The organism is Prosthecobacter sp. (genome assembly GCF_020439865.1).
GTDB lineage: Bacteria > Verrucomicrobiota > Verrucomicrobiia > Verrucomicrobiales > Verrucomicrobiaceae > Prosthecobacter.
In genome coordinates this window covers 1-57,671 of sequence record NZ_JAGRPF010000052.1, presented here as the reverse complement: position 1 = coordinate 57,671, position 57,671 = coordinate 1, and the positions used below count along the sequence as shown (strand labels likewise).

At 59.4% G+C, this 57,671-nt stretch carries 50 protein-coding genes (1 of these 50 running past the window's edge); 27 read left to right on the top strand and 23 right to left on the bottom strand.

Translation table 11 applies throughout. The features are described from left to right. Nucleotides 1-681 carry the 3' portion of a hypothetical protein gene (locus KDL09_RS05345; RefSeq protein ID WP_294382354.1) on the top strand. Its footprint begins 261 nt before the window's first position, so the window shows 681 of its 942 coding nt (coding positions 262-942); its start codon lies off the left edge, out of view; it ends in the stop codon at nt 679-681. 30 nt (nt 682-711) lie between these two features. On the opposite strand, the gene KDL09_RS05340 is transcribed toward KDL09_RS05345, so the two are convergent. After that, the gene (locus KDL09_RS05340) at nt 712-1,812 is read right to left on the bottom strand and encodes a hypothetical protein (RefSeq protein ID WP_294382351.1); all 1,101 of its coding nucleotides are present in this window, start codon (nt 1,810-1,812) and stop codon (nt 712-714) included. Between the two features lie 119 nt (nt 1,813-1,931). On the opposite strand from KDL09_RS05340, the gene KDL09_RS05335 reads away from it, so the two are divergent. Further along, nucleotides 1,932-2,648 carry a YebC/PmpR family DNA-binding transcriptional regulator gene (locus KDL09_RS05335; protein WP_294382348.1) on the top strand — a complete coding sequence of 239 codons (717 nt, stop codon included), beginning with the start codon at nt 1,932-1,934 and terminating at the stop codon, nt 2,646-2,648. 12 nt (nt 2,649-2,660) lie between these two features. Continuing rightward, complete coding sequence (locus KDL09_RS05330; protein WP_294382345.1) at nt 2,661-4,757, top strand: hypothetical protein; 2,097 nt, start codon at nt 2,661-2,663, stop codon at nt 4,755-4,757. A gap of 16 nt (nt 4,758-4,773) precedes the next feature. Here the strand turns inward: KDL09_RS05330 and KDL09_RS05325 are convergent, their stop codons facing one another. The 3 genes from KDL09_RS05325 to KDL09_RS05315 form a co-directional block, all read right to left on the bottom strand. Continuing rightward, a complete protein-coding gene (locus KDL09_RS05325) occupies nt 4,774-6,837 on the bottom strand; it encodes a hypothetical protein (protein ID WP_294382343.1) in 2,064 nt (687 codons plus the stop codon). A gap of 80 nt (nt 6,838-6,917) precedes the next feature. Next, entirely contained in the window at nt 6,918-9,875 is a 2,958-nt protein-coding gene (locus KDL09_RS05320; RefSeq protein WP_294382340.1) for a PAS domain-containing protein, read from the bottom strand. A gap of 136 nt (nt 9,876-10,011) precedes the next feature. Beyond that, nucleotides 10,012-10,452 carry a 23S rRNA (pseudouridine(1915)-N(3))-methyltransferase RlmH gene (locus KDL09_RS05315; protein WP_294382337.1) on the bottom strand — a complete coding sequence of 147 codons (441 nt, stop codon included), beginning with the start codon at nt 10,450-10,452 and terminating at the stop codon, nt 10,012-10,014. Nucleotides 10,453-10,904: 452 nt separating this feature from the next. Here KDL09_RS05315 and KDL09_RS05310 point away from each other — a divergent pair, with 452 nt between their 5' ends. The 4 genes from KDL09_RS05310 (at nt 10,905) to KDL09_RS05295 (ending at nt 14,199) form a co-directional block, all read left to right on the top strand. Beyond that, on the top strand, nt 10,905-11,384 hold the full coding sequence (locus tag KDL09_RS05310; protein ID WP_294382335.1) for a hypothetical protein: 480 nt from the start codon (nt 10,905-10,907) through the stop codon (nt 11,382-11,384). Between the two features lie 127 nt (nt 11,385-11,511). Next, the gene (locus KDL09_RS05305) at nt 11,512-12,315 is read left to right on the top strand and encodes an ABC transporter permease (RefSeq protein WP_294382334.1); all 804 of its coding nucleotides are present in this window, start codon (nt 11,512-11,514) and stop codon (nt 12,313-12,315) included. Nucleotides 12,316-12,317: 2 nt separating this feature from the next. Continuing rightward, nucleotides 12,318-13,118: an ABC transporter ATP-binding protein gene (locus KDL09_RS05300; protein ID WP_294382331.1), complete on the top strand. Its 801-nt coding sequence runs from the start codon at nt 12,318-12,320 to the stop codon at nt 13,116-13,118. A gap of 34 nt (nt 13,119-13,152) precedes the next feature. Further along, entirely contained in the window at nt 13,153-14,199 is a 1,047-nt protein-coding gene (locus KDL09_RS05295) for an MlaD family protein (RefSeq protein ID WP_294382330.1), read from the top strand. Between the two features lie 33 nt (nt 14,200-14,232). Here KDL09_RS05295 and KDL09_RS05290 read toward each other — a convergent pair whose 3' ends face one another. Then, nucleotides 14,233-17,376: an MBG domain-containing protein gene (locus KDL09_RS05290; RefSeq protein ID WP_294382327.1), complete on the bottom strand. Its 3,144-nt coding sequence runs from the start codon at nt 17,374-17,376 to the stop codon at nt 14,233-14,235. A 147-nt stretch (nt 17,377-17,523) separates the two neighbouring features. After that, nucleotides 17,524-18,171: a hypothetical protein gene (locus tag KDL09_RS05285; protein WP_294382324.1), complete on the bottom strand. Its 648-nt coding sequence runs from the start codon at nt 18,169-18,171 to the stop codon at nt 17,524-17,526. A gap of 135 nt (nt 18,172-18,306) precedes the next feature. Here KDL09_RS05285 and KDL09_RS05280 point away from each other — a divergent pair, with 135 nt between their 5' ends. From KDL09_RS05280 to KDL09_RS05260, 5 genes are all read left to right on the top strand, one after another. Next, a complete protein-coding gene (locus tag KDL09_RS05280; protein ID WP_294382321.1) occupies nt 18,307-19,893 on the top strand; it encodes an ATP-binding protein in 1,587 nt (528 codons plus the stop codon). 178 nt (nt 19,894-20,071) lie between these two features. Continuing rightward, nucleotides 20,072-21,061, top strand: coding sequence for a hypothetical protein (locus KDL09_RS05275; RefSeq protein ID WP_294382319.1), 990 nt, complete (start codon nt 20,072-20,074; stop codon nt 21,059-21,061). 140 nt (nt 21,062-21,201) lie between these two features. Next, entirely contained in the window at nt 21,202-21,507 is a 306-nt protein-coding gene (locus KDL09_RS05270) for a hypothetical protein (RefSeq protein WP_294382317.1), read from the top strand. Nucleotides 21,508-21,710: 203 nt separating this feature from the next. Beyond that, on the top strand, nt 21,711-23,390 hold the full coding sequence (rpsA, locus tag KDL09_RS05265) for a 30S ribosomal protein S1 (RefSeq protein ID WP_294382315.1): 1,680 nt from the start codon (nt 21,711-21,713) through the stop codon (nt 23,388-23,390). Nucleotides 23,391-23,586: 196 nt separating this feature from the next. Further along, nucleotides 23,587-24,393: a hypothetical protein gene (locus tag KDL09_RS05260; RefSeq protein ID WP_294382313.1), complete on the top strand. Its 807-nt coding sequence runs from the start codon at nt 23,587-23,589 to the stop codon at nt 24,391-24,393. Nucleotides 24,394-24,403: 10 nt separating this feature from the next. Here the strand turns inward: KDL09_RS05260 and KDL09_RS05255 are convergent, their stop codons facing one another. Both KDL09_RS05255 and KDL09_RS05250 read right to left on the bottom strand, forming a co-directional pair. After that, nucleotides 24,404-24,691: a hypothetical protein gene (locus KDL09_RS05255; RefSeq protein ID WP_294382309.1), complete on the bottom strand. Its 288-nt coding sequence runs from the start codon at nt 24,689-24,691 to the stop codon at nt 24,404-24,406. 69 nt (nt 24,692-24,760) lie between these two features. Beyond that, nucleotides 24,761-26,239: a family 10 glycosylhydrolase gene (locus KDL09_RS05250; protein WP_294382307.1), complete on the bottom strand. Its 1,479-nt coding sequence runs from the start codon at nt 26,237-26,239 to the stop codon at nt 24,761-24,763. Between the two features lie 72 nt (nt 26,240-26,311). Between KDL09_RS05250 and KDL09_RS05245 the strand changes: the two genes are divergently transcribed. From KDL09_RS05245 to KDL09_RS05225, 5 genes are all read left to right on the top strand, one after another. Further along, nucleotides 26,312-27,322: an SMP-30/gluconolactonase/LRE family protein gene (locus KDL09_RS05245; RefSeq protein WP_294382305.1), complete on the top strand. Its 1,011-nt coding sequence runs from the start codon at nt 26,312-26,314 to the stop codon at nt 27,320-27,322. A gap of 73 nt (nt 27,323-27,395) precedes the next feature. Beyond that, on the top strand, nt 27,396-28,640 hold the full coding sequence (locus KDL09_RS05240) for a DUF1552 domain-containing protein (RefSeq protein WP_294382303.1): 1,245 nt from the start codon (nt 27,396-27,398) through the stop codon (nt 28,638-28,640). A 47-nt stretch (nt 28,641-28,687) separates the two neighbouring features. After that, nucleotides 28,688-31,216 (top strand): DUF1592 domain-containing protein, encoded by a 2,529-nt coding sequence (locus tag KDL09_RS05235; RefSeq protein ID WP_294382300.1) that lies wholly within the window; start codon nt 28,688-28,690, stop codon nt 31,214-31,216. Then, a complete protein-coding gene (locus tag KDL09_RS05230) occupies nt 31,216-31,755 on the top strand; it encodes a hypothetical protein (RefSeq protein ID WP_294382295.1) in 540 nt (179 codons plus the stop codon). Before KDL09_RS05235 ends, KDL09_RS05230 begins: the two co-directional genes overlap by 1 nt. Continuing rightward, nucleotides 31,752-32,594 carry a hypothetical protein gene (locus KDL09_RS05225; protein ID WP_294382292.1) on the top strand — a complete coding sequence of 281 codons (843 nt, stop codon included), beginning with the start codon at nt 31,752-31,754 and terminating at the stop codon, nt 32,592-32,594. The genes KDL09_RS05230 and KDL09_RS05225 overlap by 4 nt, the downstream gene beginning before the upstream one ends. Here KDL09_RS05225 and KDL09_RS05220 read toward each other — a convergent pair. Beyond that, nucleotides 32,578-33,120, bottom strand: coding sequence for a flavoprotein (locus KDL09_RS05220; RefSeq protein ID WP_294382289.1), 543 nt, complete (start codon nt 33,118-33,120; stop codon nt 32,578-32,580). The genes KDL09_RS05225 and KDL09_RS05220 overlap by 17 nt on opposite strands. Nucleotides 33,121-33,228: 108 nt before the next feature. Between KDL09_RS05220 and nrdR the strand changes: the two genes are divergently transcribed. The 5 genes from nrdR (at nt 33,229) to KDL09_RS05195 (ending at nt 36,469) form a co-directional block, all read left to right on the top strand. After that, on the top strand, nt 33,229-33,717 hold the full coding sequence (nrdR, locus tag KDL09_RS05215; protein ID WP_294382286.1) for a transcriptional regulator NrdR: 489 nt from the start codon (nt 33,229-33,231) through the stop codon (nt 33,715-33,717). Between the two features lie 6 nt (nt 33,718-33,723). After that, complete coding sequence (locus KDL09_RS05210) at nt 33,724-34,077, top strand: HIT domain-containing protein (protein WP_294382284.1); 354 nt, start codon at nt 33,724-33,726, stop codon at nt 34,075-34,077. A 45-nt stretch (nt 34,078-34,122) separates the two neighbouring features. After that, nucleotides 34,123-34,548 carry a hypothetical protein gene (locus KDL09_RS05205; RefSeq protein ID WP_294382282.1) on the top strand — a complete coding sequence of 142 codons (426 nt, stop codon included), beginning with the start codon at nt 34,123-34,125 and terminating at the stop codon, nt 34,546-34,548. A 104-nt stretch (nt 34,549-34,652) separates the two neighbouring features. Next, on the top strand, nt 34,653-35,843 hold the full coding sequence (locus tag KDL09_RS05200; RefSeq protein WP_294382279.1) for a BtaA family protein: 1,191 nt from the start codon (nt 34,653-34,655) through the stop codon (nt 35,841-35,843). Beyond that, on the top strand, nt 35,840-36,469 hold the full coding sequence (locus KDL09_RS05195) for a class I SAM-dependent methyltransferase (protein ID WP_294382276.1): 630 nt from the start codon (nt 35,840-35,842) through the stop codon (nt 36,467-36,469). The genes KDL09_RS05200 and KDL09_RS05195 overlap by 4 nt, the downstream gene beginning before the upstream one ends. Here the strand turns inward: KDL09_RS05195 and KDL09_RS05190 are convergent. After that, nucleotides 36,462-38,543 carry an arylsulfatase gene (locus KDL09_RS05190; RefSeq protein WP_294382273.1) on the bottom strand — a complete coding sequence of 694 codons (2,082 nt, stop codon included), beginning with the start codon at nt 38,541-38,543 and terminating at the stop codon, nt 36,462-36,464. The genes KDL09_RS05195 and KDL09_RS05190 overlap by 8 nt on opposite strands. A gap of 92 nt (nt 38,544-38,635) precedes the next feature. On the opposite strand from KDL09_RS05190, the gene KDL09_RS05185 reads away from it, so the two are divergent. Both KDL09_RS05185 and tyrS read left to right on the top strand, forming a co-directional pair. After that, entirely contained in the window at nt 38,636-39,148 is a 513-nt protein-coding gene (locus KDL09_RS05185) for a hypothetical protein (RefSeq protein WP_294382270.1), read from the top strand. A gap of 11 nt (nt 39,149-39,159) precedes the next feature. Then, the gene (tyrS, locus tag KDL09_RS05180) at nt 39,160-40,425 is read left to right on the top strand and encodes a tyrosine--tRNA ligase (protein WP_294382268.1); all 1,266 of its coding nucleotides are present in this window, start codon (nt 39,160-39,162) and stop codon (nt 40,423-40,425) included. A 2-nt stretch (nt 40,426-40,427) separates the two neighbouring features. Here the strand turns inward: tyrS and KDL09_RS05175 are convergent, their stop codons facing one another. Beyond that, the gene (locus KDL09_RS05175; RefSeq protein WP_294382265.1) at nt 40,428-41,384 is read right to left on the bottom strand and encodes a polysaccharide biosynthesis/export family protein; all 957 of its coding nucleotides are present in this window, start codon (nt 41,382-41,384) and stop codon (nt 40,428-40,430) included. A gap of 64 nt (nt 41,385-41,448) precedes the next feature. Between KDL09_RS05175 and KDL09_RS05170 the strand changes: the two genes are divergently transcribed. Beyond that, nucleotides 41,449-41,889, top strand: coding sequence for a hypothetical protein (locus tag KDL09_RS05170; RefSeq protein WP_294382262.1), 441 nt, complete (start codon nt 41,449-41,451; stop codon nt 41,887-41,889). A gap of 74 nt (nt 41,890-41,963) precedes the next feature. On the opposite strand, the gene KDL09_RS05165 is transcribed toward KDL09_RS05170, so the two are convergent. From KDL09_RS05165 to KDL09_RS05150, 4 genes are all read right to left on the bottom strand, one after another. Beyond that, a complete protein-coding gene (locus tag KDL09_RS05165) occupies nt 41,964-42,569 on the bottom strand; it encodes a YdeI/OmpD-associated family protein (protein ID WP_294382259.1) in 606 nt (201 codons plus the stop codon). Between the two features lie 6 nt (nt 42,570-42,575). Next, nucleotides 42,576-43,592, bottom strand: a complete 1,017-nt coding sequence (locus KDL09_RS05160) for a hypothetical protein (protein ID WP_294382257.1) — start codon at nt 43,590-43,592, stop codon at nt 42,576-42,578. A gap of 118 nt (nt 43,593-43,710) precedes the next feature. Further along, the gene (locus tag KDL09_RS05155; RefSeq protein ID WP_294382252.1) at nt 43,711-44,547 is read right to left on the bottom strand and encodes a hypothetical protein; all 837 of its coding nucleotides are present in this window, start codon (nt 44,545-44,547) and stop codon (nt 43,711-43,713) included. Nucleotides 44,548-44,703: 156 nt separating this feature from the next. Then, a complete protein-coding gene (locus tag KDL09_RS05150) occupies nt 44,704-45,339 on the bottom strand; it encodes a class I SAM-dependent methyltransferase (protein ID WP_294382250.1) in 636 nt (211 codons plus the stop codon). A 114-nt stretch (nt 45,340-45,453) separates the two neighbouring features. Here KDL09_RS05150 and KDL09_RS05145 point away from each other — a divergent pair, with 114 nt between their 5' ends. After that, nucleotides 45,454-46,209 (top strand): exodeoxyribonuclease III, encoded by a 756-nt coding sequence (locus KDL09_RS05145; RefSeq protein ID WP_294382248.1) that lies wholly within the window; start codon nt 45,454-45,456, stop codon nt 46,207-46,209. Here the strand turns inward: KDL09_RS05145 and KDL09_RS05140 are convergent. The 3 genes from KDL09_RS05140 to KDL09_RS05130 are packed head-to-tail and all read right to left on the bottom strand — an operon-like array spanning nt 46,206 to nt 48,947. Then, on the bottom strand, nt 46,206-46,574 hold the full coding sequence (locus KDL09_RS05140) for an MmcQ/YjbR family DNA-binding protein (RefSeq protein WP_294382246.1): 369 nt from the start codon (nt 46,572-46,574) through the stop codon (nt 46,206-46,208). The genes KDL09_RS05145 and KDL09_RS05140 overlap by 4 nt on opposite strands. Before the next feature lie 37 nt (nt 46,575-46,611). Then, complete coding sequence (locus KDL09_RS05135) at nt 46,612-47,901, bottom strand: dihydrolipoamide acetyltransferase family protein (RefSeq protein WP_294382243.1); 1,290 nt, start codon at nt 47,899-47,901, stop codon at nt 46,612-46,614. Nucleotides 47,902-47,951: 50 nt separating this feature from the next. Next, the gene (locus KDL09_RS05130; RefSeq protein ID WP_294382240.1) at nt 47,952-48,947 is read right to left on the bottom strand and encodes an alpha-ketoacid dehydrogenase subunit beta; all 996 of its coding nucleotides are present in this window, start codon (nt 48,945-48,947) and stop codon (nt 47,952-47,954) included. A 359-nt stretch (nt 48,948-49,306) separates the two neighbouring features. Between KDL09_RS05130 and KDL09_RS05125 the strand changes: the two genes are divergently transcribed. Continuing rightward, nucleotides 49,307-50,200 (top strand): RNA polymerase sigma factor RpoD/SigA, encoded by an 894-nt coding sequence (locus KDL09_RS05125; RefSeq protein ID WP_294382237.1) that lies wholly within the window; start codon nt 49,307-49,309, stop codon nt 50,198-50,200. A 662-nt stretch (nt 50,201-50,862) separates the two neighbouring features. Here KDL09_RS05125 and KDL09_RS05120 read toward each other — a convergent pair. The 5 genes from KDL09_RS05120 to KDL09_RS05100 all read right to left on the bottom strand — a co-directional run. Then, nucleotides 50,863-51,459 (bottom strand): xanthan lyase, encoded by a 597-nt coding sequence (locus tag KDL09_RS05120; protein ID WP_294382233.1) that lies wholly within the window; start codon nt 51,457-51,459, stop codon nt 50,863-50,865. Nucleotides 51,460-51,518: 59 nt separating this feature from the next. After that, entirely contained in the window at nt 51,519-51,911 is a 393-nt protein-coding gene (locus KDL09_RS05115) for a hypothetical protein (RefSeq protein WP_294382230.1), read from the bottom strand. 42 nt (nt 51,912-51,953) lie between these two features. Continuing rightward, on the bottom strand, nt 51,954-52,553 hold the full coding sequence (locus KDL09_RS05110) for a hypothetical protein (RefSeq protein WP_294382228.1): 600 nt from the start codon (nt 52,551-52,553) through the stop codon (nt 51,954-51,956). Beyond that, nucleotides 52,550-54,685, bottom strand: coding sequence for an adenylate/guanylate cyclase domain-containing protein (locus tag KDL09_RS05105; protein ID WP_294382226.1), 2,136 nt, complete (start codon nt 54,683-54,685; stop codon nt 52,550-52,552). The genes KDL09_RS05110 and KDL09_RS05105 overlap by 4 nt, the downstream gene beginning before the upstream one ends. Nucleotides 54,686-54,727: 42 nt before the next feature. Then, a partial coding sequence (locus tag KDL09_RS05100; RefSeq protein WP_294382224.1) for a c-type cytochrome occupies nt 54,728-57,671 on the bottom strand: 2,944 nt, incomplete at its 5' end.

Below are 57,671 nucleotides of genomic sequence, written 5' to 3'. Positions count from 1 at the left end.
CAGCTCATCGCCACGCTTCCGGTCACTTCGCCAGAGAAGGCGAACCCACCAGAAAAGCTGCCGTCCGCAGCCGTAACTGTGCTGAAGGATCACGTGAACAAGGCCTTCGCAGGGATCTGCGGCCTGAACCAGTTGTTCATTCCACGGCTCGACAAGGTGAAGGTGGACTTGCTCAAGCTGGGAGACCTGGCGGGTGCGAATGCGACCGAGGCGAAAATCCGCGAACTACGTGAAGAAACAGACCTGCTGTCACCGCCAAAGCAGACGCCCGGCGGCCGTGAGGAATCCGTCACCGAGTTCACCGTGGAAGCCTTGATCGACGGCGGCAGTCAGTTGCACGTCACCAAGGAAGGCATCTACTGGATGGTGCCGGGCGGCGAGGCCAAGCCTGGGAAGCATGAAGGTGCCAATGAAGCCACCTATGTGAACGGCAGCCGCTGGAAACCGAACTGGCGCCTCGAAGGTGACCGCGGCCCTGACACCAGTGATGTCTATGCCATCAAGACCACCGCTCCGAAAGTCATCGTCGAAACGGTGAGCGTTTCCAAAAAGCGGTTCGGCAAAAACGAGACGCGCACGCCCGTCGTCAGCTCCGTCAAAGACGATCATTTTGTGGTGACCATTCGTGATCCAGAAGGCGGTTCACGCTGGTACAAGCTGCGAATCAAGGCGGTGCCGTAATGAAGTGGCGCGGTTTTGTGAGCAGTCGTTTTAAACCGAAATGGCCTGTTCCCCTCGATCTGTGGTGAAGAAATGGATCTCGGTCTGCTTCGGCACGCGGTGTTTGCGCAGCACGCGTTTGACGATCTCGAGGCTGCGGTCGCCGTCGTAGAGGGCGAGGTCGATGTAGCAGTGCTTGTGACCCGTCGCACCGCCGAGGGAGATGCCGGAGGCGTCGGCTTCAAGAGCGGCTATGAGGTCGTCTTCAATCTCGCCGCGAGCTGCGACCTGGGCGCCTTGGGGAAAGTGCGCGGTCGGAATGGCCACGAAGACGAAATCGACACCGACATCAGGCAGCGGGTGCTCGCAGGGACCCTCTGCGTCGACGTAGTCACCGAGAAGGCGGAATAGGCGTGATGAACCTGCCACAGTGTCGCTGCGCAGCCAGTCGCCGCCCTGTTCCTTCAGCCGATAACTGGTGTAAGCCTCCGTGGGCGGATATTTTTTCCAGCCGTGTTCCTGCCGGGTCTCATCGATCAAATCCCGCAGTTCGGCGATGGGAATCGACTGGCGAAGCTGATCCTCGCTGAATTTGATTTCACCAATCCAGTTCTGCGTGCCGTGCTCGCCGAGCAGTTCATCGAGCATGAGGAACAGCGCCATGAAGCGGGCTTTTTCCGGCAGGCGTTTGATGCTGGGATGCCACACCGAGATGTCGATCTTTTCGGAGTCCTTGTTCACGTAGGGGAAGATCCAGAACTCGATGGGCTTGAAGGTTTCGTCGTCTTTTTCGAAATGGAGGGAGATGCCCTCGAAACTGTCCGACGGCTGGCGGGAGGCGAAAAAGGTCCATCCGTCGATCTTGGGAGCCTGGCTGAGCCAGTATTCGGCCACGAACTGTTTCGCCAAAACAGCCTCACCGGAAAGCGTGAACGAGTGACCGGAGTTGTTTTCGCCGGGTCCGTAAACCCACGCCATGTGCGGAAGCCATGCCTCCACCACGGCGGAGGTTTCCTCCTGAAGATCGGCGCCCTTCTTGTCTTCGAGGGTCGCGTGGAGACGGTCCGCACATGAGCTGAACCAGTCCCAGAACCAGGCGACGCGCTCCTTCAGCGTAAGCGCCGGATGCTGGGATGCCTTTGCCTCGGACATGTGGCATGACATTGGCGAACGGCAGCGGAGGTTGCAACCGGGCTCTTCGAGCATGGCTTGCATTCCCACGGCTCCCACCTTTGATGCGCGCCTGAACTTTGAACTGAAAGACACACATCATGGGCGCACAATGGAAACAGAAATGGCGGGAAATGGCCGCAGACCAGAAGGGCAAGATCACGGGCAAGCTCGTGCGTGAAATCCAGGTGGCGGCCAAGCTGGGCGGACCGCATCCGGAATACAACGCACGCCTGGCGGCAGCGGTGGCGAATGCGAAGAAGCAGAGCGTGACACGCGACACGATCGAGCGCGCGATCGCGAAGGGCTCGGGCACCGGACCGGACGCCGTGCAGTATGAGACGACCATTTACGAGGGCTTCACCCCGCACCGCGTGCCGGTGATCGTGGAATGTCTCACGGACAACAACAACCGCACGAACTCGGAGATCAAGGTGCTCTTCCGTGCCGGCAGCATGGGCAAGGTGATGTGGATGTTTGACCACGTGGGCCTCGTCGAGGCGCACCATGCGGACAAGTCACTCGACATCGAGGTCGCCGCGCTCGAAGCGGAAGCGGAAAATGTGGAGCCGATGGAAGTCGACGACGAAGAGGCGGCAGGGCACATCGGAGCGCGGTTTTTTACGCAGACGAGCACGCTGGACGCGGTGACGAAAGCGCTGAAGGCGGCAGGGTGGCAGGTAACGACTTCGGAGATGAGCTATCAGCCGAAGGAGTACCCTGAACTGACCAATGAGCAGCGCGATGAGGTGACGGATTTCCTGCAGACACTGGATGGACATGACGATGTGCACCGGGTGTATGCGGCGCTGAAGTAACGACGAATGCCCATGAGATCCGCCACCTTCCTCTTGCTCACGACGCTGCTGATTTGCGGCTGCGGCAAGAAGAAGACGGGGCTGCTGAAGGCGAAGAATGAGACACCCGTTGTGGTGAAGCCGACTTTGATGACCGAGGCGGCAATGCTGGGGCTGGCCGAACGAGTTTCGGGCGATGTGGAGTTTTGTGTGTGCAGCGTGCAACTGAAAGAGCACGTGGAGGCGTTAAAGGCATCGCGCTGGTGGGCCCAGACGGCGGCGTTTGCAGAAGACAAGGCGCCAACGCCCGCAGCAGCCCACGACGTCGTGGTAAACGAAGCGTTTCTGGCTTTCGGCCATGAGAGCGTGAAGAGCCTCGCGCAGTTGCGGCAGTTGAACGATCTCTACAACGAAACGGCTTACCGCGGCATGATGAGCGGCGGAGTTCTCGCGGGTCTGGGCACGAGTTTTGACGTGAAGAAGCTGATGGAAGTGGCGCTGCGGGATCCGGCGGTGCTGGAGGCGCTCATCCTGTTGCTGGAGCGTTTCGAAATGCCGCCGGTGATGATCGGTGTGGCGTCACCGAAACCGGAGGAGGTGCTGAAATGGTTCAGCGATCAGCTTCATCTCTCTGACTGGCTGGGAGATGCGCCCCAGTCCCGCATCGTGACGACCCAGGGCGAGCAGATCACGGTAAATGAGATCGCGATGGATCAAGTTCTGACGACTGAGCGCCGACGGGAATGGATGGAATCGCTGACGAAGACGATGCCCGGCATCGCTCCGGAAATGAAGGACCGGATCACCCGTGGACTCGATGTGCTGGCGCGCAAACGATGGGTGCTGGCTCTCGGCCTCGGCAAAGAGCGTGCGTTTTTCGCGGTGGCAAAATCGAAAGAGCAAATCCGGCTAGCGAACTCGGTGGAGGATTCGATCCTGTCACGGCCGGAGATGCGGAAGCTGGATGCGAATGCGATGAGGAGCCTCGGATTGATCGCGTGTTGGGACGGTGTGTTTTGGGATGTCCTGCAATCGGACCAGCCGTTTCAACCCATCGTGCGCGGACTGCTGGCGGGTTTGCAATCGGAGACGCTGTTTGCGGGAGCTGCGCGGGCGCTGGAGCCACAGGCGATCGAACTGGCGGCGGCAGAGCGCGCGTTTTACCATCACGAACACACGAACGCCGCGGTCGTGGCGTGGTGGGACCGCGGACTGCATGCGGACATTTCCGGAGGACTGGCGAAGGCAGACCTGCCGGCACTTGCCCAAACGTCACAGTTCTCTGCCTTGCTGGATGATCCTGAAGTGGTGTTCGGTCTGAGCGGGCAAGGATCGACGACGGGAACCGGAAGAGCTTATTTTGAAGCCTGGATGCGCGCCGCCCATGCGACGACCCACGAACTGATCAAAGCAGGCGTGGGCGGAGAAAAGTCGGCCGAGCTTTTCAAGCTGGTAGATCAAGCGGTGCTGCCTCCTGTGATCGACGTCTATGACGGGACGAAAACGGTCTGGCAGAAGGCGCTCGGAAGGGACGGAGCGATTGTTCTCGATGTCGGCGGAAAAATGCCGCTGCTGCCAGGACTGCCACCGGGTGGAGAAGCGGTGCCCCTGCCACGTCTGGCGATGGTGCATGAGATCAAGAACCGCGCACTGATGGGCGTGTCATGGCAGAACATGGAGGCGGCGTTGCAAAAGCTGCTGAAGCAGGTGCCCGCGCCACAACCCATCGAACTGCCACCAGCGAAGACCAAACACAGCGGCGATCTCACGAGCTATTATTATGAACTGCCGGTTGGATCGGAAGAGCTGGTGCCTTGCGTTTCTCTGGACGAAAAACTGTTTCTGCTGGGCACATCGCGGAAACAGCAGGTTCAAATGGCGGAAAGCCTCAAGCGGCCTGGACTGCCATTGGCCGTAGGCATGCGAATGAAGGTGAGCTTCACGAAGCTGCGGGAGTTTCTAACTCTATTTGCCAAGGCGCGCGCGCAAAACGGAGGTGCGGAGAGTTTGAAGCCGATGCTGAAATGGCTGGAACCGTTCGGGCCGATGCAGCTGCGACTGTGGAGCGAGGAAGGGATGGGAAGAGGCTCGCTTTCGTGGGAAATGCACGACGTGCTGAGCTACGACTGACGAAACGGTCGCCGATTCACTTCGGCGAAACGACCGCGGGCGCAGCCTGGGGCTGCCACGTGAGAGTGCCGTTGTCGTCCATCAAATACACGACGGGAACCGCCTTGCCTCCAGGCCCGTCGGGCAGAAAGCGGCCTTCGGCGTCGAAGTTGAAAAGGCGCGCCTTGGTGTAGCGAATCCAGCCGAGGAGTTTGCCCGAATCAGGATCGTAACGATAGACATCACGCCATTGCTTGGGCGTGGTGAGGCGCGGGCTGACGTAGGCGGGAGCGGTGGAGCGATCGAGAACCTCGGGGAACAGCACCTGGCTGAGCAGCGTGAGATTGAGGCCGCGAAGCATGTAACGTTCACCCAACGAAAGCTTGTCCGGCGGAGACATGGTGTCCACCTGCCCTGACGCTGTCTCGATCAAAACGCCCTGCATGGTGAGGCGATGAATCTCCGCGCGAACATCGGCGACTGCCGATGACTTTGTCGAGGCGGCCGCGAGAGCTTCGAGTTCACGCTGCGAACCCAGATAGAAGGCATGGAAATTGCCGATGACATTGAGAACCTTCTCAATGGCAGCACGAACGGTCAGGTCGGACTTGTCGGCAACACTGGCCTTGAGAGCGAGGTGAATGGACTCGCCGAGTTTGGTGCGCATCTTGGCGGCCTCCTCTTTGCGCTGGTCATCTTGTTCGGCGGCGGTCAGGGCATCAAGCTGCGGTTTGAGCGCCAGGTAGCGCCCCTGCAGCCCGCCGCGTTCGGCAGGTGTGAGGATCTGATCGAGCAGACGGCCGCGGAGATCGTTGTCTTTTAAACTGAAGGCGAGGAATATCTTCACCCAGCGCGGATCGGTGTCGGTGGGCGGAAGTCCGAAGTCGGGGTTGTGCGTTTGATAATGGACTTCCGAAACACGCCCCTTCGAGTCGTAGAAATGCATCTCGTTGGGCAGCATGTAGAAGCTGATGATGGCGGGTGCGCTGATGCTGGCGCCGTTGTCGGCAAAGACACCGATGTCAATGCGATGACTGCGGATTCCCGTGGCGGCGATGACAGGAGGAGCCCACCGCACCCGAAGACGCATGACATTGCCGCCGGGCTCGGAATCGATGTGAACAAAACGCGGATCACCCTGCAGAATGGTGGCGCGCATCTGCAGCGGAGCCTTGACCAGGCTGAGGGTTTTCTCGAAACCGATGAGCATGCCGTGCTCCGCCTCGTTGCCACGCAGGATGCGCGAAATGAAAACCGGCGTGTCGGCGAGCTTCCAAGGATGAGAGGTTGGAAGTTCAAAGTAGTTTTTGCCCTCTTCAATCTGGGTTTCCTCAATGACGTGCAACACTGCGAGCGCCGGGATTTTCTCAGGTGTCATCTCATGGGCAATGCGCACCATTTTCTCCTCGTCGATCAGCGTGCCATCAAAGACGGGCGGATGCGCCTTTCCGGTGAAGTAGTCTTCCGGCGTCTGGACCATTTTGTTTGAGCGGCGAAAAACGGACTGCAGCGTGGGCATCAGCAGGTGCTTTTCGATGAGCAGTTTCTGCGTGTCCGGCGGGAAGGCAGCGGTGGCAGAGAGCAGGGCCTGAAGGAAGGGCTGGTCGGAGAAAGAGGAACCCTGCGAGATGATCAGGCAGGGAGTGTTCGCCGGCAGCATGTCGCCGTAGCCACCGACGCCGTTGGCGCCGATGTCGTAGTCCTGGTGTTCAGGATAGATGAAGAGATTGTTGGCGAGATACTGCTGGGCAAGAAAACGAGAGCCGCCGGGATCCATCATGTAAAGTCTAGGGAGGCAGCCAAGCTGTGTGGCCGCGGAGGCCATGGAACAGTTGCCAATCGTCGGCTGAGCACGCAGATGCGTGGCGGCTCCCTTTTCGTTTGCGGCACCTTTGAAGACCTGAAGCTGCGGATAGAGCGCGGTGTTTAACGGCGAATGCTGGCCGTCACGGTTTTCATAGGTGATTGCCTTGAGTCCGGCCGCCGTGCCGTTGACAAACCACTCATTGAGCTCCTTCGCTACGTTATCCGAACGAGTGGTCACCTGCTGGGCAGAGATGCCGCCGACGCCAAGCGTTAGAAACGCGAGGAGGCGCAGCATGGCGGCCGTGGTCAACGATTGCACCTGACACTGTCACGGAGACGCGGGACTTCGCAAAAGGAATGTGCCACACAAAGGATTTATCCTTCAGGAGTGACGAGCGGAAAGCGCAGCCTGATCTCGGTGCCCTGATCCGGACTACCCTGCACGAAGAGCTGGCCGCGCATCTGATCGGCAAACACGGCCAGTATTTTGAGACCAAGTCCGCTGCCTTCGCCAGGATGAAACTCCTGCGAAAGACCAATGCCGTCATCCTTGATGACGAGTTCACCGCTGCCCTGAGTGTAGCTCAGCAGGGCTGTAATCAGCCCCTGACGCCCATGAGGATAGGCATGCTCAAAACAGTTGGAGAGCGCTTCATTGAGCGTGAGGGCCAGAGGCATGAGCCACTCCTGTTCGACAGGGCCTTCCTGGATCTCCAACCGCACGGTGATCTGGTCTGCACTGACTTCGTAGCACTCGCGCAGATGAGCAACGAGATCGAGCGTGAAGTCTCCAAAGGTGTCTCCCTTGCCGAGCGCGACCTGATAGAGGTGCTGATGCAGCGCGGCAATGGCTCTCACCCTGTTCTGACTGGAGCGCAGGGCATTGCGTGCATCCTGATCGCTCACGCCGTTGATCTGCATGTTCAACAGGCTGGAGATGATCTGGAGGTGGTTCTTGATGCGATGATGCGTCTCGGTGAGCAGGAGCTTTTCGCGTTCGAGATCCACGACGGGCCAGCGCTGGTTCGACGAAGACACAACTTGGAAGGCCAGCGGCGTGGCGGCCTTCCTCACGGTTTTGGGAGTGCCGCCCTCAACCGGCGCTTCAATCTCGGAAATGAAATGTGAGATGAGTTCAAAACCGCCGTCATCCAGCATGCATGCGCTGAGCTTTACCGTGCCGCGTTTGCCATTGCCGCCGAAGAAAGGAAGCTCAAACATTGCCCTTGGATCGGCCGCCTGTCGGGCGAGATCTGCGAAGAAACCGGTGGAGTCGGAAGGGCGGAAGAACTGGTGCAATGGCCGCCCCCTGACGGCCTCCGCATCGAGTTCGAACATCTGACGCGCGTGATCCGACCATGCGCGGACGCGGCCGTTCGCATCCGTGGTTAGCAGCGGAGCGCTGGTCTGTCCGACGACGGATGCAGTCACATGCGTGTCTGACAGCAAGGGCGGCGCAGATGCCTGAGCAGGGGTGCTTTCGGGCTCCGTGACTTCCTGCAGGTAATGAATGGTGCAGTGCGCTTCACCCTGTGCGTCAGGAACAGCGGCAAGGTGCAATATGGCGCTCGAGAAGGAGCCGTCCACGCGCTTGATACGAACACCCAGAGCTTCTGCCTGCCTGCCACCGGTCTGCAGCGCCCGCAGGGCATCGCGCCTGGCAGAAGCGCTGTCAGGATCAAGCCACGCATCAAGCGGATAACGGCGCAGTTCGGACTTGGCCTGTCCCAACAGCGTTTCGGCATGCTGATTGACTTCAAAAATGACGCCGGCTTTGTCCGTGAGGACAATGGCGATCGGACTCCCCTGCATCAACGTGCGGAGTTTGGCCTCCATGCTTCGGAGCTGCTCTTCATGCCGCGTGTGCTCCGTCGTGTCCTGAATGCTTACCAGCAGCCCGCCGCCCGGGAGGGCGATGGGATGAAACTCGAGCTCTTTGAGCAGACCGTCGGCTGTGGCGAGTGACACAGTTCGCGTGAGCTGACGCCGCCAGACGCTTTCACGCCACGCGAGCGTGACTTGTTCACGGTGATCCTCCGTTGGGCAGGCGTGCGCCAGCCAGTCTTCGACTGTCTGTTGTGTTTCAAGAGGTCGGCCCAGCAATTTGGCCAAACGCTCATTTTGAAAGACCGGCACCCCACGCTCATCAAGCACGAAGACACCACAGGGCACTCCCTCAAGATAACTGCGCAGCTTGGCCTCGCGCTTGCCGAAGGCGTACTGCGCTTCTGAAAGCGTACGAAGTTCCTGCCGGGCACGCGACAGCTCATTCTCCATGCGCTGCATGGCGGCGTCATCCACTGGATTGATCGCGGGAGCTGGAGCTTCGGGCGCAGGTGCCTGCACGACCACCGGAGCAGCCACCTGCATCTGAGTGCCTGCCGCCATGTCCGACGGAAGTCCCATCAGCATGAACTGGCATGAGGACTCTCCCGGACTTTTGAGAGCCAGTGCTGAAACAAGCCAGCGGGACGGATTGGAACCCGCATCGGAGTGTAGCGAGCATGTGATGACAGCACTGTCATTCCTGCCGTTGGCGGCGGCTACGGAGGAAAGTGTTTCCAGCGTCTGCTGGCGCAGGGCGCTATACTCACGACCCTCGCCAAACACTTCCCAAAAACAGGTGGTTCCCTCCTGAATTCCTTTGTCCAAGGTGAGACGGGCGGCGGCGACATTCGCACGCAGAATCGCCCCCTGAGCATTTAGCACAAGCATTGGCAAAGCACAGTCCAGCGGGTCCGGAGTTTTCGCGACAGATTTGAGACTATCACCCCCCTCCGGTGAGGAAGTTCCACCGTCCTCGTCCGCCGATGCGGTCTGTTGCGAGGTGAATTTCTCGCACGTGACCATCAGTCCACCGACCGTGGCATCTCTTTTCCTGCGCCAAGGCCGGACTTCCCACCGATACACCAAATGCCGGCCATCAGGCCCGCTCAGAGAATCGTGCTCACTGCGCACGATATGGCCCTGCAGAGCACGCTCATAAACCTGCCGCCAGCCGGGATGAAGGCCGGGGAAAATCTCATACTGACTTCTGCCAACAAGGGGTTGTACCTGCTGCAGGCCGAACTCGTGAATCCACTGCCGGTTGGCGAGCACGTAGCGCATCGCCCGGTCAAACATGGCCATGGCAATCGGTGCGTTCTCAACCAAAACACCGAGGACCAGCTCCATGTCCTCGGACTCCGGCTTGGAGGGTCCACTCGGAAAGGATGGTCCTACCGAAGAGGCGGAGGCTTCGTCTGTCGGCTCCTTGGCCTCACCACGCATCTTCTCCAAAGGCGCCGTTTGCGCCTTTGGCTGGATGACATTTTTGAGGACTGATGAAGCCACGGTGGGATTGGTCGAGAAAATTTAAAAATTAGCTTCTCTCAAGTTCTCGACAAGGCGAAAATACAAAGAATTGCGTCTCAATTCAGCAATAAACGCGCCGAGAGGCAAGCTTGATCATTAGCCAAACATTCTGACGTCATTCTCTATGGTAGGGTTCTCCTCGCATGATGGTATAGGCGCGATAAATCTGCTCAATCAGCACGACCAATGCGATATCATGCTGCATGGTAAGCGTCGACAAAGACCAGCACACGGTGGCCTTGGATCGGAAGCGGGGTGAATGTCCATCCGCTCCTCCGATGACGAGACAGATTCTTTTTCGCCCCGAGACCTCTTCACCTTCGATCCACCTAGCCAGTTCAAGACTGCGCAACTGCTTGCCGCGCTCATCCAGAAGAACACAAAGATCTCCCGCGCATGCGTTATCGATCTGCGATTCCATCCGCTCACGCGGAGCCTCCTTAATTACCACGTGTTCAAAGCGCCCATAGTGCTGGAGCCTGTCCCAATACAGGCTCATTGCTTCTTTTACCCACGAATGACCGGGTTTACCCACCGTGATGATGCGCCACTGCATAGGAGGTTTAGAGTGTAGGATGAAGAAACGCACAAGAGGAGATTTTGTTATGGAAATTTTGGTTGAGTTGAATATTGTTGTTCAGCATTGCCATCGTTGTTGTTGCATAATTTAAAAAGATCGTTAAATTGAGAATGCTAATTCAAAAATTAACCGTCCCGCGTACGCCTATGTCTCAAGCACCCCATTCCTCGGTCCGTTTAGCCACAACCAGCCTCGCGGCTCTCATGCTGGCATCCTGCGCCGTTCCCCCACGTCAGGCATGGCAGGAGATTCAAACTCGTGGACTCATCACCTATTTGGCCAAAGAGAGTCGGCCGTTGGGGACTTCAACGACATCCAGCTCTGGCATCCTGGCTCAAAACAATGCTGCGACGCAGTCAACTGCTAACACCGTTGTCGGTCCTGTGCGTCCTTCTACGCCCCCACCGTCGATGCTGAATGCTTCTACAATGCCTGTCGCCCAGGCGGTACCCGATCTCCCTGGTTATGTGCGCACACCGTTCACAAACCCCCCCCGCCTCGTCGACGTGCGTGGAATGTCGGCCGGTTCCAAGGTGGTGTGCCCTTACACCCAGCGCCCGTTCCTCGTTCCCGGCGGTGTGACTACTTCCAATTCGAGCGTTGCTTCCAGTCGCCCGAAGACGACTCCTTCTGCTCCTGAGCGCCCAAAGACCACACCTGCTGCGGCAAACAGCAATGTGGCTGCGATGAACAACGCAACCTCGCCAGCCTCGACGCCGTCGCCCGCAGCAACACCTCCCAGTTCTGTTGCTGAACTCCCCTATGGCACATCGATCGCAGGACGCCCAGGCTTTGTAAACAGCCCGTTTGCCGCCAAGCATCAGCTCGTGGACGTGACCGGCCTGCCGGTAGGCATGGAAGTCAAATGCCCCTACACCGGCAAGCTCTTCCGTGTGCCGCCCCAGTAGGCATCTCTACCTTGGATAACAGCCAAGCTTTCACAGCCCCGTCTGGAGAAATCCAGACGGGGCTTTCAATTTCCGCCGACGGTTCCGTGATTTGCCTTCACGCCACAACATGTCATGATGAACTGTGATGGATTCCCCCTCAGGCCTGCTGACACTTCCAGGCCGCACCTTTTTACATTTTCTGGTCTATCTCGGACAGCTCACCGCCCTGATGCGTGAGTTGATGATCGCCGTTCGTTCCGGGGTCTGGAGGCTCAAGCTCGTGGCACAGCAAATCGTTGCCATTGGGTATGGATCCCAAGCGGTGGTCATCGTAACCGGAGCTTTCACAGGAGCTGTTTTCACGTTTCAGAGCTATGCGAAGTTCAAGGACTTCGGGTTTGAAACCACAGTGGGAGCCGTTGTTTCTGTGGCGTTGTGTCGCGAACTCGGCCCGGTGCTGGCCGGCCTGATGGTGGCGGGACGCGTCGGTGCCGCGATGGCTGCAGACATTGGCACCATGAAGGTCACCGAACAGGTCGATGCCCTGCGCGTCATGGGCGTTCATCCGGTCGACTACCTCGTGCTGCCGCGCTTCCTGGCCATGATGGTATCCATGCCATTTCTGGTGGCGGAGAGCATCTCCTTCGGCCTTTTCGCCTCCTACTTGGTCACAAGCTTCGGTTATGACATGCCCTCGGCATGGTACATGACTCACATGCTCGACCATACCAACATGGAAGACCTCAGCATCGGAATGATCAAAGGCTTCGTATTTGGCATGCTGATCACGCTGATCTCCTGCCACCAAGGGCTGGCCGCAGAAAACGGCGCGGTCGGTGTCGGCTTGGGAACCACCCGTGCGGTCGTCATCTCCTCGCTCGTCCTGCTGATCGTAAATTTCTTTCTCTCGATCCTGCTCAACTACGTCTTCCCCATCGGCACCGTTTAGACATGGCAGACCCGACTTCCAGCACGCTCACATCCCCTGCTTCTCCAAAGGGAGAAACTCAGGCGTTCATCCAGTTAAAAGACGTGTGCAAACGTTTTGGCAGCCAGGAAGTTCTCCGGGGCATCAATCTCACGCTTCAGCATGGCGAGACTCTTTGCATCATCGGGCCGAGCGGAGAAGGAAAGACCGTGATGATCAAACATATCATCGGTCTGATCAAACCTGACAGCGGAGAGATCTATGTCGACGGCATGCACGTCAACCGGCTCAAGGAACGCGAGATGGCCCCCATCCGCAAAAAAGTGAGCATGCTCTTTCAAGGGGCCGCCCTGTTCGACAACCTCACCGTCGAACAGAACGTGGCGTTTCCACTGCTGGAGCACGGCATTCGCGATCGGAGCGAAATCAACCGCCGTGTCCGTGAGGCACTGCAGGCCGTGGACCTCGATGAACACCGCCACAAGTACCCCACCAGCCTTTCAGGCGGCATGCGCAAACGTACCGGAATCGCCCGCGCCATCATCGACCACAGCGAATGCATCCTCTATGACGAGCCCAATTCCGGACTCGACCCCATCGGCTCTGACGTCATCGATCAGATGATTCTGCGCATGCAGCGCCGGTTCAACGTCACGTCCATCATCGTCACTCACGACATGCGCAGCGTCTTCAAGATCGCCAACCGCGTGGCCATGCTCTATCGCGGCGAGATTCGTTTCTTGGGAACGCCTGCGGAGCTGCGTGACACCTCGGACTCTGTTGTGCAGGACTTCGTCAACGGTCGTTCCGACATCACTGGTTGAACACACCTCCTTTTGCCCCCAACCTTATCTCCTCATGATCGACAGCGATAAAAAAACCGAAATGCTCGTCGGGCTCTTCCTGTTCATCGGGCTACTGTTGCTCGGCGGGCTCATCCTCATGTTCGGACGGGTCCGTGAGGTCTTCAAAGACACCTACCATCTGCAGGTGGCTTTTCCAAACGCCTCCGGCATCAAGGAAGGTTCACCCGTGTTTCTGGGCGGCTCGCGCGTGGGGAAGGTGGACAAAAAGCCTTCGCTCAACGACACCTTCACCGGTGTGATCCTCGAGCTGGAGCTCTTCAAAGATGTCATGGTCCCAGCCGACGCCACTTTTGCCATCGGCTCAGCCGGCCTGATGGGCGATGCCCTCGTTGAGATCAAGCCCACCGGCAAGCAAACGGATGTCTTTCTGCCGCATGACTACGACAAGATCATCGAAGGCGAAAAAGGCAGCGGGCTCAACGACCTTCAGAGTCAGGCCGAACAAGTTGGCAAGAAGGTGGATGTCGTTCTGGACGATGTACGCGTCGCTCTCAAAGACATCCAAGACGCTATGGGCAAAGTGAACAAGGATGCCCTCTCCGATTCCACCATTCAAAGCTTCAAGGAGAGCATGGAACACCTCCACAACACACTCAAACGCGTTGATGACAAGGTGCTTGGCGATGAGAACGCACAGACCCTCAAGACCGCACTGTCTGAACTGAAGGATGCTGCTACCAGCTTCAAAAACGCCTCCAAAAATGTCGAAGAAGCGAGCAAAAAGCTCAGCCCCATGTTCGACAAGCTTGACCCCGCCATCGCCAAGGCTGACAAGGTCATGAGCACTGCCGATGAGTCCCTGCAGTCCATCAGAAAGGCGGCAGACAGCTTTGCTGTGGCAGCCTCCAACCTCAGTTCCAACAAAGGGCTCCTCGGCGCACTCATGAACGACCAGCGCCTCATGGCCGACTTCCGTGACCTTATTTACAACTTCAAGGTCAACGGCCCGCTCTGGTACAAAGACACGGCAGAAAGGCTGCGGGCGGAAGAGCTGAAAAAGCAGCAGGAAGAATCTCCCAAGCGGGGGATCTTCCGTTGAAACTCTTCATTTGAAGCAGCTCCGTCCGCCGCGTCACGGTGGAGCAGCAGGCACACCAAAGATCAGGTGCATGAAGCGCCTGGAAGGATTGCCGCTGGAGAGTGAGTCACGCGCACGCAGCGTTTGCACGGGTGCATCGTTGATGACTTCCAACGTCACCGGGTTCCAACCGCCGAGATTGTCCGTGGATTCAGCCGCATAACTGATGTCCGGCAAATCCTTGGGTCGTGTAAAAATCAAGGTCAGCCCGTTCGCGTCAACGACAGGCGTGGGAGCGGCATTGCGCACCCACGGATCGGTGCCGAGGGCATATTCGGCGAGGTTCTTCAAGCCATCGCCATCAGGGTCGGCGCTGTCACTCGCCAGACCGGCGCTGACCTGGCCGGCGTCGAAGTGCTGGGTGCGCCAGCTCGCGATTGTCTGCCCGGCGATGACCAGCGTACCCGTGGCGGAACCGCTGTAGTTGTCATCGTTGACAGTGGCTACCACCGCATAGCTGCCGTGGCTCGACGGCACTGTGGAAGAGCCTCCGTAGGTGATGTCGAGAGCGAGATTCGCCGGCGTGGTGGATGCCGTGACAGGCTTCGGATTGCCATCGTAGGTTTGTGAAAATCCGCCGAGCGTCACGGTGGCCACACCCTTCCCAATGGTGATGCTGAAGGTCTGCGTGGGCGCTGTGCCAACGCCGTTGCTCGCGGTGACGACGATGTTCGAAGACACGCCCGCTGTCGTGGGTGTGCCGGAGATGACGCCATCCGTGCCCAGGCTCAAACCCGCGGGCAGTGCCCCGGAGGTGACAGTAAACGTCGGCGAGGGAGAGCCCGATGCCGTGTAGCTGAAGGTGTAGGCTGAGCCCACCGTGCCCGAACTCGGCGGCGGACCGTTGGTGAATGCCGGCACCTCATTGACTGTGATGCTGATGGTCTGCGTGGGCGCGGTACCAATGCCATTGTCGGCTGTGATGACTATGTTGGCGTACGTGCCCGCCATCGTGGGCGTGCCGCTAAGAACCCCAGCAGTGCTCAAACTTAACCCCGGCGGCAGTGTGCCGGTGTGAGAGAACGTTGGCGCTGGATAACCGGACGTGGTGTAGGTGAAGCTGTAAGGCACGCCGACCACGGCGGCGCCCGGCGGGGGGCCGTTGGTGAAAGCCGGCACCTGATTCACCGTCACGGTGAAGGTTTGCGCCACTGTGTTGCCATCGAGATCCGTGGCCGTGACCGTCACATCGGTCTGTCCGCCTGAAACCGCATCGATTTGCACGTTCGTCCCGTTGATCGTCGCTGTGGCGACGCCGGAGTTGGTGTTGCCCGTCACCGCATAGCTCAACACGGCCACCGGTGCCGCCGAGGTGATCGAGACCACCTTACTTGTGTCCATCGTCGCGCTGGCGGAGGTGAGAGGCCAATGGGTCAATGAGGAGGTGGGCGTCCCATCCACGTTCACGGTGGAGTCAACTGTCGGCAGGCCTGCCATGGCATCCGCCACCGTCATGCCGTTCCCGGCCACACGGGCGAACGCAGTGAAGCCGCCGTTCTGGTTGTCCAGATTCGCGCTGTTGTCGGCCAGATTGACAAAGAACTGGTCCGTGGCGCTGTTGGGATTCGTGCCGACTTTCGCCATCGCCACCGTGCCGCGCAGGTTGGAAATCCCCGGCTCATTGATGGGTGAAGCGGCCGTTGGGATCGAGGAGAAGTTGTTCGGCGAGGACAACACCTTGAAGCCGCCCCCCTGCACGACAAATCCCGGCTCGGAGCGGTGGAACACCGCGCCGTTGTAGTTGTTCACGGCGGCGTTGACGTAGCTCAGGAAGTTCGTCACGGTCTGCGGCGTGGCCGTGTTGTAGAGGATGAAGTCCATTGTGCCGAGATTGGTGACAACACGTACCGCCGACTCGGCGTCAGGATCCGAAAACTTGCCCGTGAGTGAAACCGACGTGCTCCCACCGGAAGCAAGTGTTTGCGTGGTGATGGTCGTGCCCGCAACAGGCGCTCCCGGTGCGCGGATGATGCGCAGGGTCAGCGAACTGTTCGTCGTCCAGCCGTTGGCAAACGTGGCCGTCATCGGGCAGACGAACACGCCGGTGACCGTGGGCGTGCCGGAGACGAGGCCCGTGCTGCTGTTGAAGGTGACCCCCGTCGGCAGTCCCGTGATGTTCCAGGAACTACGGGAAGACCCCGTGCTCACCACTGCCTGATACGAGAACGCCTGGTTGTAAGTGATGGGCTGGTAGGTCCGGCTCGTGAAGCCGTCCTTCGTCGTCGCAGTGGCGGTGTTGCTGCGCGCCGATTCGATGATGGCGGTGGACTGATAAGCGGCCGCGACTTGAAAATCATACGCGGTGCCGGCGGTCAGTCCCGTGACCGAGTAGGTCGTGGCATTCGCAGCCGTATAGGTGAGCAGGGTATAGCTGCCGCTGCCGCTCAGCCGATAGTACACCCCATAGCCGCCCTCGATGGCAGAGTTGTCCACCCAGCTCAGGTTCACTGTGCCCTCCGAGGCAGTCGTGGCCGTCAGACCCGTGGGAGCATTGAACTGCGTCGTGATACTGGCGGTGTTTGAGTAGCCAGTATACGTGTAGGGAGCTGAGGCTCCTGTTCGAGCACGGACTCGAATCTCATAACTTGTATTGGGATCCAGATAACCCGTGAGGTCGACGACCGCTGTCGGCGTCCCCACGGACCCAAGCAAGGTGAATGAACCGCTCGGCAGTTTTCTCGTCTCAATTTCAAAACCTGTTTCGGTCGTGGCATTGTCCGCCCACGTGATCGTGACGGATTCCTTGTTTACCAGCCCGTTCAAACTGCCAGGTGCATTGAAAGCGGCCTGTGTGCACGTTACGACTGGTGTGAAGGCCGAATTGCCGCTACCATTGACCGCCCGCACTTGATATTGCGCCGAAAAACCAGAGGGAGTGTTGAGCCCGACAGCTGTCTGATTGGCCGCCACTGTACCAAACGATATCCAACCTCCTCCAGTGTTGTATTGAACTTCAAAACCCGTCTCGTCCGTGGAGTTGTCGTTCCACAAGAGCACCACACTGGTGCTGGTAGAAGCATAGGCCGCCAGATAAGTCGGCGCATTCGGTGCCGCCAGTGCTGTGCTCGTGAAGGCCAGGGCAAAAAGGCTGAAAAGAAACGTGCGAACACCCTCACGGGCGAAAAAACATGGAAGCATACAGCTGGTTGAATCAAAAAAGAGAAGGGCGGCGAGAGTGGGTGCACCCCAAACAACCGTCAATCAAAGAAGTAGCGGGGAGAGGCGGATTCTAAGACACAACATCGCTATTTCTGTTCAGCAGCCACGGCCTTCCGGGCCGCCCCTTTATGCCAGCGCCGCATGCAGCATATGGCAGGCGTTTTCGCTGCTCGCCTTTTGCACCTGTTCGCACAGGATGGTCCTGAGCCGCCGACGTGCACGATGCAACGCCGTGCGCAATGCGCCGCTCAGCGGGCGGCTGGCACGGCAACCTTCGATCATGTTTTTTTCCAGGCAGCACCAGACGTCTCCACGTCCCTCATGATGGAGTTCCACACGAATGCGGTTCAAGGCCCGGTCGATCACGTCCCTGGCCCAGTCGCGATCCAGTTCGCAGTCCGGAGAGGAACGAAAGTCAGCGATGTCGATGTCGGCGCCAGTCTCATCACTCAGCGAGAAACAGGCAGCGCCTCCGCCGCGACGCTGGCGCGTGCGGTGCTGCCAGCGTTTGATCAGATGCGTGCGCAGCCGCGCAAACAAAAACGCCGCCTGCTCGCCGTGGTCAACGATGGCCGCTGCGCGCTCGTGCTGATCATGCAGCACCAGTTTGGCAAACAACTCCTGAACCGCATCCTCGGCATCGTGGGTTTCGCAGCCTCTGGAACGGGCGAAGGCGCAGAGTGAATGCCAGTGACGGCGGTAGAGCGCCGAAGTGGCGGCGTTGGCGGATGAGTCGGTGGTATGGCTCGCGGCGTGGTCTTCTCCAAGGTGCATGGCTGTGGGTGGGTTGTTGATGAAGACATTGGAACCGCCGCGCATGACACCTGCCCGCCACCTCGCATTAATAGGCGTTTATCTTCGTGCACAGAGCCCCGCCCCGGATGAAACTCATCGTGTTACCCTCCTCGCATGAGCGCCCCGGCCAACACTCGCAGCTTCCGCATCCGACTGGCCCTGCAGACGATGATCGTTGCAGGTACGCTGGTAACTGTCTTTGGCGCCGCCGCCTGGTGGTATGCCACCCGGACATTGGAGCGCAGTCTGGATGACCGCATCATCGCACCCGCGCAGCGGGTCTGGAACCGCATCGATCCCTACACGACCGACGATCAGTTCAAAATGATCGCCGATCTCGTCTTTGGAACGTCACCGGATCATGAATCCACCAATGCAGTGCTGGTGGTGCAGGAGCATGGCCAGGGAAAGACGATCTTCTCCACTCCAAACGCACCCAAGGATCTCGACGTGTACTTCCGCAGCTGCTTTCCCACGCAGGCGGAGATCGCACGAATGCCGCCCATGCCCAACGGGGGGCCTCCCGGTGCCCACCGTCCTCCCCCGCCGCGAAGAAACCCGGAATTCGACGACCTGCTCGGCACACCTCCAGACTTTGCTGGATCGGAAGCCGCGGGTCAGCATGACCTGCCCTTCCGGCCACAAATGCCAATGGTGCGTGAGCCGACCACCTTCACCGCACGTTCAGGCGGGATTGACTGGCGTTTCGGCGCCTTCAGCAGTCCCTCCTACACCATCTTCATCGGCCTTTCTCTCACCGACTTTTACGCCGAGATCAATCGCATGGCGTGGTGGTATGTCGGAGCTGGCGCCCTCGGTCTCGTGCTTGCGGGATTCGGCGCCCTGTGGACCTCGAAACGTGCCATGCGTCCGCTCGAACGCGTCGTGAACACCGCCCAGCACCTCACAGCAAGCGATCTCGCCGAGCGCATCCCCTTGCAGCGCGATGACGACCGCGAGTTCGCCCAGCTCATTGATGTGCTCAACGGCATGATGGAACGCCTGCAGGGCAGCTTTCAACAGGCCATCCGCTTTACCGCCGACGCCTCCCACGAGTTGAAAACTCCGCTCGCCATCATGCTTGCCGAGCTCGATGACGCAGTCCGCCATGCCAAACCCGGCAGCGCCGAACACGAGCGCTTTGTCTCGCTGTTCGATGAAGCCTCGCGGCTCAAGCAGATTACCCAAAGCCTCCTGCTGCTCTCGCAGGCCGATGCAGGACGCCTGCCCACCCGGCCCGAAACCTACGACCTCAGCGCCGACCTCTCCCGGCTCATCGAAGACGGTGAAATCCTCTGCGAACAGGCCGGACTCACGCTGCTTCATCAAATCGAGCCCGACGTCCAGGTGCATGCCGATCGCGCTCTGCTTCGCCAGGTGCTGCAAAACCTCCTCAGCAACGCCATCAAATACAACCGTCCGCAGGGCCGTGTCTCCCTGCATTTGGCGCGACAGGGCGCTCAAGTCGTCTGCACCATCTCCAACACGGGTCCGGCGATCCCGATGGAGAACCAGCAGCGACTCTTTGAACGCTTTTTCCGTGGTGACAAAGCCCACAATCGCAAAACCGACGGTTTCGGCCTGGGCCTCAACATCGCCACCGAACTCGCCCGGGCGAACGGTGCAGAACTGCGGCTGGTGAGTTCCAAGGAGGACGAAACGGTCTTTGAAGTCCGTCTCGACAGCTCCCGCTCCACGTAAAACCCTGCGGGCTGGGCTGACTTGACTCGAAGCCGTCATTCAACTTAACCTGCTGATCAATTCACCCACGCCTTCGTCGGAAGCAACCTCACGGGCACGCTTCGACCGCTGAATCTCATTCCGCGCTGGTCACATCCGCCGTGACCATAACCTCACTCCATAGGACACCCACGCAGCCATGAGTTCCACTCTTGTTCAGAAGACTTCGACCATTGCGGCAGTTCTTGCCCTGACCTTCGGCAGCCTGTCCGCGCAGACCACGCCTTCGGACCCTGAGTTGAAGACACTCCTGTTCGCCTACAAAGCCCGGGTTTCGAAGGATGTAGAAACACCGCTGTCCAAAACCCAGGACGAACTGAACCAGAACTATATCAAGGCGCTGGACCGGCTGCAGCAGGAAACCACAATCAAGGGAAAACTGGGCGAAGCGTCGGCCATCAAAGCGGAGAAAGAAGCCGTCGCGGCAAGCGGCCACCAAGACCTGCCGATACTCCCGACGGGTTTGCGGGAGCTGCCACCGCTGCGCAGAAAGTATCTGGAGGCGATGCAGACGCTCCGCACGGGCATGCAGCGAAAGCTCGAGCCATTGCAAAGAGAGCTCGTGAGACAGCTCGACGCGCTGGCCATCAAGATGGCCCATGCTGGCAAATCCGACGCGGCGCTCGAAGCACGACAGCTTGCCAGGGCCTATTCCGAAAACACCGGAGCCCTTGAGGGTGACTGGGAGGACCACACCCAGAAAGTCACCCCGAAACCCCGTGGTTCTCCCATTGTGATCAAACGACGCGACATCCTCACCACAGAAGCGAGCTTCAAACCACCGGTCGAGATCGAATTGGTGGCAAAAATCGAAGACCTGGACCTTCGCCTTGGGTATGCAGCCGACCAGTTGATTTTTAACTGGGAGAGAAAGCCCGACGAGCTGCGGATCGACGGCGGCCCCGCGAGTAAAATCTACACCCCCATGCAGGGAGAGATTCCGAAAGATAAATTCGTGGTGATCCGCTGGACCATCACCAAGGAAAAGCAGACCATCTCGGTGGATGGGAAGCAGCGGTTTGAGCACGAAGGAGACTATTCGGGCATCGACCGGCCGTTCTCCGTCCAAGCCTTCGGCTCCGATGCCACAGTGCAATCCATCAAGGTTCGGCGGCCTCCGTCTCCTTGAACCACTGCGCTCAAACGTGCACTAACAGCCTGCCAGAAAGGTGCCGTGCGTTCTTCAGCGATGCCGCAATGTCCAGATAGCCACCCCTTCCCAGCAGCTCCAATGTCAGCCCTTCAAGGTCTACCGCCGACGTCATTCCCATGCTCCTGCTGATCGGTCGCATCTATACCGCCCTTTCTTTCGCGCTGCCTCTGGCCACGCTGGTGGTTTCGGCAATCTGGATCGCCAGATTCAAGGAAAACGGCCCCCAGTCCGCCGGGTTGGGGCCGCTGATGGTCGGAGCCTTGACCGTTCTGGGCGTGCTGACAGCAAACGCGGTTCTCGCCGGCTTGCTGGCGTGGTCTCAGCCCGCCTGCCGCACATCTTTCATGCTGGTGGCGCTGCTGGTCTTCGGCCTGCTGGTCGCAGCGGCGTTGTTCTGGTGGCTGGTGGGCCGTCCGGGTTGATCGCGTGGGCGCCCCTTCTGAGACGCCTGCGAGGGGAGAAATCCCCCTACTTTCCCTCTTGCCAAACGCCGAACTTCTCCGACTATCCCGGCCCTCTTGTCCGGGTGCCCTTTGGTGCTGCGGGACGAAAGCCCGCCGTGCACCTCCGGAGCGGAAGTGTGCGAACGGTTCCCACCCCAACGCTCCCAACCCGTAAAAGTAAAATGAGTGCTACAGCTACGCTCGCCGACCTGATCGCAGGTTCATTCCGCGAGCTCTCCGAAGGATCAATTGTCAAAGGCAAGATCCTCGAAATCAAACCGCAGGTCATCCTCGTGGACATCGGTTACAAGTCCGAAGGGGCCATCCCCGCCAACGAGTTCGAAGATGAAGACATCCAGGTAGGCGATGAGGTGGAAGTCCTCCTCGAACGCCTCGAAAACGACGAAGGCATGGTCGTGCTCTCCAAGGAGAAGGCCGCCCACCGTCAGAACTGGGAGAAGATCTACAACGTCTTCAAGGACGGGGGTCTCGTCAAAGGCAAGATCAAGAGCGTCGTCAAAGGCGGCCTCATGGTCAACGTCGGCGTCGAAGCCTTCCTGCCCGGCAGCCAGATCGACATCATCCCGCCGAAGGATCTCAACGAATACGTCGGCAAGGTGTTCGAGTTCAAGATCGTCAAGATCAACGACGAACGCAAAAACATCGTTCTTTCCCGCCGCGAAGTCATCGAAGCGGAACGCGCCGAACAGCGCCAGAAGTTCCTCGATGGCGTCACCCCTGGCGACAAGGTCATCGGTATCGTCAAGAACATCACCGACTTCGGTGCGTTCGTCGATCTCAACGGCATGGACGGACTGCTCCACATCACGGACATGTCCTGGGGCCGCCTCAACCATCCTTCCGAAATGCTCGGAATTGGGCAGAAGATCGAAGTTCAGATTCTCGAGGTCAATCGCGAGAAGGAGCGTGTCTCCCTCGGCCTCAAGCAGCTTCAGAACAACCCTTGGGAAAACATCGAAGCCCGTTACCCTGTCGGCCAGCGCGTGCGCGGCAAGGTCACCAAGCTCGTCGCCTATGGCGCGTTCGTGGAAGTGGAAGAAGGCGTCGAAGGCCTCGTCCACGTCTCCGAACTCTCCTGGACGAAGCGCATCGCCCGTCCTTCAGATGTTCTCACCGTCGGTCAGGAAATCGAAGCCTCCGTGCTCGGCATCAACAAGGAAGAGCGCAAGATCAGCCTCGGCGTTCGTCAGCTCGAAGCCAATCCTTGGGACGACATTGACGCTCGTTACCCGATTGGCACTGTCATGAAGCGTGCCGTCCGCAACCTCACCGCCTATGGCGCGTTCGTGGAGCTGGAAGAAGGCATCGACGGCATGATCCACGTGTCCGACCTCAGCTGGACCCGCAAGATCAACCATCCTTCCGAACTCCTCAAGAAGGGCCAGGAAGTGGACGCCGTCGTTCTCGGTATCGACAAGGCCAACCAGCGCATCAGCCTCGGCATGAAGCAGCTCGACACCGACCCATGGTCCATCATCGACACCCGCTTCAAGGTGGGCGACGTCGTGAAGGGCCGCGTGGCGAAGATCGCAAGCTTCGGCGCCTTCATCGAACTCGAAGACGACATCGACGGCCTCGTGCACATCTCGCAGATCAGCGAAGACCGCATCGAGAAGGTCAAGGACAAGCTCAATGTGGGCGACGAAGTCGAAGCTCGCGTCATCAAGGTCGACAAGGTGGAGCGCCGCATCGGCCTCTCCATCAAGGCCATGAACTACAGCGAAGCCGACATCCAGAAGGAAAGCCAGGCCTTCGAAGCCCTGCGCCCCAGCACCGACCTCGTCGGACTGGAGCAGGCCTTCAAGTTCGCCACCGAAGAGTGGCGTCCAGGCGGCCAGTAATCCGCGGATCCACGACTCACATCACGATCAACCACGAAGGGACGCCGCGAGGCGTCCCTTCTTCTTTGTCGGCGGTCACACAATCTTCTGACATTTTCTCTCTGGCCGCAGAGCGTGGCGGAGGACACTTTGCACACCGATGTCCGAGAGCGCGCCCAAAACATCGGTTGAATCACGTCGTCATTGGTTGCGACGCATGTTGGGCATTGCTCCCGCGGCCCTCGCCGGCTGCGCCGGCCCGGCTTCCTCATTGCTCAGCCCTGCGGCGCGCAAAACCCGTGCGCAATGGGAGTATCACAACCGCTTTCTCGCCTCCGGTGCACGCCTGCGCTTCCGCCCTCATGCCGCGCATGGACGACCGTGGACATCCAGCATGGAGTACGTCTATCGCACGCATCGGCGTGATCCGCGCGTCGGCTACGCGGTGAAGAATCTCGCCACAGGCCGTTATCTCGCCGAGTTCCAGGCCGACAAGCTCTTCTTCGGCTGCTCCATGCCAAAACCCGCCGTCGCGGCCGTGCTGCTGGAAAAACGGCGCGGCAACCTCACCCGCGAGGAATTTCAAAACGTCGTTTATGTCTGCGACCAGAGCATCAACGCCTCATGGTTTTACCTGCTCGCACGCATCACCCCCGCCGATGAGCGGAACTTTGAGTGGAAGTACCATCTTCCCAATGTGGACATCATCAACAACTGGCAGTCGCCTCGCTTCTACGCCGAGTTTTACGAGCGCTGCGTGAACTACCGCCTAGACTATGGCTGTGAACTCCTGCTCGAAGCCATGCGCCGTGATCAATATGGTCTTGGCCGCTGGGTCATGCCTTCCAGCATCACCTACATCGGTGGAAAAACCGGCAACTACGGCGAGTGGGACCACGAGTCACTGTTCTTCTACCATCGCGGAACACCCTACGCGATCGTGCTCTACACGCGCGGAAACTTCGCTCCCGGAAACCAGCTAGGCTGCATGATGGGCGGCCTGTTCCGTGACTACTGCGCGTGAGCATCAGGCGTCAAAGTCTCTTCTCAGGCAGCACCTCGACCTCGATCTCTCTTACTTCGAGTGACGAAGACGTCGGCTGCTGATCCTCGACCTGCCAGTCGGATGCTTTGGTGCCCTGCACCAGTTTGCGTCGCACAGCGTAATACAGCGCTGCTCCGGCCGAAATCGCCAGCCCCACCACGGCCACCGCAGCTCCCACCATCAGCACAAGCGCCACCAAGCCCACCGCCACGACCGCAAGGACCCCCAGCAGCAGCATGGCGGGCCATCCCCGCAGTTCGAACGTTCTCGGTCTCATGAGAACACCATGCGGCCTGTGTCCGGGATGACAACCCTCATGTCCTCTCCTGCCCTTCCAGTATCGAGGCTACTTTGTAGTCACCCCCGCCTCGCCGGCCTCCCAGCCGAGGCCGGCGGCGCGAATGGCAACCGCCGCTGCGTTGTCCGGCCACTCTGCGCTGAGCTGATCTTTGAAAAAAGTTTCCACTGTGATCCATTTGCCATTGATGAGCGCCTGCATCACCCACCAGCGTGTGGCGTTCATCCAGCGCGGATCCTCGTGTTTCCACGCAACGGTAAGTTTGCCTCCGGGCACCGTTTTGCCAACGAGCGGCGCGGGCAAAACCGACTGGCTCAACCAGGGGCTCGCCGGCGGAATCGCATGCGTGGTGTAGGCTCGTTCTTTCGTGTAAGTGGCGAGCTTGCCGAGGTCTTTGTGCAACGACCCAAAGTTCCAGTGGAAGTGCCCCGGCGTCATCTTGAGACCGCGCTCACGCAGCACGCTCATCTGATGCAGAATTTCGCCCGCGTTGCGATCATCGCCGATCTTCGAACTGTTCATGCCCGGCCAGATGTGTCGGCCCATCGTGTTTTGTTCCAGCCACCAGTCGTAGTAGGTGATGAAGCCGAGCTTCGGACGATCAATCGTCCAGTAGAGCTGCGGCGTGAAGTAATCGACCCAGCCGTTCTGCAGCCACTTCCTGGAATCCGCGCCGAGATCCTCATACGGATCGAGCCCGCCGCCGGTGTCTTCGGGATAATTCGGCCGCCACAGTCCAAACGGGCTGATGCCGAACTTCACGTAACGCTTCTCCGCCTTGATACCCTCGTAGATGATGCGCACGGTCTCATCCACATTCTGACGTCGCCAGGCCGTGAGTTCCAGCATGCCGCCGTTCGCCTTGTAGCGCGCAAACGTTTCGCTGTCGGGAAACTCGATCTTCTGCTTCTTCGAATCGGTGATCGGATAGGGATAAAAGTAGTCGTCGATGTGAATGCCATCCACGTCGTAGCGCCGCGTGACATCCATGATCACCGCGATCACCTGAGCGCGCACCTCCGGCACGCCCGGATCCATCCACGTGTCGGGACCGTACTTCATCGTCCACTCGGGATGTTTGCGGACGATGTGATCCGCACTCGGCACTCGCTTTTCACCTGCGAGCGCCCGAAACGGATTGAACCACGCATGCAGTTCCATCCCGCGCCGGTGCGCCTCCTTCACCGCAAACTCCAGCGGATCCCACAACGGCGACGGTGCGACGCCCATCTGCCCCGTCAAAAACGGCGACCATGGTTCGAGCTTCGATTCATACATCGCATCGCCAGCCGGCCGCACCTGAAAGATGAGCGCGTTCAGACCCACGTCCGCCGCCGAGTCGATCAGCGTCGTCAGTTGCTCCTTCTGCTTCGCCACCGGCAGTCCCGGCTCGCTGGGCCAGTTGATGTTGTGCACCGTCGCGATCCACGACCCGCGCAGCTCACGCGACGGCGGTGGTACGCTCGTTTGGGCGTGCAACGTGAGGGCGGAGAGCCAGAAAATCGCGAACAGAGGGGGCGGACGCATGTGCCAGAAGAAAACGCCACGAGGCCGATGTGTCGCTGAAATTTTCTGCTTCATGCCGTATTCATGCGCCTCATGGCTCTCCGACCACTCTCCTGCCTCGCCGTCGCATTCGCTCTGGCTTCGTGCTCATCTCTGCGCTCGCCCATCGTGCCCGGCGCGAAGCCAAAAGATCACGGCGCCATCGGCGCGACGGAAGGACCCGCGTGGCACAACGGCTCGCTCTACTTCACTGATGGCAAGCACATCAACCGCATGGGCCCCGATGGCAAAACGACCGTCTTCCGCCACAACGCCTCCAACGGCCTCCTCTTCGACCGCGAAGGCCGCCTCATCGCCTGCGAAACCAAAAATCGCCGCGTCACCCGCACGGAGAGAGACGGCTCCATCACCGTGTTGGCGGATCGTTTCCGTGAGAAACGTTTCAACTCGCCCAACGACCTCTGCATGGACTCGAAGGGCCGGATTTACTTCACCGATCCGAGGTATGGATCACGGGAGGGGATGGAGATTCGCGAAGCAAGACCAGCAGGCATTACTTACTACCTAGAACCAACTCGCCGATTGGTCGAAGGAGTCTATCGCATCAATCAAACCGGTTTGCCTCCAGGCCTGTGCGGCTTCGCGCATGAGATTCAAAACATCACACGCATCCTTTGCGACGGAGCAGAACGCCCCAACGGCATCCTCATCTCGCCAGACGACCGTTTTCTCTACATCGCCGACAACAATAACAATACCCACGGCGGTTCGCGGAAGCTTCTGCGCTACACGCTCGACAAAAACGGCGATGTAAAGCCCGGTGCGCGGAAGGTTCTGTTCGACTGGAAGGACGGTCGCGGCCCCGATGGCATGAAGATGGATACCGCCGGCCGCATCTACGTCGCCGCAGGCACGAACAAGCCCACCGAATACGAAACGACGCAATTCAAGGCCGGCTGCTACATCCTTTCGCCCTCGGGCAAGCTCATCGAATTCATTCCCGTCGCGCCCGATGAGTGCTGCAACTGCGCCTTCGGTGGCAAGGATGGCAAAATTCTCTTCATCACCTCCGGCAGTCATTTGTGGAGCGTGCCGCTGCGCTGATTGGCCCGTCCCGACATCACCGCTTGCGTGACAGCCGTGCCTGTCTCCCATCGTTCACCTGCTTGCGCTCGTCATGAATCTGAACCTCCATCGTCCTCTTCCACGCCGCACGCTGTTGCGCGGCGCTGGCATCACGCTTGGCCTGCCGTTGCTCGAGTCCATGCTCGGCGCCGCCTCCGCGCCTGCCGTTCCGCGGCGCATGGTCGCCATCGAGACGAACATGGGCATCATGCCGCAGCTCTTCTTTCCGGAGAAGGCCGGACGCGACTACGCGCCCACGCCTTATCTCGAAAAACTGGCGAAGCATCGCGAGAAGATGACCGTGTTCTCGGGCGTGAGCCTGCCGGGCGTCACCGGCGGTCATGCGGCGGAGAAATGCTTCCTCACCGGCACGCCGCATCCGGAGCGTGGCGGTTTCCGCAACTGGGTCTCGCTCGACCAGGTGGCCGCCGAGCACATCGGCAATGCCACGCGCTATCCTTCGCTGCCGCTGTCGATGACGAGCGAAGGCAGCCGCACGCTGAGCTACACGCGCAGCGGTGCGCCGATTCCCGCCGAAAACAGCCCGCGCAAACTGTTCCAGCGCCTCTTCGTGCAGGGCAAGGCCAGCGAGGTCGAGGCCAATGTCGAGGCGCTGCGCCAGGGCCGCAGCATGCTCGACTTTGTCGGCGATCAATCGAAGCGGCTCAGCAAAACGCTTTCCAAATCCGACCAACAGCGTCTCGAAGAATACCAGACTTCCGTGCGCGAACTCGAACGCCGCCTGCACAATGCCGAGGAATGGGAATACAAGCCCAAGCCCGTCGTCAAAGCCCAGGCGCCGAGTGACATCGACGACGCGCGCGAGTTCGTGGCGCGCACGCGGCTCATGTTTGATGTGATGAAGCTCGCGCTGGAGACCGACTCCACACGCATCATCACGCTCTTCATCGACACGGTCGTCATTCACAACATCACGCATCACGGCAACCGCCCCGAGGCCATCGCCGAGTTGCGCGTGAAAGAGGAAGCACAATTCGAGGCGCTGAACGATTTCCTCGCCGTTCTCGATTCGACGAAGGAGGAAGACGAATCGCTGCTCGACCGCACGCAAGTGCTCTACGGCACGCCAATGGGCAGCGCGAACTCCCACAGCAACGTGAACCTGCCTGTGCTGCTCGCCGGCGGCGGCTTCAAGCACGGCCAGCACCTCGCTTTCGACACCAAGAACAATTACCCGCTGAGCAATCTCTATCTCACGATGCTGCAGCGTCTTGGTGTTGAAACGGATGAGTTTTCCACCGCCAAAGGAACGATGAATGGGCTCGAAATGGCATGATGCGGTCGCTCGTCTTCATCTTTGCATGCACGGGCCTTCAAGCAGCCATGCCCACGGCCTTCTTCGACACACATTGTGTCGAGTGCCACGACGCGGACACGCGCAAAGGCGGGCTCGATCTAACGTCGTTGAAGCAAAACCTCGGCGACGAGGACAATTTCGCGCTGTGGGTGCGCATCCATGACCGCATCGAGTTGGGAGAGATGCCGCCGAAAAAGCGTGAGCGCCCGAAGCGCGATGAAATGATCGCCGCGACGACGCAGATCGCGAAATCGCTCACCGATGCCGAACAAGTCGATGCCGAAAGCCGCAGCGGCCTGCGCCGGCTCACACGCGGCGAGTATGAGAACACCGTGCGCGATCTCTTTGACCTGCCCGGCATCGCCTTGCAGGCCGGACTTCCCGCGGATGGCTCAGCGCATGGTTTCGACAACAACAGCGATGCGCTCGACATCTCACACGTCAACATGGCGAAGTACATCGAGGCCGCCGATAAGACGCTCGACATGGCCATCGCCACGCGTCCGACTGCGCCGCCATCTTCCATCGAGCGCCTTTCGCTCGCCGGCAATTACGAGCCCGACATCATGCTCATGCAGGGCGATGCCGTGCTGCTACGCGACAAGAAGCACGATCCCGTCATGCCTCCCGCAGGCGCTTACGCGCATGTGAACCAGGGCGCGCATGAAAGTCTCGGCGTGTTCGATCGCATGAGCAGCGTCGGCGTGTTCCGGCACGAGGACGAATCGTGGAACGCCTACTTCCGCCGCTTCGCCGCGCTCTATCCGGGCCGCTATCGTGTGCGTGCCTCGTTTTGGAGCCTGCAATGGGACAAAGGCCAGATTTTGCCGTCACGCGGAGTCGAGGCGGCACGGCTCTCGGTCGTGCAATTCAATGAAAACGGCCGCGGCGGTCAGCATCCCAGCTACGTGCTCGGTTATTACGACGCGCCGTCACTCAAGTCGCAGATTCACGAACTCGATGTGTGGCTGAACTTCAAGGAGACGTTCGGCTTCAACGTCGCCTCGCTCGCGCCGGTCGTGTTGTATCGCGTCGGCACTTGGGGGCAGTTGGATCGCACGATGGGCTACACCGGGCCGTGCATCGCGAACGACTGGGTCGAGGTCGAAGGTCCGCTTTACGACGTTTGGCCGCCGCGTGCGCATCAGTTGCTCTTTGGTGATCTGCCGTTGACGGAGTTCAAGGAAGGCCGTGCGCCCGTGCGCCTTCCGCTCAAACAGGAGATCACCGGCGCCCGCAACAAGCCCGAAGCGACCGACAAAACCGTCTGGACCGTGCAACCGGAGCAGCCGCTCATCGTGGCAGGCCGGCTGCTCGCGTCGTTTTTGCCCAAAGCGTTCCGTCGTCCGGTCAGCGACGACATTCGCAAGGCCTACGTGGCGAAATGCGAAGAGCGATTGAAGGCGGGAGACTGCTTTGAAACTGCAATGCGCTGGGTTTATCGCGCGGCATTGTGCTCGCCGGACTTCTTGTATCACGTCGAGCCTGCAGGCCGCCTGGACCATCAGGCGCTTGCCGCGCGGTTGTCGTATTTCCTCTGGAACTCCACGCCGGACGAAACACTGCTCGCGCAAAACCTCAACGACTCCAAGACGCTGCACGCGCAGGTCGAGCGTCTGCTTAAAGATCCGAAGTCGCAGCGCTTCATCGAAGACTTCCTCGGCCAGTGGCTCAAGCTGCGCGCCATCGCCGCGAACGATCCCGACAAGAAGCTCTACCCCGAGTTCAGCCCGTATTTGCAGGACAGCATGGTGGCAGAGACGCGCGCCTACTTCCGTGAGCTCCTCGAAAACGATCTCGCTGCCGGTTATCTCGTGCAGTCCGACTTCGCGATGCTGAATGAGAAACTCGCCGTGCATTACGGCATCGCCGGCGTGAGCGGACCGAAGATTCGCAAGGTGAAGCTGCCGAAGGACTGCCCGCGCGGCGGTTTCCTCACACAGGCGGCGGTTTTGAAAATCACCGCGAACGGCACCACCACCTCGCCCGTCGTGCGCGGCGCGTATGTGATGGCGCGACTGCTCGGCAAACCGCCGCAGCCTCCGCCACCGAACGTGCCTGCCGTCGAACCGGATGTGCAGGGCGCGACGACGATCCGTGAGCTGCTCAACAAACACCGCAACAACTCCGCCTGCGCGGGCTGCCACGCGGAGATCGATCCGCCGGGCTTCGCGCTGGAATCCTTCGATGTCATCGGCGGATTTCGTGAGCGTTATCGCAGCAACGACAAGGGCGACAAAGCACCACGCGGCAGCATCGACCCGAAGATTCCCATCGGCTTCAAGCTCGGTCCTGCCGTCGATGCCAGCGGTGAGATGCCGGGTGCGCGCAAGTTTGCCGGCATCACCGATTTCAAGACGATGCTCGCCGCCGACAAGCATCTGCTTCTGAAGAATCTTGCGCAGCAGTTCCTCGTCTATGCCACCGGCCGTCCCGTGGCCTTCAGCGACCGCGCCGCGCTGAATGACATCCTCACGAAAACCGAAAAACAAGGCGGCGGTGTCCGCACGCTGATCCACGAAATCGTGCAAAGCCCGCTCTTCCAGACCCACTGATGAACCGCATCCTTCTCATCCTTGCGTTTGCCGCTGCTGCTTTGCACGCGGACGAGTCAAAACATCGCATCATTGGCATCAGCGAGCCCTCACGTGTGGACGATCTGCGCGAACTGGTGAAGACCATCGCCGGTGTCGAACTCGTGAACGTCGATCCCGCCACGACCGAGATTGTGCTGCGCTACGAGCTGTCCGCGCTTTTCCCGTCGATCAATCCAAAGAAACCACCGGCCGAGGAGGCCATCACGCAGAAGCTCGACAGCCTGCTCAAAGCCGCTTCGCGTGGCACATTCACGCTGAAGCCGCCGGCCACGCTCGCGGAAGACAAGATGGAGAAGATCGAAATCCAGGCCGGCCTGCTCGACTGCATGGCCTGCCGTTACGGCGCCTACATCGCCATCGCCAAACTCGACGGCGTCGAACACGCCAGCATCAGCCAGACCAATCTTTTGACCGCGTGGATCGATCCCGCGAAGGTGAAGCGCGAGGATTTGCTCGCCGCGCTCAAGAAAGGTCGCGTGGAGGTGCTCACGCCGTGAAACACGTGATGCTGCTGCTCTTCGCGCAGGTGGCGCTGTTTGCCGCCGAGCTGCCCGACATTCGCAGTGTTCCCGCCGATCTCGAGGTGCCCGCGTTGAGCGAAGGTCCGCCCGCCGCGGGCAAGCGTGTGCGTCATGGCCTCAGTGTGCTCTACCTGCCCACGGACTGGAAAGCGGACGCGAAGTGGCCGGTGATCGTCGAACTCGCCGGGAACGGCGGCTACACGAATGCGTTCGGCGATGTGAGCACCGGCCTGCCGGAAGGCAGTAACCTCGGCTATGGTCTCTCCGGCGGAAAAGGCTTCATCTGGCTCTGCGTGCCCTATTTGAATGCCAAAGGCGATCAGATCGCCATCACCTGGTGGGGTGACAAACCTGCCTACGACCCTCAACCGACGCTCAAACACCTGCGTGAATCCGTGAAAGCCGTCTGCCACGACTTCAGCGGCGATGAATCGAAGATCGTGCTCGCCGGATTCTCGCGTGGCGCGATCGCGTGCAACTACCTCGGCTTTTACGACGACGAAACCGCGAAGCTCTGGTGCGCTTTCTTTGCTTACAGCCACTACGATGGCGTGAAGACTTGGCCGTATCCGAACTCAGACCGCGAATCCGCACTCGTCCGCATCAAACGTCTCGGCAACCGCCCGCAATTCATCTGCGGCGAGGGCACGAACGCTCAAGTAACCGAGCAATACCTCCGCCCGCTCCTGCCGAACGCCGATCTGACCTTCCTGAGTACCGGTTTCCGCAATCATAACGACGCTTGGACTTTGCGACCGAGCCCGACACGCGATCAAGCGCGTGAGTGGCTGAAGCGCGTCACTTCTTCGCGCTGAGCAAGGCATTGACGGCCTGCAGAATCGTCTCGACCTCCGCCAGCCGTCCCACGCCTTCGTAACCGCAGGCGAGCATGCCTTCGGCCGGTTCGACGAATTGGGTACCAAAGCCACGAAGGGTCTCGACGTTCTTTTGCGTGGCCGGATGCTGCCACATTTTGCCATTCATGGCGGGGGCGATCAGGATCGGGGCGCGGGTGGCGAGGGCGATGGCGGTGAGGGCATCGTTGGCGAAGCCGTTCGCCATGGACGCCAGAATATTGGCGGTGGCGGGGGCGATGAGGAGCAGGTCGGCCTCGTCGGCGAGCTGGATGTGCCCGGGCTGCCAGCCTTCTTTTTCGGCAAAAAGGTCCGAAACGACCGGATTCTTCGACAGCGTGGCCAAAGTCAGCGGGGTGACGAATTCCAGCGCGGATCGGGTCAAAACGCAGGTCACCGAGTGGCCGGCCTTGGTGAGCTGGCTGGCGAGGTCCGCCGCCTTGTAGGCCGCGATGGAACCGGTGACGCCGAGGATGATGCGGGACATTAGGAGGGAACGATAAACGCGAAAATGGGGGCGCAAAGCCCGAACTACGAAGGAACTTGCCTAAGTGCCCCCGAGAAAGCACATTTCCGGTCCCAACCCACCCCCCAGATGCGCTGCCCCAAATGCGGAAGCTCCCAAGATAAAGTGATCGACTCTCGCGAGGCGCGGGAGGGGCATGCCATCCGCCGCCGCCGCGAGTGCATGAAGTGCGATTTCCGCTTCACGACCTACGAGCTCGTCGAGCGCGAGGAATTACGCGTGGTGAAACGCAACGGTGCCCGTGAGAACTTCAACCGCGACAAGCTCATGGGCGGCGTCACCAAGGCCTGCGAGAAACGCCCTGTGAAGATGGAGCAGCTCGAGCAGCTCGTGGACGACATCGCCAACGAACTCGAAGAGGAAGGCTACCGCGAAATCCCCTCCACCGTCATCGGTGCGAAGGTGATGCGCCGGCTGGAGGCGATCGATCACGTGGCCTACGTGCGCTATGCCTCGGTGTACCGGCAGTTCGAGGACGTGGGCGAGTTCATCGACGAGATCAAGAGCCTCGGCGAACGCCGTCCGCGCGACGGCCGGCAGCCCGAGCTTTTCCGTTAATCCGCCATGAGTGAGAAGACCATTTTTCAAGAGATCATCGACCGCGAAATCCCCGCCCCGCTCGTTTACGAGGACGATCTGGTGGCCGCCTTCAACGACGTCAATCCGCAGGCGCCCACGCACGTTTTGATCGTGCCGAAAAAGCTGATTCCACGTGTCGGCGAGGCGGTGGCGGACGATCAGGCGACCCTCGGAGCGTTGCTGCTCGCCGCAGGCAAAATCGCCGACAAACTCGGCATCAAGGACCGCAGCAAAGGCTTCCGGCTGGTCATCAATCACGGCGCCGACGCCGGTGAGTCGGTGCCGCACCTGCACGTGCATCTTTTGGCCGGTCGGAACCTGAAATGGCCTCCGGGCTGATTTTTTTGCAACTTTGGGCCGCCCCCACGGTTATTTTTTGACGTCATGGAACCGCTTTCACCTCAAGATCCCATCGCCAAACTGCTGGCTCAGGCCCGCAAGGTCGAGGTGCGCCCCAATTTCACCCAAAATGTGGTTCGTGCCGCCCGCCAGACCCCGCAGGACCGCGGCTGGCTCGCAGCTTTGAAGAACTGGTGGGAAGATGTCTCGTTTGCCGCTCCGGCCGGCAAGTGGGCCTTCGCCACGGTTGCCGTGGCTGCTGTCGCCCTGGCGATCGTGATTTTCCAAACCCAGCCTGCCGCCGAGCCCCAGCTCGCGAAACAGGAGGTCCCGGTGCAGAGCGTTCCTGATCTTCCGCTGCTGCCTGAAGCGGAAACTCCGTGGGAGGCCACCTTCGACACGCAGGCCCTGCTGGCTGTCGATGATACGTCCCAGTTCACGGACAGCGAGATTGGCTTTCTGCTGTACTGATTCGCAGACTGATCGGTCTTCCGGTTCCGTGTGACGAAACAAACACACTCGTTTGCTGGCTCGTCGTCACGTTTCACGTGAACACGTGATCACCCCTCGTGATCATGCTCAAAGAATCACCTTCCCGCCGTCCGGTTCACCTGTTGAAATCGGCCCACGACATGGTCTTCCGCCATGTTCACAATTCCAACCTCATCTACAACACGGCGTGGGAGGATCCACGGCTCGACCGGCAGCTGATGAAGCTCGACCGGGACAGTCGCGTGGTCGTGATCACCAGCGCAGGCTGCAACGCGCTCGATTATTTGCTCGATGATCCGGCAGAGATTCACGCCGTGGACATGAACTATCGCCAAAACGCTCTGCTGGAGTTCAAGCAGGCGCTCATTCGCAAAGGCGACTTCAAAGAGCTGTTTGAGATGTTCGGTTTCGGCTCGCATCCCGAACACGTCCGCGTTTATCACAGCGTGCGGGAGACTTTGTCCGAACCGGCACGGAAGTTCTGGGACAAACGCATCGGCTTTTTCAACCCTGACAGCCTCAAAAAATCGTTCTACTACCACGGCACTTCCGGCATCGCCGCATGGGTGATGGGAAACACGCTCTTCAAGCTGCGCCCGAATGTGAAGAACTTCGCTGCTTGTCTGCTCGACGCCCGTTCCCTGCAGGAACAACGCTCGGCCTATGAGCTCTTCGAACGTGAGATCTGGGGTCCGTTCAGCAACTGGCTGCTGCGCCAGCCTGCGCTCATGACACTGCTCGGCGTGCCGCGTCCGCAGATCAGACTCATTCAGGATTCCTATCCGGGAGGACTGACCACCTATGTAAAGGACAAGCTTCGTCACGTCTTCACCGAACTGCCGATCGAGGACAACTACTTCTGGCGCGTGTACATGACCGGCTCGTACACGCTGGGCTGTTGCCCGAATTATCTGAAGCAGGAGAACTTCGCCACACTCCGGTCACGCGTGAACCGCCTGAAGAGCTACACCACCACCGTGTCGAACTTCCTGCGCGAGCATCCCGGCGCCTACACGCATTTCGTGCTGCTCGATCACCAAGACTGGCTCGCCGCGCATGACACCGCCGCTTTGCTCGAAGAGTGGGAGCTGATTCTCGCCAACAGCGCGCGTGGCGCGAGAATCCTGATGCGCTCCGCCGGCATCAACATCGACTTCGTGCCCGAATCGATCCGTGCGCGCCTGCGTTTCTTCCCCGAACGCACCGAAGCCCTCCATCAGCTCGACCGCGTCGGCACCTATGGCAGTCTGCATTTTGCGGAGGTGATCGCATGAATGCGGCGGCGGCTCCGAACACGGCGCTGGAACGCTACTATCAGTTCCACTCACGGATCTACGACTCCACGCGTTGGAGTTTTCTGTTTGGGCGCGAAGAAGTTTTGCGCCGTGCAGCGCGTGTGGTCAGCCCCCGGCGCGTGCTCGAAGTGGGTTGCGGAACCGGCCGTAATCTGCCCGGTCTGCGGAAGTGTTTCCCATCCGCCCACCTCACCGGCGTGGATCTGTCGGAGCAAATGCTCGCCATTGCGGCAAAGAAAGTGCGCAATGACAAAACCACCCTGCTCCACCGCTCCTACTCGGCGCCGGTCCATACGGGACAAACGCGATTCGATCTCGTCCTCTTCTCGTATGCGCTGTCGATGTTCAACCCCGGCTGGGAGCAGGCCATCGATGCCGCGTGGGAAGATCTCGAGGACGGCGGCTGCATCGCTGTCGTGGATTTTTCCCATTCCCATTTCGCCTGGTTTCGCCGCTGGATGGGCGTGAATCACGTGCGCATGGAAAAGCACCTCTGGCCACGCTTGAGAAGGAAGTTCGCCCCGCTGCTCGACGAGCGTTTCACCGCCTACGCAGGTCTCTGGAGCTACGGCATTTTCATCGGCCGGAAGCAGCCTGTCATTTGACCACCTTCAGATTCTTGAAACCGGCTTCGCCCTCGAAGACGAGCAGATTGAGCTGGTCCTTCGCTCCGCCGATCACGTCATGAGTGGCTTTGGCGGTTACACCGCCGATCCGGGCCGTGACCTGCTTGCCTGCAAAAGTCACCCGCAGCGTCTGCCATGCATCAGGGTTGAGTTTGAGTTTCTGACGAGCCAGCGTCTCGGTCTGCTCTTTGCCCTGACCAGGGTCCGGGTTCTTGGTGATCTCGATCTGCGAGCTGCTTACGACGATGCGGAAGGAATGCTTGTCGGCTGTTTGAATGCGCAGCGAGTGGCGTCCGGCGGTGTGGAGCTTGATCTCATACTGCAGTGTTCCGTCGGTGATCGGCAGCGGTCCGCGCAACGTGGATCCTTGATCGCCTGACTTCGCCTGCAGGCCCCAAACCGCGCCGTCGTGAGCCTTCCAAGCTCCCTTGGTCGCAAACCACGGTTTCCCGGGCAGCTCACCCAATGGCAGTTCCATCATTGTCTCACCCGTCAGTGGCGGCAACGTGGGTGGTGGTTTTTTCACAACGATGGGCGGCAGTTCGCGGCTGTAGCCGCCGTCGCGATAGCGGTTCACCAAGGCGCTGAGTTCCTTCACAACTTCGGGATGCTGCACGCTGACATCCGTCGTCTCGGCGGGATCGTCCTTCACGTTGTAGAGCTGCGACTTGAACTGGCTTGCGCGCGATTTGCGCACGCCGGGTTTGATTTCGCTGACGGGTACGCCCTCGATCCACTTCCACGGTCCTTTGCGGATGGCGAAGACACCGTCGGCGCTGTGAATGAACATGTGATCGCGGGTGGGCGCGGCATCCTTGGTGCCAAGAAAGGCGGGCAGCGCATTGTAGCTGTCTTCGGCGGCGGTGGCGGCAGCAGGAAGTTTGTCGCCCGTGATCGCCGCGGTGGTGGCCAGGATGTCCGCCACGCTGATCATGTCGTCGCACACCGAACCGGCGGGAACTTTTCCGGGCCAGCGCACAATGAAGGGCACCTTGAATCCGCCCTCCCACACGTCGTGTTTGCTGCCGCGCAAGCTGCCGTTCACCTTGAGCCCGGCCTTGTAGGCCACCGTCTGCGGCATGTCGCGTTCCGGATGAAACACGCCTCCGTTGTCGCTGCTGAAAATGACGAGCGTGTTGTCGGCGAAGCCGCCGTCATCGAGTGCTTTCAACACGCCGCCGACGCTCCGGTCGAGCTCGTGAATCCAGTCGCCATACGAACCGGCCTTGCTCTGTCCTGCGATGTCCTTGTCAGGCGTCACCGGATTGTGCACGGCGACAGGCGTGTAGTAGAGGAAGAACGGCGTGCCCTTCTTCTGCTGGGAAATCCATTCCGCGGCCTTCGTCGTGAGCTGTGGCATCACGCGTTCGTTCACGCGTTTTGGTGCGTCGAGTTCGAGGATGGTCGCGCGTCCGTTTTCCGTGTCTTCCTTGGAATAAGTTGCTTTGAAATTCGGATCGTCCGAATCCGGCGCGTGGATTTTCATTCCCTCGGGAATCTTGCCGCTGCGCAGCCCGTAAACAAAACGGTTCTCGACATAGATGCCGGTGAGGTCGCCGTGGTTGCTGGGCACGCCGAAGTGATAATCAAAACCGATGTCGAGCGGTCCGGGCGACAGCTCGGCGGTGTAATCGGTGCGCCAGTTGAGCGAGCCGTCAGCATCGCCGTAGCCGAGGTGCCACTTGCCGATCGCCGCGTTTTGATAGCCGTGCTTTTTGAGCAGCGAAGCCATGTTCAGCCGCGTCTTCTCAATGTGCAGCGGTGAAAAAGTGCCCAGCACCTCGTGCGTAAGCGAGGTTCGCCAGCAGTAGCGGCCCGTCAGCACCGAATAACGCGTGGGTGAGCACACAGACGACGTCGTGTTCGCATCCGTAAAACGACGTCCCTCCTTCGCGAGGCGGTCGATGTTCGGCGTCTGGACGAGCTTGCCGTCCGCCCCGTAGCAGTTGGCGCTGCCGTAACCGTAGTCGTCGGACAGGATGATGACGATGTTCGGTGTGTCAGCAGCGAAGACGGAGGAAGCAAAGAGAGCGAGGACGAGCAGGAGGCGCATGGCCCGTTCACGAAGGCGGTGTGTGGTGACTTTCACCTACTTGCGCCTTTCCCATTGCGACCGCCCCCGCACGCTTCACAATGCGCGCCGCCATGCCACGCCGTGCCTTCTTCTCCGTCTTGTTCTGCCTTCTCAGCCTGCTCATCACCGGCTGCGAAACCACCGGCCTTTCCCCACAGCAGGCCATGGCGGTCGAAGCTCGCCATCGTCAGATCGCCATGGAGCCACGGGGTGACTACTACATCGGTCGCCGTTACTACATCGATCACACCCACCTCTGGGGTTATCTGCGTCGTCCGGGTGAAGGCTGGGAATCTTCGAAGCTCGTCATCATGAACGAGCGCTACCAGAAGATCCCCTACCGCCTGCCCGAGCAGCCGACCGACGGTGGCTACGCCTACGGCGACGACCACAACACCGAGTACAACATTTGGGGCCGCTACACCGGCCGCAAAGTGTTTGATCCCAACAGCAATCTCGTCCTGCCCGAGTTCGAACTGCGCCGCTGGGAAATCCGCAATGAAAGCCCCGGCTGGCTCTTCAAACCCAACGAGCGCTACAACGGCTCCCAGCTCCTGCGCGCTGAACCCGGCTCCACGCCCTGATTTTTAGTTTCATGCCCACCACCGACCTGATCGCCGACCTCGAATGGCGCGGACTGCTCAAGCAGTGCAGCGACCTCGAAGCCCTCAAGGAAGCCCTCAAGACCCAGCAGACTTTCTACTGCGGGTTCGATCCGACCGCTGACAGCCTGCACATCGGCAATCTGCTTCCGCTCATGGCGCTGCGCCGCGTGCAGGAGCACGGGCACAAAGCCATCGCCATCGTTGGTGGCGGCACCGGTTTGATCGGCGACCCGAGCGGCAAGGCCAATGAGCGCACGCTCAACACGCCCGAGACCGTCGCGGAGTTCGTGAAGCGCATCGAGGTGCAGATTCGCAGCATCCTCGTTCCCGACAAAACGATCATCGAAAACAACGCCGACTGGATCTGCAAACTCAGCGCCGTCGAGCTGCTGCGCGATGTGGGCAAGCACTTCACCATCGCGTGGATGCTCGCGAAGGAATCCGTCAGCGCGCGCCTCGAGAGCGGCATCTCGTTCACCGAGTTCACCTACATGATTTTGCAGTCGTATGACTTCGTCGTGCTCAACGAGCGCCACGGCTGCACCGTGCAGATCGGCGGCAGCGACCAGTGGGGGAACATGACCGCAGGCATCGACCTCGTGCGCAAGCTGCGCGGCCAGCACACGCACGTCGTCACCTTCCCGCTCATCACCACCAGCTCCGGCAAAAAATTCGGCAAGTCCGAGGCCGGAGCCATCTGGATGGACCCGAAGAAGACCAGCCCGTATGCCTTCTACCAGTTCTGGGTGAACTCCGAGGACCCCGACGTGCCGCGCTTCCTGCGCCAGTTCACGCTGCTCTCGCATGCGGAGATCGAAGCCATCGAAGCCGAGCACAACGCCAACCCCGGACAGCGCAACGGCCACAAACGCCTCGCCGCCGAGGTCACGCGCCTGGTGCATGGCGAGGAGGAACTGCAAAAGGTCATCGACGCCTCCAACGCCCTCTTCGGCGGCGCCGATCTCGCCACCGCGGATGTGAACACGCTCATCGAAGCCACCGCGTCCGCTCCCACGACCGAGGTCGATCTCGCGAACATCCCGCAGATCGCCGAACTCCTCGTCACCCTCGGCCTCGCCACCTCCAAGGGCGACGCCGGCCGCCTGATGAAAGGCGGCGGCTTCTACATCAACAACGTCCAGGTCGCCGCCAACACGGTGCCCACCCTCACCGCCGAAAACTTCCTCGGCGGCAAGCTCTGCATCCTCCGCAAAGGCAAGAAGAGCTACGCGACGGTGCGGGCAGGCGGGGTGTAGCGCTATTCAACGATCACGAAATCATCTGGCCGAAGAAACAAATCGTACTCCGGACGCTTCTCGACGAAAACGGCTCTTGTATTTACCAAGAGGCGTTTGTTGCCTTGGGGTGTCTTGCGGATGATATAAATCCGTGGAGGCGTTCTTTTGCCGTTATACCCGCCTGTTTGGTTTAGAAGATTTGAAACGGTGGTGTCTTGTTGAGAGAGATCATATTTGCCTTCTTTCGTGACAGCTCCAAAGACGACGGCAAACTCCAGAGCACACTCGCTCGGGACGTGCTCCCCACAATCAAGAACGAGAACAGTCGCTGTCCTGAAGAAGTCTTTCTCCAACCCGGCTTTGATGTTGTCGGCCACTTCACGGCAGGTAAGCCCCTCAGCATTAAGCGCCCCAAGATAAGGAGCTTGGATCATGCCTGTGACTGAAACGACTTGCTGAAGCGCAGCGCGTTTGTCCTCAACGACTCGGATGGTAATAACATGTCCTATCTCAATTGGCTTCAGCCTGTCGAGTTCCGCCATGCTCGCTGGCATTTTCAGCGATGAGGCCGATTTACTTTCTGGTATGTGATATGGCTCAAAAGGTTTGAAGTTACAGGTTATCAATACCGTGGCCACTTTGAAATACTCTTTCTCCAGCCCGGTTTTGATCTTATAGGCCAGTTCACGGCATGTCAGATCCTCAGCTTTCGTCAGCCCGAGGTACGGAACCTGAACTTCGCCAGTAGCGGTAATGATTTGGTGAAGCTCCTCCCGTCTGTCCTCAATTATTCGAATATTGACGACATATTCAGGCCTTAATCGTTTCTGATTGTCGAGCTCTTCCATGCTCGTCGGAGCCTTCTGCCCTAGTGATGATTTTGCATCCTTGCCGTCTGCTGATGGCGTCAGCAGCACCGAGCAGATCAAAGCGCAGATGATGGCCGGGTTCATCGTCACGATGAGCAGCTTAGACAATCCGGTGACGAATTCACAAGATCATTCTGGCGCAGGATGGGCGAGATGACGTTCAATGGTGTGGTTGACGTTGCTGCTCGAAACATGCTTCCATGGGCAGATTGAGGGAAAACACCATTGCATGCACCGCAGGCCGCCAGACAATCGACTTTACGCCACTGAGCGATTCCATCGTGTTTTCATGGTTTTGTTCGCGCTCGCCTACGCGGTCCTGCTTCCGTTCATTTTCACGGGTGCCACATCGTGGACGGCGAGAAACTATGCGCCGCGACGGCGCTGGTGGCCGTTTACCCTGCTTTCGCTGCTGGCAGCGACGATCTCGTCGGCCTGCGTGTTGGTGGTCCATGTCACCCGCAATACCGAGGGCGACCTCGGCCAACTTCTCACGGCATGGGCTTTGTCCTGCCTCGTCTTCTTTGCCGTTCTGCTCCCTCACAGCATTGCCCGATTTCGCGTGTTGCAACAAACAAGGGGCGCTCGAAGAGCAATGCGGCAGCCTCAATGACAAGAGGGTCGTTCTGCATCCTGCACAAAGGCAAGGAGTGACAGTCACGCTCTGCAAAACTCAAACCATCACGCCTATTTCCGCTGCGCCCACTTCTTGCCGGCCGAAAGCGCACGCAGAGTCTCTTTCAGCCGGCGCTGAATCGTCTCCTCCTGCTTGGCGGTACTGATCCAGACTTTGTACTCGCGCTGGCATGAAACGCTCATCGAGTTGAAGCCGGCCGCAGCCGCCGGGTGCTTCCTGAGGGCTTTCGCAAGTGCATCCGGCATTGGCCACTCGGCGCGTTTCTTTTGCGGCGGCGGTTTGGCGGATTCGTCGGCATCCAGCGCCACGGCGGCATGCAGCAGGCGCCGGAACGACTGCGCATTGAGCTGGTCCAACCGGGTGACACGAATGGACAGGATGCTGGTGTTGGATTCGCCGCCTTCGAAGAGATCCGTGATCTCGCGCAGTTCGGTGCCGCGAAAAAAGGTAATGCCCAGATGTTTCCGGCAGGCACTGAGACCGCAGATGTTTTTCCGCCCGCTAAAACACAGCATGTGCCATTTGATTGACTCCGTCAGGTCCGGTTCCCAGCGCTGAATCCAGCCACGCACCTGTCGCGCCATGGCCTGCGAGAACTCGGGAGCGAGGTCCAGCCACGTTTCGGGATCGCGGGTGGGAGTGCGCGAGCAGTCCATGCAAACTCAGCCCACCGGCGTGAGCAGCACTTTACGCACGTCGAGCACGGCGCTCTTCGCTTTCGTCACCGGATCGATCACGAGGCGCGTCTTGCCGGCGCTTTTGATTTCGACCTCACCGACCGGCAGTTCGGACCACTTCTGAAAACCGCCGGTGTCTTTGACGGTGAACTTCAGCTCCTGCTCGCCCACTTTGACAGCGACCTCGCTGCCTTCGTTGCCGGTGCCGCAGCCGTGAACCACGGTCACCTTGTAGCGGCCCGGTTTGACGACATCGAAGTCCCATTCAGCGAAATCGTCCTCGCTGGTCCAGAAGCCGAGACAGTTCTTCTCGGGCTTCGGCTCATAGCGCATATTTTCCGACCACGTAGTGGCGCTGCCCGCCTCGAGGACAACGCTGCCATCCGCCGCCTGCTCGGGCGCAGGACCTTCTGGGGCAGGAACAAACGCCACCTGATGAATCGCGAGGCCCGCTTCAGCCCCTGTGGCCGCAGCAAACAGTGCGAAGGGATAGGTTCCGGGCTTGTCGATGTAAACCGTTCCATACACCGCACGTTTCGGCTGGTGGGAAGCGGTGAGCGTCTTCTTCAACGGCTGCTGGCCGAAGCGGAACTGCGAGCCAAGCGTGGCATGCTTCAGCGTGTAGGTCACACGCACCTCATAGCGGCCCCAGCGTTTCGCGGTAAAGTTGGTGCAGTCAAACTGCTCCCAATGCTGTGCCGACATCTGCTTGATGTCTTTCGGCTCGACGATGATCACACCGCGCTCAGGCTCACCCTCGCGTTCTGCCGGTTCATCACTGCCGAAACCGTTCAGGTCCACGGGGGCTGCGGCGATCACCGGTTCCTTTGGTTTGTCGGGCTCGGCGGCCGGAGCAGGCGCCGGTGCTGCAGCGGGTTTTTCTGCCACCGGTTCAGGAGCGGCCGGCTTTGCGGCGGCGGGCTGCTCTGACTTGCCGCAGGAATTGAGCGAAATGATCAGCGCAAGGGCGCCGGCGGCGGAGAGGAAGGCGTGGCGTTTCATGGTGGTCAGGGCCGCCATGATGCAGGCTCAGGCCACGCCCGCAACAGAAACGCACGGGGACTTTCGTCCCCGTGCGACTCGACTGCACTACCAATTACCCAAGAAATTCGGACCCGGCTCAGAAGCGGATGCTCATGTCCACGGTCACACGATTGTTGGTAAGACCATAAGGGCGCACCGCCGCGATCTCGTAGGCGAACCCGAGATCCACATTGTCCAGAACCCGGCTGCGGAAGCCGAAGCCCACCGTGCCCTGCGTGACGCCGTTGACGTTGCCGGATCCCAGATTGATCACATCGTAGCCGTTGCTGCGCAGGCCTGGAACGTTGGTGCCGTCATTGAGGTTGGTCCAAAAGTTCGCGGTGACGAACGGGATGAACCAGCGGCAGGTGTAGTAGTCCACCATCAGGCTGTAATGCGCGACGAGGTTCTGCTCGTTGCGCGTCACCGGAATACGCAGGCCGACATTGCCCGTGATGTGAAGGTCTCCGTAGCCCTTCGCGAACGACACGAACGGATTGAACTCGCCGCCGCCACGGCCCTGGAAGACTTCCCGGTCGCCTGTCGGGATGTGGAAGGTGAGGCCGGGGGTCAGAATGAACTGGTGTTCCAGGTCGTTGATCAGCGCATATTTGAAGCCCGCAGCCAGGTCCATCCAGCCATCGACGTCGAGACCGGGAGAATCGATATCGAAGTGTCCATCCTGTGTTGCGATGAGCGCAAGGCGGTCCGTCAGCGCATAACGGATCTGCAACGCGTACAACGTGGCATGCCCGCCTCCGGTGATGAAATTGTTGTCAATCGAGTGATAGACAAAGATCGGTCGGACTTCGGAGCGAATCACCGGATCTTCGAAGAAGATCGGATTCGTCACCGGAGAGATGGTGTTTGCCCTCCAGTCGAAAGTGGCTGCTTCCGCAACGGTATCTGCGGCTGTTGCGGTAGAAAATGACACGGCTGCGACAGCGCTGACACCCAGCGCAAGCAACCACCGGTTTCGGGAGTGTGGTTTGTTTTCCATGCATGTAACAAAGCATGCGCCGTATCGCTTTGATCCGCATGGATTGGCATCCACTAATCAAGTTATGCGACGCGCCTGAGACGCAATCTCTCAACGCGCCCACCAACTGCTGTACAACATGCCGTGATCGTGCTCCGTCTGCTGCTCACATGTGAATCCTGCAGCCCGCAGGCACGGCGCCGGATCAATCAACCGCCACCCCGGCAGCCTCGTCGCAAAGCGGAAGAACACATATAACAAACCCACGATCATCCGGCTGCGCCAACGACGCAGACCTGAAGATGCGATTTGAAAATCTGCGACCAACCACTGCGCATCTGATGTCGCACCACCGGCGATGACAGGAATCAACTGCTGCAATTGGTCTTCTCGAAAGCAGTCGAGAAAGAAGCAGGTGACGATGAGATCAAAGGAAGATGTCTGAGGCTGCCAGACCAACGCATCCGCCTGGATGAATTGCACCTTCGCGTCCGCCAACCCTTCACGCTTCAGGCGCATGCGCGCGAGATCGATCATCGTGCCGCTGGAATCGACCACCGTTGTTTGTGTGTGAGGAAATCGACGCAGCAGCTCGACGAGGAAGCGTCCGTTTCCCTCGCCATAGATCAGCACGTTTCGCGGCGGCGAAATCGCATCCAGCAGTGCGGTGCGACAACGCTGCAACCGTTCGCCGGCAAACAACGCCTCGATCCAGCGATAGTGCGGTGCCAGCCGGTCAAAACTCATGCTTCAGCATGAGCCGAAAACCACACGCCCCGCAACCTTCTCCGATTCCCTTCTTTCCCGCCTTTGATTTCCGGCCTAATTCGTCATTCCGAATTCCCCACTCGACATTTTCAAATGAAACTCACCTCCTGGAACGTCAACGGCATCCGCGCCTCCCTCAAAAAAGGTCTCCGTGCATACATGGACACCTGCGACGCTGATGTCATCTGCCTGCAGGAAACCAAGGCACAGCAGGAGCAGGTCGATCTCGACTGGTTTGGCGCTTACGACGCCGTCTGGAACAGTGCGGAAAAGAAAGGCTACTCCGGCACGCTCATCCTCAGCCGCGTGCCCTTCAAAACGACCACGCTTGGCCTCGGTATCGACGAACACGATCGAGAAGGCCGGCTCATCACCGCTGAGTTCCCGGACTTCTACGTCGTAAACGTTTACACACCCAATTCGCAGGCCGAACTCGCGCGTCTCGACTACCGCCTGCGCTGGGACGATGCCTACCGCGCTTATTTGAAGAAGCTGGAGAAAAAGAAGCCCGTCATCGCCTGCGGCGATCTCAACTGTGCGCATCAGGAGATCGATCTCGCCAATCCAAAATCGAACCGCATGAACCCCGGCTTCAGCGACGAAGAACGCGCCAGCTTCACCAAGCATCTCGCCGCCGGCTTCCTCGATGTCTTCCGCCAGTTTGATCCCAGCCCCGGCCGCTACACCTGGTGGACACAGCGCACGCCCGACGCACGAGCGAAGAACATCGGATGGCGCCTCGACTACTGGCTCGCCTCCGAAAAACTGAAGCCTGCGCTCAAATCATGTACCATCCGCGATGATGTGCATGGCAGCGATCACTGCCCGGTGGAGCTAGTGGTTGGCTAGCGCTTCGGTTTCTTGCTCTTCAAAACTTCTCTCGCCTTCTTCGGCAACGCATCGACGACGAGCTGATACGAGTGTTCGACCAGTTCACGCACGAGCTTTGGCGGCAGACTGCCGTCGAGCATGACGGTGTTCCAGTGCTTCTTGTTCATGTGCCAGCCGGGCTTGATGCCCTTGTGCTCGTCACGCAATTCGACGGCGCGTTCAGGGTCGCACTTCAGGTTGATACGCGCCGGGTAATCTTCCGGCACGGTGACGGCAAACATCTTGCCACCCACTTTATAGACTAGCGCCTCAGGTCCGAACGGCGTGGTTTCCTCCGCGCCGGGCAGACTCAGGCAATGGGCGATGACATCGGGCAGGTCCATGGGATGAACAATCTCACATCCGCCCGGAAAGCGCGCATCAAACCAGCATCAGCGCCGGGTTTTCGAGCAGCTTGCGCATTTCCGCGAGGAAGGTGGCGGCAACGGCACCATCGACGACACGATGATCGCCGCTGAGGCCGACCCACATGCGCTGACCGACAACGATCTGGCCCTTGTCATTGACGACAGGGGCGGAGCGAATGCTGCCGATGGCGACAATGGCGGCCTGCGGCGGATTGATGATGGCGGCGAACTGGTCGATGCCATAGGCACCGAGGTTCGAGACGGTGATGGTGCCACCCGCGAAGTCGTCGGGGCTGAGCTTCTTGTTCTTGGCCTTGCCGGCGAGATCTTTGACGCTCTGACTGATTTCGAGCAGCGTCTTGGTCTCGGCCTGCTTGATAACCGGAGTGACGAGACCGTCATCAATGGCGATGGCCACACTGAGGCCGACGGATTTGAATTTCACGATGGCATCGCCATCCCATGCGGCGTTGATCGCAGGTTGGGCCTGCGCGGCGCGGATGACGGACTTGAGGATGAAGTCGTTGACGGTGTACTTGTTGCCACCGTTCTTTTCCGCCGAGGCGTTGAGATGCGCACGGAACTCCATGAGCGGGCCGGCATCGACTTCCATCTGCAGGTAGAAATGCGGGATCTGCGTCTTCGACGCGAGCAGACGCTCGGCGATGATGTTGCGCATGCTGCTGGTGACGACGCGCTCGTCTTCGGGTCCGTAAGTCGGACGAATCGCAGGCGTGGCGGCCACGCGGCCACCGGCACCACCCGCAGGAGCATTTTCAACATCGAAACGAACGATGCGCCCGCCGGGGCCGCTGCCCACGAGTGCGGCGAGATCGACACCACGTTCTGCGGCGATCTTTTTGGCAAGCGGCGAGGCTTTGACGCGAATGTTGGAGTTGCCGGCGGCGGCACGGCTCCTGTGTTGAGGAGCCTGGGGAAGACGGGGGCCGGCGCTCGCGGTCTTCGTCGCGGCGTCAGCGGGTTTTTTCTCGGCGGCAGGTGCAGGAGCAGCTGCGGCCTGGGCTTTGGCGATCAGTTCATCCAAGTTCGCAGGCGCGGCTTCATCTTCTTCTAGAATGACGGCCAGAGGAGCACCGAGCGGGACCTTGCCCCCGGGCATGGCGATGAACTTGTGCAGCACGCCCTCGAACGGGCTGGCGTACTCCATGGTGGCCTTGTCGGTTTCGATGTCGGCAATGGCTTTGCCGACAGAGACTTTGTCCCCTTCCTTGACGGTCCACTTGGCGAGGGTTCCCTCGGTCATGGTGTCACTGAGCTTGGGCATTTCGATGAATTTGGGCATGGCGAAAACGGGATGAAATATTCTGGGTGCGAAGAGGAGGAAGAGAGAGATCAGCAGATGCCGAGCGCTTTGGCGACCACCACGTCAGCGGTCGGCAGCTGAATGGCTTCCAGCGGCGGACTGTAAATCGCAGGCGAATCGAGGCTGCACACACGCTGCACGGGGGCGTCGAGTTCGTCGAAGATGCGCTCCTGGATCATGTAGGCGATCTGGGCGCCGATGCCGCAGTAGGGCTTGTTCTCTTCGACATAGATGGCGCGATGCGTTTTCGCCACGGAGTCGAGGATGGTGTCTTCATCAAGTGGCCGGATCGTGCGGAGATCGACGACCTCGGCGCTGATCCCATGCTCTTCTTCGAGAATCTTCGCGGCTTCCAGGCAGGTAATGACCGCTTTGCCGTGGGCGATGAGCGAGATGTCAGAGCCTTCACGTTTCACATCGGCCAGGCCGAGGGGGATAAAGAGCTCACCGTCCGGCAGTTCGTCGTTGGCAGGCACGTCCCACTCTTCGCCGTAGAGCTTCGTGCTCTCCATGAACATGACGGGGTCATTGTCGCGGATGGCGGCCTTCATGAGGCCCTTCGCGTCGTAGGCGTTGCTGGGGCAGACGCACTTCATGCCGGGGAAGTTGGCCATGATGTTCTCCGGCGTGTGGGAATGGGTCGCGCCAACGCTGGTGCCGCCGTTGGCCGGACCGCGGATGACGATGGGGCAGTTGATCTTGCCGCCGGACATGTAGCGGACCATCGCGCCGTTGTTCACGATCTGGTCCCAAGCGACGGTGTAGAAGCTCCAAAACATCAGCTCCATCACCGGACGCACTCCCAGCATGCTGGCGCCGATGCCCATGCCGATGAAGCCGGCCTCGCTGATCGGGGTGTCGACCAGCCGCTTGTCCCCCCACTTGTCCCACAGGCCTTGAGTTACTTTATAAGCGCCGTTGTACTGGGCGACTTCCTCCCCCATGACCACGACCATGGGGTCACGGGCGATTTCTTCATCGAGGGCTTCACGGATGGCGTCGCGGTAGGTGATTCGGCGGGGCATGGCAGATTTGAGGGGGGCAGTAAGTCGGGGAAGGACGAGGCGGTGTCAAGCGGGGGGCTTGGCAGGTGCATCTGCCTCCAGAAGCCGGAAAAATGCCTTGTTTAGGCTCATTTTGTTAGGATTTCTTGATATTTTTTGGAAATGCTATTGACGACTCCCTCAAAGTTTAGTTGAAGGGAGGCTGCAAATTCTTCTCCTGTGCAACTCCTGCCCGGTTCATTCCTTTTTTCTGGCCGCAAACTTGCTCAAAAAAGACGAGCGAAGTCCCGATCGTCTGATACTATGACGACCCCCTGCGTCATGGCAGGGGGCAAAGACTTTGCTCTTTGCATCGTATTACCCAACTAGAACGCTCAAATATGGAACTCGACGGAGGCATCAAGATTTACCTGCGGGAGATCGGCAAGACTGACTTGCTGACCCCCGACCAGGAGGTCGAGCTTGCCGAACGCATCAAGCGTGGCGACCCCGAGGCCCGTTCGCACATGATCCGTGCGAACCTGCGCCTCGTCGTGAAGATCGCCCAAGATTACGCCAACTACGGCCTGCCACTTCTCGACCTCATTTCCGAAGGCAACATCGGCCTCATGAAGGCCGTGGAACGATTCGACCCGAACAAGGGTGGCAAGCTTTCAACCTACGCCGCCTGGTGGATCAAGCAGTCCATCAAGCGCGCCCTCGCCAACCAGTCCAAGACCATCCGCCTGCCCGTCCACATGGTGGACAAGATCAGCAAGATGCGCCGTGTCGCAATGGCGATGTCCGAGGAACTGGGCCGCGAACCGACCGACGACGAACTTTCCGAGGAAATCGGCATCGACCGCGCCAAGCTGAGCCAGCTCAAGGTCGCCTCCATGCGCCCGGCTTCGCTCGACGCACCGATCAGCGACGACGACAGCACCGAGTTCGGGGAAATCGTTGGCGACGAAAACGCGCAGACGCCGTTCGACCTGCTCTCGCACAAGAACATGCATAGCCAGCTCGACGGCTTGCTGACGGTTCTCGACGAGCGCGAACGCAAGATCATCGACGCCCGTTTCGGCCTCGCCGGCCAGAAACCGCGCACGCTGGAAGAAGTCGGCCAGGAGTTCGGCGTCACCCGCGAGCGTATCCGTCAGCTGCAAAACATCGCGCTGCGCAAGCTGCGCCGTGCGCTGCAGAAGAAGGAAGACCCGATTCCCAAGGCGCTGCGCAACGCCGGCGGCAAGAAGAAGCGGAAAAAAGCCGCCGCTGCCGAACCCGAGGACGAATAAGATCACTAAGCCGGAGTCTCGCGACTCCGGCTTTTTTGTTTTCTCGATGACTGGCGATTGGACGTTGCGCGAGCCAGCGTGACAAGTGCCCTATGCGCCTGTTGCCGGTTTTTACCACTCTTCTCTTCGTTGTTTCATGCACAACAACTCACGAACCACCTTGGCGAGAGATCACTACCTCTGACACGAGCAATCCACCGAGCCTGGTGGGTCGGTGGAAATCAAACACGGCTCCCACCGGCTACTGGATCATCAACCGGTATGCGAACGGACGTTATGCAAGCAAGTTCTATCTGTGCCATGATCTCAGCAAACCACACGAGATCGCCATGGAGTGGGGCCGCTGGGAGCTGGGAGAAAACAGTATCGTCATATCATTGATGGCACCAATTCGGAAGTACTGAGGCGATTTGTCGGCAGGTGGAAAGCATGGCCTGTGACCGGCCTGACGAATGATCGTTTCGATTTCGAGGTCAGTGATGGCTTCCGTTGGGAGAAGCGCGTTTCGATCACTGCCAGTCTCCCAGTCTTGAAACTGCCCGCACCCACTGCGAGAAACAGTCCGATCATGAGTCCCTACGGGTGGACTTCAAAGAAACATGGCGTCAATGAACCCGGGCTGAGAGACATTCCAGAATGGATATACTCAGAGCCGCCTTGAATCATCGCATCGGTTTCCGCAACGGCAGAAACTGCACGGCATCGGCGATGACCACCTTGTCCGTCTCCGTGCCGTCATTCGACACACACACCCAGCCTTGGCGACCGGCTTCAAAGCGAAACGTGCCCAGCGTGCGGAACAAGCGCCCGTGCTCCGGCTCCTGCTGCTGATTGATGCGCACCGTCGTGTCGTCGTCGGCGTGATGAATCGTCACCGCCGTCTTCGTGGAGCGCCGCACGTTGTAACAATGCGCCAGCCGCACCTCATACCAACCCGCCGTTGGTAGCTCTGGCGTGAACGTCACGGACTTGGTCCCCTTCCCCGCCTTCATGTCATGCAAGTAACCAATCCCCACATAGGGCGGCGTGTGCGTCGAGTATTCCCACTCACCCACAAGTTCCGCATTCGTTTCGTCCACCACGATGCCCGGCAGCTTCGCCGGATCAGCGACGATGAACTTCACCATCTCCGGACGATCCAACTCGCCGGGCGCGTGCTTGTTCGGAAGCGCCTTCGGATGCGGTTTGAGCGCCTCAACTGCCATGACGAAGCTGAAGAACGACAACACAAGCGCGATGGATGATCTGAATGAGATCATGTCGGCACATTGATCTGCGGAGAATCGGCGAGGAGGAACGCTCTGTCCGGCGCTTTTCGTCAGGTTCTGATCTCTAGCACGACAGAACCGGACTCAACGACTTGGTAGTTAGGATTTCGTTTGAGATGACGCTTTTTACCTTGGGGACCAGCAACTTTCCTAGATTTGGGCGTAAGGTTCGCGCGCCGCTTTTTAAGGTTTGAGGCATCGCGGTTTAGAACCATGAGGAGCGTCCGGCCCTTGTGTGGTGTGGGACAGAAGGGAGATCCAGAGGCATCGTCAAATTGGTGTAGCTCGACTGAGGCATCGGGGGATTGCAGACGGAACTGCGCAGTGGTCGAGGTCGCTGTGTTAAAGCTCTGACAGCTCTGGAGCGGGGTGTAAGCGCCCGTGGTGCCGTTTCGCCAGTTCACGGTGCCGGTCAGTTTCAAAACGCTGAGGTAACGAGGCATGATGTGCGATGGGTGAGAGGTTGATGAAATGCGGTTGGTGGATCATCCTTCAATGCCGATACTGAAGTTGTCATCGGTGCAGGTGTAGGGATCTTCCCCGGTTGTCTGCGGATCAGATTCCTCGGTCACTTCTTCGAGAACAGAGAGGTCCACAGACAAATAGTCCTCCGAGTAATCATACTCGATGACGTCTTCGTAGTAGCTACCGTCTGATTCGTAGCAGTCCACCGCAAAGCTCTCGATTTCGGGAACTGTGGTCGGATCGTATGGGTCGTCCCCGGGGTTATAGGTGCAAATGGTGTCGTCATCCTGTAGCAGGTAAGGGAGAGGCTCGGAGGTGGGTGGGCCTCCGCTTCCATCATCGATCCAGACCTCATCCTCGCTGATTCGCACGCGTGGCTTGCCATTCGAAGTCGATCGGGAAAGCAACAATAAGGGCATGCGCGTGGCCCTGACCACCCAGTACTCGCGTGTCACCACCTTGATGCCCTTTTGGGAGCTTCGGTTCTTTTTTTTCTTGGGTGGCGCGGCTTTCTTTTTTGCCACGGCATTTGGAGTCTTTTTTCGTGGAGCCGCTCTTTTGGCCTTGTCCTTTAGTGCGGCATTTTTCTTCGGAGCCACCTTCTTGGATTTCGTTTTCATGGCTGTGTGTTGTTTTGGGTTTCCCCACTCAGTTCCGTGCCTTTAAACGTGTCTGGTGGCGTTTTGTTGGTTTTTTCCGAATTTTTCTGCCATAGAACCTCATATACCTGCATCGGTTGTTGGATGCCTTTTACCTGATGAGTGCCTATGCTGCGGGCGGTGGAAGCCAGTTCCGGGTCACTGCTAGCGACAGCATCGAAAGTGGTCTGGGAAATCAGGATGCGGCCGCTGCCAGACAAAGACTCCAGCCTGGCAGCAAGATTTACCTCGCGGCCAAAGACGGTGTAGTTCGAAAGGTGTGCTTCCGAACCCATGAATCCGGCGGTCATGAGGCCTGTGTTGATGCCCGTGCCGAGGGTGAGGAGCGCATTCAGAGGCTGAAGTGGCAGACTTTGAGCCTGGCGAACTTTGTTTTCCATTTCGATGCGCTCGTTCTCAGCCTTTCGTGTGGAGTTCAGAACATGCAGGCCCTGCTGCACCTCGACAGCCGCACGCACCGCCTTCGCGGCATGATGCCTTTCGTCCAGAGGGGCGCCCCAAAAGGCCATGACGCAATCCCCCATGTATTTGTCGAGCGTGGCCCCATGTTTTTTGATCGTGTCCACCACGAGTGTCAGGTAGAGATTCACTGTGTTCAAGGCGTGCTGGTCCCTGACGGCTTGCCTGTGGACGGGATCTGCTTCCTGGTCGTCCGGCAGGAGACCGATTCTATCCAGCCGTGAAGCATCTGTCAGCACCGTGAAGTCACGTATGTCGGCAAAAAAGACGGTCATTACTTTCTGCTGAGGTGCCCAGGAAATCTGAGGCTGATCCAAAATCATCTCTAACAGCCGAGGCGACACAATCTGCTGGAAGATGCTACGCAGACGGCGTTTGTGGCTTTTCTCGATTAGCAGTCGGTAGAAAGTCATCGTCACATGAGTAATGCTCGTTGCTCCGAGTAACGGGATTGCCATTGGCAGCCATAGTCCCTTTAAATGGAGCAGCCACACACTGCACGCCACATATCCCGCGCTGAGTATGACCGCCGCCGCCGTGGCCCATAGCGCGCGCAACTTCCACGACAGTACGCTGACAGCCAACATCAACGCCAGCGTGATCCCAATCCGAGTCACAGGTCCTGGGGTGTGAATGAAAGCACCGCGCATCATGGCATCCGCTATGTTCCAATGAGTGGCGCAGTAAGGTGTGCGCGGACCCAGCGGAGTCGGCCCGGCATCGGCCAAAGGAGGGTTTGCACCAAACGAGCCGACAATCACCAGCCGGTCCTTCCAAAAAGAGGATTCATCACCCGGCTTCCGTCTCCGTTCCGCATCCCCCAGCATTTCTACAAATGAACGGTTGTGAGCGGAAACCGCCGCGGCCGATGGTAGTCTCCAAGGGATAATGAGTCTTCCGTGGCCATCGAGGGGGATCTGATGCCATATGCCCTGTCGATCCGGCACCGAGAGCTGCCATGGCGTGATTTGTGCATGATCCAAATCGAGTCCCATGCCCAAAGCCGCGGTCTGGATGCCAAGCTGCCAGATGCGTCCCGCCACGGGATCGTCCACCACTGGACTGACACGTCGCAGCACTCCATCCGCATCCGCTCGCCCCACCGCATGCCCCACAGCAGCAGCAGCCTTTGTAAATGGCACCGCGGGCATGACCACATCGTCACCAGGGCGGGAAGGATCCATGGGCGCACCGAGAACAACATGCCCGCTTTGCTTCAATGCACCTATAAAAACACCATCGGACGACACCGGCTCCAAGCCGCTCTTGGTGGGCGCTTTGTCTTCGGGTCTCAAGCGTGTGAAGAAAATATCATAACCAACACTCCTGGCACCCTGCGCCTTCAATTCCCCGAGGATCACACCGTGAATCCAGCGTGGGACGGGCCAACTCACATCCAATTTCTCCTTCAGTCTTGCGGCGCTTCGCTCATCCACATACACCACTCCCACTTGCTTGCCCGCTTCCGCTGGCAGCCTCTCCTGACGCAAACGCCAGTCATAACTCGCCACCTCAAACCGCTGGATGAATTCCAACGCACCCTTCTCATTCGCCAACCAGTCCAGACACACCATCAGCACGCCCATGACTAGCGTGATGATTTGGGGCGCAAAGCGAAGGACGCGAAAGTTCACGGTTCTCCGCGTTTATAACACGAAAATTGCTACCGCCAAAAATTACTTGCCGGTATTCTCACTCAGCAAATAGCCGAGCAGATTGATGAACGCCTCTTCATCCAGCGTCTGCCCGAACACTGGCGGCATGAGTGACATCGGCGTCGTTTCATCCTTCGCGAGATCGTTCTTTGACACGCGGTGTTCCTGTCCTGCGGCATCGGCGAGAATGAGCACCTGGCCGGCTTCGCCCTTGAGAAAGCCGCTCATCGTCGTGCCATCCTTCAGCGTCAGCGTATGCAGATGGAAGTGCGCATCCACATTGCGGTTCGGATCGAGGATGTCCTCGCACAAACGTTCCACGCCACGCGCGCCAATGCCATCTAGCTGCGGGCCGATCAGGCCGCCCTCGCCGCCAATGCGATGACACACCGCGCAGTGTGTCTTAAAGAGCGTCTTTCCCGCCGTCGCATCCGGCTTAGCCTTCGCAAACGACGCCGCACGCGTGGCGATCAAGGCATCGAGTTGCTTCCGCTGCGCAGGTGACACCGGCAAAGGCGGCGGTGCATGCCGTGGCGGCAGATACCCCGACAGTTTCTCGCGGAGCGCTGCAGGCGCGGTGTGCTGCAGCATGACGGCGAGCGTCTTCAGAGCATCGCGCGTGCTGTCCTCGGTTTGAAAATCATTCACGCTGACCACTGCCGGCTCGATGCGCGTGACGCCGAGCCATGCGTAGGCCTTTCCATCGTCGCCATCGACAATCTCCAGCCGCACGGTCTCAGCCGCATGCTTGGAAAGATCGAACTCGGCACGCTGACACACATCATTGCGCGGCGGGAACACGCTGGCGAGCGTCTCACCGCTCTTCGCATCGACCACACGCACGAGGTTCTTGTCATGCACCTCGGCTTTTGGAGGTCCGCGGTGTCCGTTGATCCAGAAGGTGAGCTTCGCAGGCGCGGCGAAGGTTTTCGATTTCAAAACACCTGCGCGCCTCTCCTCATCGCCGCCACCCTTGATCATGCTCTGCAACACCTGCGCCTCCGTGCCATCCGCACACTTCCGCGTCTGCAACGACCACTTCGGGCCATTGTCCGCCGTCGCGGTCGAAATCCACGCGGGCTCAGGTCGGTTGTTCGTTTGCGTCAAAAGCTGCGTCGCCAGTTCCTGCGCCCATTGCAGCAGCTCTGCGTTTGCAGGTGCTCCGCGTTCGCTGAGGCCGTTGTGGATGGATTGAATCAGCTCGACTTGATCTGCCAGAGATGCGTTGGCCCGAGCGTGTTCCTGACGAAGCAGTGCTTGAACCAGCTCATCGTCTCCATGACGTGCAATGTGCGTCAAAATGTCGGGCGGAATGCGTTCGAGGCTTTTGGCATGCTGAAAGAGAAACGCTGAAGCGCTCGCAGTGGGAACTGCTTTGATCACATCAACAAACCAAGCCTTGTTCACTACACGTTCGTTCCAATTCTGAGCCTCTGGATCCTCCAGCACTCCTGGCCGCGAGAGATAGTCCCTGAGCAGCAGTTGAAGCGAATACACATATGCATCGTCACCTAGCTCGTAGGTGCGTGGGGTGTCTCGCCCTGGAGGAGAAAGGAGATTGTCGATGAGTCTGGTCATCCACTCCAGCGTATAGCGCCGCCATACATCATCGACATCCATCAGATCAGGGCGATGAAGCATCGTTTGTGTGACAGCACGGCCGGCGGCACTGCCGCGGGAGTCGAACACAATGCTTAAATTCCATTTCTCCCAAGGATGCAGAGGCTCGTAGTTGCCGATGATCTGGGCGGCATGCGACATCACAAGTCCATACTGGTTGTCGGGTATGAGCACGCCAGCGTCATCACGTTGATCTTCGACCCATACACCCCCGGTATGGAGCGCGCGCATCTCGCAAGACACAGCAAATCGTTCGCCTAGATAGGAAAGGGCCCAAAGAGTGTGTGCAGAGCGTAGATTCCGTTTGATGCAGAACACTTTTTCGTTTGGGAAGTCGCTCGGGTCATTTCCAGTGAAGCCCTTGGGAGTCCGATCTCCCATCGGTGTGAATTTGGTAGGAGCTCCGAACTCTTCGGGCTCGAAGATGCTTGTGAACTCCGGCAGCCACTCCCTGGAGCCTCGCCGTCTCACTTCACGCAGCGCAAGATGCCTGCGAGTGAGATTCGGATTGCCCAATTCGTCAGCGATCTCCTTTGCAGGCATGGCGGTGAAGTCGTTCGGCAGTGCTTTCGTGCCCTTCTTCACCACCCGCCAGATCCTCCCGCGTTCCTTGTCACGCTGCGGATGATCGAGGGGGACTTCGTAGTGGCCGATGATCTTGTTGTAGAAGTCGGCGATGTAGAGCGCGTTGTCGGGGCCGAGCTGGAGGTCGACGGGGCGGAACCAGAGGTCGTCGCTGGTGATGAAATCGGGCTGCTCGTTCGCTTTCGGCGTGGAGCCGGTGAAGGTGACCTTGTCGTGGTTCACGCGGGAGGTGACGACGTTGCCGACGAAGGTGTGATCGTCCCACTCCGGGCCCCACACGCCGCCGTCGATGTAAACGATGCCGCAGATGCCGGTGGAGCCGTGGCTGTGCTCGCACATCACCGGCGCGAAGCCGAGTCCATCGTGCGGTTTGCCAAAGCTCGGATAATACGCGCCTCGAATGAGCTGGTAGATCGGCGAGCTGTGGCAGTCGGCGCTGTAAAGATTGCCGTAGCGATCCCACGCGAGCCCAAACGGATTCACCTGGCCCCAGGTCCACGGCTCGACACGTGAGCCATCCGGTTTGAAGCGAAACACGTTGCCGCTGTGCAGATCGAGCGTGCTGCCGTCCTTCGCTTTGAAATGCGACGTGTTGTTGAAGCCGTGCGTCGCATACACCCAGCCGTCGAGGCCGAGGCGGAAGCTGCTGCACATGCCATGTGTGTCCTTTTCATAGCCGAGCGGGCCGAAAAGCACCTCACGCACGTCCGCTTTGTCATCGCCGTCCGTGTCGGCGAAGTACCAGATGTTCGGAATGCTC

Excerpts from the sequence above, each read along its gene's own strand:
- KDL09_RS05340 (WP_294382351.1), bottom strand. The coding sequence starts at position 1,812 with ATGTCCGAGGCAAAGGCATCCCAGCATCCGGCGCTTACGCTGAAGGAG.
- KDL09_RS05335 (WP_294382348.1), top strand. The coding sequence starts at position 1,932 with ATGGGCGCACAATGGAAACAGAAATGGCGGGAAATGGCCGCAGACCAG.
- KDL09_RS05330 (WP_294382345.1), top strand. The coding sequence starts at position 2,661 with ATGAGATCCGCCACCTTCCTCTTGCTCACGACGCTGCTGATTTGCGGC.
- KDL09_RS05325 (WP_294382343.1), bottom strand. The coding sequence starts at position 6,837 with ATGCTGCGCCTCCTCGCGTTTCTAACGCTTGGCGTCGGCGGCATCTCT.
- KDL09_RS05315 (WP_294382337.1), bottom strand. The coding sequence starts at position 10,452 with ATGCAGTGGCGCATCATCACGGTGGGTAAACCCGGTCATTCGTGGGTA.
- KDL09_RS05310 (WP_294382335.1), top strand. The coding sequence starts at position 10,905 with ATGCCTGTCGCCCAGGCGGTACCCGATCTCCCTGGTTATGTGCGCACA.
- KDL09_RS05305 (WP_294382334.1), top strand. The coding sequence starts at position 11,512 with ATGGATTCCCCCTCAGGCCTGCTGACACTTCCAGGCCGCACCTTTTTA.
- KDL09_RS05300 (WP_294382331.1), top strand. The coding sequence starts at position 12,318 with ATGGCAGACCCGACTTCCAGCACGCTCACATCCCCTGCTTCTCCAAAG.
- KDL09_RS05295 (WP_294382330.1), top strand. The coding sequence starts at position 13,153 with ATGATCGACAGCGATAAAAAAACCGAAATGCTCGTCGGGCTCTTCCTG.
- KDL09_RS05290 (WP_294382327.1), bottom strand. The coding sequence starts at position 17,376 with ATGCTTCCATGTTTTTTCGCCCGTGAGGGTGTTCGCACGTTTCTTTTC.
- KDL09_RS05285 (WP_294382324.1), bottom strand. The coding sequence starts at position 18,171 with ATGCACCTTGGAGAAGACCACGCCGCGAGCCATACCACCGACTCATCC.
- KDL09_RS05280 (WP_294382321.1), top strand. The coding sequence starts at position 18,307 with ATGAGCGCCCCGGCCAACACTCGCAGCTTCCGCATCCGACTGGCCCTG.
- KDL09_RS05275 (WP_294382319.1), top strand. The coding sequence starts at position 20,072 with ATGAGTTCCACTCTTGTTCAGAAGACTTCGACCATTGCGGCAGTTCTT.
- KDL09_RS05270 (WP_294382317.1), top strand. The coding sequence starts at position 21,202 with ATGCTCCTGCTGATCGGTCGCATCTATACCGCCCTTTCTTTCGCGCTG.
- rpsA (WP_294382315.1), top strand. The coding sequence starts at position 21,711 with ATGAGTGCTACAGCTACGCTCGCCGACCTGATCGCAGGTTCATTCCGC.
- KDL09_RS05260 (WP_294382313.1), top strand. The coding sequence starts at position 23,587 with ATGTTGGGCATTGCTCCCGCGGCCCTCGCCGGCTGCGCCGGCCCGGCT.
- KDL09_RS05255 (WP_294382309.1), bottom strand. The coding sequence starts at position 24,691 with ATGAGACCGAGAACGTTCGAACTGCGGGGATGGCCCGCCATGCTGCTG.
- KDL09_RS05250 (WP_294382307.1), bottom strand. The coding sequence starts at position 26,239 with ATGCGTCCGCCCCCTCTGTTCGCGATTTTCTGGCTCTCCGCCCTCACG.
- KDL09_RS05245 (WP_294382305.1), top strand. The coding sequence starts at position 26,312 with ATGGCTCTCCGACCACTCTCCTGCCTCGCCGTCGCATTCGCTCTGGCT.
- KDL09_RS05240 (WP_294382303.1), top strand. The coding sequence starts at position 27,396 with ATGAATCTGAACCTCCATCGTCCTCTTCCACGCCGCACGCTGTTGCGC.
- KDL09_RS05235 (WP_294382300.1), top strand. The coding sequence starts at position 28,688 with ATGCCCACGGCCTTCTTCGACACACATTGTGTCGAGTGCCACGACGCG.
- KDL09_RS05230 (WP_294382295.1), top strand. The coding sequence starts at position 31,216 with ATGAACCGCATCCTTCTCATCCTTGCGTTTGCCGCTGCTGCTTTGCAC.
- KDL09_RS05220 (WP_294382289.1), bottom strand. The coding sequence starts at position 33,120 with ATGTCCCGCATCATCCTCGGCGTCACCGGTTCCATCGCGGCCTACAAG.
- nrdR (WP_294382286.1), top strand. The coding sequence starts at position 33,229 with ATGCGCTGCCCCAAATGCGGAAGCTCCCAAGATAAAGTGATCGACTCT.
- KDL09_RS05210 (WP_294382284.1), top strand. The coding sequence starts at position 33,724 with ATGAGTGAGAAGACCATTTTTCAAGAGATCATCGACCGCGAAATCCCC.
- KDL09_RS05205 (WP_294382282.1), top strand. The coding sequence starts at position 34,123 with ATGGAACCGCTTTCACCTCAAGATCCCATCGCCAAACTGCTGGCTCAG.
- KDL09_RS05200 (WP_294382279.1), top strand. The coding sequence starts at position 34,653 with ATGCTCAAAGAATCACCTTCCCGCCGTCCGGTTCACCTGTTGAAATCG.
- KDL09_RS05195 (WP_294382276.1), top strand. The coding sequence starts at position 35,840 with ATGAATGCGGCGGCGGCTCCGAACACGGCGCTGGAACGCTACTATCAG.
- KDL09_RS05190 (WP_294382273.1), bottom strand. The coding sequence starts at position 38,543 with ATGCGCCTCCTGCTCGTCCTCGCTCTCTTTGCTTCCTCCGTCTTCGCT.
- KDL09_RS05185 (WP_294382270.1), top strand. The coding sequence starts at position 38,636 with ATGCCACGCCGTGCCTTCTTCTCCGTCTTGTTCTGCCTTCTCAGCCTG.
- tyrS (WP_294382268.1), top strand. The coding sequence starts at position 39,160 with ATGCCCACCACCGACCTGATCGCCGACCTCGAATGGCGCGGACTGCTC.
- KDL09_RS05165 (WP_294382259.1), bottom strand. The coding sequence starts at position 42,569 with ATGGACTGCTCGCGCACTCCCACCCGCGATCCCGAAACGTGGCTGGAC.
- KDL09_RS05160 (WP_294382257.1), bottom strand. The coding sequence starts at position 43,592 with ATGAAACGCCACGCCTTCCTCTCCGCCGCCGGCGCCCTTGCGCTGATC.
- KDL09_RS05150 (WP_294382250.1), bottom strand. The coding sequence starts at position 45,339 with ATGAGTTTTGACCGGCTGGCACCGCACTATCGCTGGATCGAGGCGTTG.
- KDL09_RS05145 (WP_294382248.1), top strand. The coding sequence starts at position 45,454 with ATGAAACTCACCTCCTGGAACGTCAACGGCATCCGCGCCTCCCTCAAA.
- KDL09_RS05140 (WP_294382246.1), bottom strand. The coding sequence starts at position 46,574 with ATGGACCTGCCCGATGTCATCGCCCATTGCCTGAGTCTGCCCGGCGCG.
- KDL09_RS05135 (WP_294382243.1), bottom strand. The coding sequence starts at position 47,901 with ATGCCCAAATTCATCGAAATGCCCAAGCTCAGTGACACCATGACCGAG.
- KDL09_RS05130 (WP_294382240.1), bottom strand. The coding sequence starts at position 48,947 with ATGCCCCGCCGAATCACCTACCGCGACGCCATCCGTGAAGCCCTCGAT.
- KDL09_RS05125 (WP_294382237.1), top strand. The coding sequence starts at position 49,307 with ATGGAACTCGACGGAGGCATCAAGATTTACCTGCGGGAGATCGGCAAG.
- KDL09_RS05120 (WP_294382233.1), bottom strand. The coding sequence starts at position 51,459 with ATGATCTCATTCAGATCATCCATCGCGCTTGTGTTGTCGTTCTTCAGC.
- KDL09_RS05115 (WP_294382230.1), bottom strand. The coding sequence starts at position 51,911 with ATGCCTCGTTACCTCAGCGTTTTGAAACTGACCGGCACCGTGAACTGG.
- KDL09_RS05110 (WP_294382228.1), bottom strand. The coding sequence starts at position 52,553 with ATGAAAACGAAATCCAAGAAGGTGGCTCCGAAGAAAAATGCCGCACTA.